49 protein-coding genes and 1 tRNA gene (1 of these 50 running past the window's edge) are annotated in these 57,671 nt (G+C 64.8%); 20 read left to right on the top strand and 30 right to left on the bottom strand.

The genetic code is table 11. The annotated features are described in order from the left end of the window. From leuB to FJ967_RS30135, 3 genes are all read right to left on the bottom strand, one after another. Nucleotides 1–23: the beginning of a 3-isopropylmalate dehydrogenase gene (gene leuB, locus FJ967_RS30145; RefSeq protein ID WP_140735953.1), read on the bottom strand. 1,081 nt of this gene lie to the left of the window's left edge; only the first 23 of its 1,104 coding nucleotides appear in the window; its start codon is at nt 21–23; its stop codon lies beyond the left edge, outside the window. 86 nt (nt 24–109) lie between these two features. Further along, the gene (locus FJ967_RS30140) at nt 110–460 is read right to left on the bottom strand and encodes a VOC family protein (RefSeq protein WP_140735987.1); all 351 of its coding nucleotides are present in this window, start codon (nt 458–460) and stop codon (nt 110–112) included. 52 nt (nt 461–512) lie between these two features. Next, on the bottom strand, nt 513–896 hold the full coding sequence (locus tag FJ967_RS30135; RefSeq protein ID WP_140735952.1) for a RidA family protein: 384 nt from the start codon (nt 894–896) through the stop codon (nt 513–515). Between the two features lie 188 nt (nt 897–1,084). Between FJ967_RS30135 and FJ967_RS30130 the strand changes: the two genes are divergently transcribed. Next, on the top strand, nt 1,085–3,763 hold the full coding sequence (locus FJ967_RS30130; protein ID WP_246675441.1) for a tetratricopeptide repeat protein: 2,679 nt from the start codon (nt 1,085–1,087) through the stop codon (nt 3,761–3,763). Nucleotides 3,764–3,945: 182 nt separating this feature from the next. Here the strand turns inward: FJ967_RS30130 and FJ967_RS30125 are convergent, their stop codons facing one another. Both FJ967_RS30125 and leuD read right to left on the bottom strand, forming a co-directional pair. Next, nucleotides 3,946–4,878 carry a hypothetical protein gene (locus FJ967_RS30125; protein ID WP_140735951.1) on the bottom strand — a complete coding sequence of 311 codons (933 nt, stop codon included), beginning with the start codon at nt 4,876–4,878 and terminating at the stop codon, nt 3,946–3,948. A 171-nt stretch (nt 4,879–5,049) separates the two neighbouring features. Then, complete coding sequence (gene leuD, locus FJ967_RS30120; protein ID WP_140735950.1) at nt 5,050–5,655, bottom strand: 3-isopropylmalate dehydratase small subunit; 606 nt, start codon at nt 5,653–5,655, stop codon at nt 5,050–5,052. Nucleotides 5,656–5,812: 157 nt separating this feature from the next. Between leuD and FJ967_RS30115 the strand changes: the two genes are divergently transcribed. From FJ967_RS30115 to FJ967_RS30095, 5 genes are all read left to right on the top strand, one after another. Further along, the gene (locus FJ967_RS30115; RefSeq protein ID WP_140735986.1) at nt 5,813–6,238 is read left to right on the top strand and encodes a GNAT family N-acetyltransferase; all 426 of its coding nucleotides are present in this window, start codon (nt 5,813–5,815) and stop codon (nt 6,236–6,238) included. Between the two features lie 81 nt (nt 6,239–6,319). Beyond that, nucleotides 6,320–6,640, top strand: a complete 321-nt coding sequence (locus tag FJ967_RS30110; protein WP_140735949.1) for a metalloregulator ArsR/SmtB family transcription factor — start codon at nt 6,320–6,322, stop codon at nt 6,638–6,640. After that, the gene (locus FJ967_RS30105; RefSeq protein ID WP_140735948.1) at nt 6,637–7,083 is read left to right on the top strand and encodes an SRPBCC family protein; all 447 of its coding nucleotides are present in this window, start codon (nt 6,637–6,639) and stop codon (nt 7,081–7,083) included. Before FJ967_RS30110 ends, FJ967_RS30105 begins: the two co-directional genes overlap by 4 nt. A 40-nt stretch (nt 7,084–7,123) precedes the next feature. Next, on the top strand, nt 7,124–7,615 hold the full coding sequence (locus FJ967_RS30100; protein ID WP_140735947.1) for an SRPBCC domain-containing protein: 492 nt from the start codon (nt 7,124–7,126) through the stop codon (nt 7,613–7,615). Nucleotides 7,616–7,682: 67 nt separating this feature from the next. Beyond that, a complete protein-coding gene (locus FJ967_RS30095) occupies nt 7,683–8,429 on the top strand; it encodes a DUF72 domain-containing protein (protein ID WP_140735946.1) in 747 nt (248 codons plus the stop codon). Between the two features lie 16 nt (nt 8,430–8,445). Here the strand turns inward: FJ967_RS30095 and FJ967_RS30090 are convergent, their stop codons facing one another. The 4 genes from FJ967_RS30090 to FJ967_RS30075 are packed head-to-tail and all read right to left on the bottom strand — an operon-like array spanning nt 8,446 to nt 13,559. After that, on the bottom strand, nt 8,446–9,612 hold the full coding sequence (locus FJ967_RS30090; RefSeq protein WP_140735945.1) for an FAD-binding oxidoreductase: 1,167 nt from the start codon (nt 9,610–9,612) through the stop codon (nt 8,446–8,448). Nucleotides 9,613–9,640: 28 nt separating this feature from the next. After that, on the bottom strand, nt 9,641–11,338 hold the full coding sequence (locus FJ967_RS30085) for an ATP-binding protein (protein WP_140735944.1): 1,698 nt from the start codon (nt 11,336–11,338) through the stop codon (nt 9,641–9,643). Continuing rightward, nucleotides 11,329–12,021, bottom strand: a complete 693-nt coding sequence (locus FJ967_RS30080) for a response regulator transcription factor (RefSeq protein ID WP_140735943.1) — start codon at nt 12,019–12,021, stop codon at nt 11,329–11,331. Before FJ967_RS30080 ends, FJ967_RS30085 begins: the two co-directional genes overlap by 10 nt. Before the next feature lie 2 nt (nt 12,022–12,023). Further along, the gene (locus FJ967_RS30075) at nt 12,024–13,559 is read right to left on the bottom strand and encodes a DUF4173 domain-containing protein (protein WP_140735942.1); all 1,536 of its coding nucleotides are present in this window, start codon (nt 13,557–13,559) and stop codon (nt 12,024–12,026) included. A 583-nt stretch (nt 13,560–14,142) separates the two neighbouring features. On the opposite strand from FJ967_RS30075, the gene FJ967_RS30070 reads away from it, so the two are divergent. Next, entirely contained in the window at nt 14,143–15,033 is an 891-nt protein-coding gene (locus FJ967_RS30070; RefSeq protein WP_140735941.1) for a CoA ester lyase, read from the top strand. A gap of 37 nt (nt 15,034–15,070) precedes the next feature. Continuing rightward, nucleotides 15,071–15,277, top strand: coding sequence for a DUF1737 domain-containing protein (locus FJ967_RS30065; RefSeq protein WP_140735940.1), 207 nt, complete (start codon nt 15,071–15,073; stop codon nt 15,275–15,277). Here FJ967_RS30065 and FJ967_RS30060 read toward each other — a convergent pair whose 3' ends face one another. The 3 genes from FJ967_RS30060 to FJ967_RS30050 form a co-directional block, all read right to left on the bottom strand. Beyond that, a complete protein-coding gene (locus FJ967_RS30060; protein WP_140735939.1) occupies nt 15,278–15,559 on the bottom strand; it encodes an XRE family transcriptional regulator in 282 nt (93 codons plus the stop codon). A gap of 10 nt (nt 15,560–15,569) precedes the next feature. Then, the gene (locus FJ967_RS30055; RefSeq protein ID WP_140735938.1) at nt 15,570–15,893 is read right to left on the bottom strand and encodes a type II toxin-antitoxin system RelE/ParE family toxin; all 324 of its coding nucleotides are present in this window, start codon (nt 15,891–15,893) and stop codon (nt 15,570–15,572) included. A gap of 68 nt (nt 15,894–15,961) precedes the next feature. Further along, on the bottom strand, nt 15,962–16,384 hold the full coding sequence (locus FJ967_RS30050) for a metallopeptidase family protein (RefSeq protein WP_140735937.1): 423 nt from the start codon (nt 16,382–16,384) through the stop codon (nt 15,962–15,964). 138 nt (nt 16,385–16,522) lie between these two features. Between FJ967_RS30050 and FJ967_RS30045 the strand changes: the two genes are divergently transcribed. The 4 genes from FJ967_RS30045 (at nt 16,523) to FJ967_RS30025 (ending at nt 23,200) form a co-directional block, all read left to right on the top strand. After that, entirely contained in the window at nt 16,523–17,155 is a 633-nt protein-coding gene (locus FJ967_RS30045; RefSeq protein WP_140735936.1) for a LysE family translocator, read from the top strand. Nucleotides 17,156–17,407: 252 nt separating this feature from the next. After that, nucleotides 17,408–18,460: a hypothetical protein gene (locus tag FJ967_RS33840; RefSeq protein ID WP_140735935.1), complete on the top strand. Its 1,053-nt coding sequence runs from the start codon at nt 17,408–17,410 to the stop codon at nt 18,458–18,460. After that, nucleotides 18,402–19,877 (top strand): DUF6504 family protein, encoded by a 1,476-nt coding sequence (locus tag FJ967_RS30030; protein WP_140735934.1) that lies wholly within the window; start codon nt 18,402–18,404, stop codon nt 19,875–19,877. The genes FJ967_RS33840 and FJ967_RS30030 overlap by 59 nt, the downstream gene beginning before the upstream one ends. Next, a complete protein-coding gene (locus FJ967_RS30025) occupies nt 19,874–23,200 on the top strand; it encodes an error-prone DNA polymerase (protein ID WP_140735933.1) in 3,327 nt (1,108 codons plus the stop codon). The genes FJ967_RS30030 and FJ967_RS30025 overlap by 4 nt, the downstream gene beginning before the upstream one ends. Nucleotides 23,201–23,273: 73 nt before the next feature. On the opposite strand, the gene FJ967_RS30020 is transcribed toward FJ967_RS30025, so the two are convergent. From FJ967_RS30020 to FJ967_RS30005, 4 genes are all read right to left on the bottom strand, one after another. Then, nucleotides 23,274–23,519: a Trm112 family protein gene (locus FJ967_RS30020; protein WP_140735985.1), complete on the bottom strand. Its 246-nt coding sequence runs from the start codon at nt 23,517–23,519 to the stop codon at nt 23,274–23,276. Nucleotides 23,520–23,561: 42 nt separating this feature from the next. Continuing rightward, nucleotides 23,562–24,233, bottom strand: a complete 672-nt coding sequence (locus FJ967_RS30015; protein WP_140735932.1) for an LON peptidase substrate-binding domain-containing protein — start codon at nt 24,231–24,233, stop codon at nt 23,562–23,564. Nucleotides 24,234–24,345: 112 nt separating this feature from the next. Next, the gene (gene trxA, locus FJ967_RS30010; protein WP_140735931.1) at nt 24,346–25,350 is read right to left on the bottom strand and encodes a thioredoxin; all 1,005 of its coding nucleotides are present in this window, start codon (nt 25,348–25,350) and stop codon (nt 24,346–24,348) included. An 83-nt stretch (nt 25,351–25,433) separates the two neighbouring features. Continuing rightward, nucleotides 25,434–25,931, bottom strand: coding sequence for a prolyl-tRNA synthetase associated domain-containing protein (locus FJ967_RS30005; RefSeq protein WP_140735930.1), 498 nt, complete (start codon nt 25,929–25,931; stop codon nt 25,434–25,436). Between the two features lie 309 nt (nt 25,932–26,240). On the opposite strand from FJ967_RS30005, the gene FJ967_RS30000 reads away from it, so the two are divergent. Continuing rightward, nucleotides 26,241–26,315, top strand: a tRNA-Gly gene (locus FJ967_RS30000). 190 nt (nt 26,316–26,505) lie between these two features. Further along, entirely contained in the window at nt 26,506–27,069 is a 564-nt protein-coding gene (locus FJ967_RS29995) for a type 1 glutamine amidotransferase domain-containing protein (protein ID WP_140735929.1), read from the top strand. Between the two features lie 37 nt (nt 27,070–27,106). Here the strand turns inward: FJ967_RS29995 and FJ967_RS29990 are convergent, their stop codons facing one another. Then, a complete protein-coding gene (locus FJ967_RS29990; RefSeq protein ID WP_140735928.1) occupies nt 27,107–27,901 on the bottom strand; it encodes a SapC family protein in 795 nt (264 codons plus the stop codon). A gap of 332 nt (nt 27,902–28,233) precedes the next feature. Between FJ967_RS29990 and FJ967_RS29985 the strand changes: the two genes are divergently transcribed. After that, nucleotides 28,234–28,506: a hypothetical protein gene (locus tag FJ967_RS29985; protein ID WP_246675440.1), complete on the top strand. Its 273-nt coding sequence runs from the start codon at nt 28,234–28,236 to the stop codon at nt 28,504–28,506. A 71-nt stretch (nt 28,507–28,577) separates the two neighbouring features. Here the strand turns inward: FJ967_RS29985 and FJ967_RS29980 are convergent, their stop codons facing one another. The 6 genes from FJ967_RS29980 to FJ967_RS29955 form a co-directional block, all read right to left on the bottom strand. Further along, nucleotides 28,578–29,126 (bottom strand): GNAT family N-acetyltransferase, encoded by a 549-nt coding sequence (locus tag FJ967_RS29980; RefSeq protein WP_246675439.1) that lies wholly within the window; start codon nt 29,124–29,126, stop codon nt 28,578–28,580. 33 nt (nt 29,127–29,159) lie between these two features. Continuing rightward, nucleotides 29,160–30,449: a hypothetical protein gene (locus FJ967_RS29975; RefSeq protein WP_140735927.1), complete on the bottom strand. Its 1,290-nt coding sequence runs from the start codon at nt 30,447–30,449 to the stop codon at nt 29,160–29,162. Between the two features lie 29 nt (nt 30,450–30,478). Next, the gene (locus FJ967_RS29970) at nt 30,479–31,006 is read right to left on the bottom strand and encodes a tail fiber protein (RefSeq protein WP_140735926.1); all 528 of its coding nucleotides are present in this window, start codon (nt 31,004–31,006) and stop codon (nt 30,479–30,481) included. Between the two features lie 12 nt (nt 31,007–31,018). Beyond that, a complete protein-coding gene (locus tag FJ967_RS29965) occupies nt 31,019–31,522 on the bottom strand; it encodes a tail fiber protein (protein WP_140735925.1) in 504 nt (167 codons plus the stop codon). A 12-nt stretch (nt 31,523–31,534) separates the two neighbouring features. Beyond that, a complete protein-coding gene (locus tag FJ967_RS29960; RefSeq protein WP_140735924.1) occupies nt 31,535–32,047 on the bottom strand; it encodes a tail fiber protein in 513 nt (170 codons plus the stop codon). A 208-nt stretch (nt 32,048–32,255) separates the two neighbouring features. Further along, on the bottom strand, nt 32,256–43,895 hold the full coding sequence (locus FJ967_RS29955; RefSeq protein WP_246675438.1) for a right-handed parallel beta-helix repeat-containing protein: 11,640 nt from the start codon (nt 43,893–43,895) through the stop codon (nt 32,256–32,258). Nucleotides 43,896–44,243: 348 nt separating this feature from the next. Here FJ967_RS29955 and FJ967_RS29950 point away from each other — a divergent pair, with 348 nt between their 5' ends. After that, nucleotides 44,244–44,750, top strand: a complete 507-nt coding sequence (locus FJ967_RS29950; protein WP_246675437.1) for an invasion associated locus B family protein — start codon at nt 44,244–44,246, stop codon at nt 44,748–44,750. 71 nt (nt 44,751–44,821) lie between these two features. Next, nucleotides 44,822–46,066, top strand: a complete 1,245-nt coding sequence (locus FJ967_RS29945; protein WP_140735921.1) for a Xaa-Pro peptidase family protein — start codon at nt 44,822–44,824, stop codon at nt 46,064–46,066. Nucleotides 46,067–46,274: 208 nt separating this feature from the next. Here FJ967_RS29945 and FJ967_RS29940 read toward each other — a convergent pair whose 3' ends face one another. The 5 genes from FJ967_RS29940 to FJ967_RS29920 all read right to left on the bottom strand — a co-directional run bounded on the left by FJ967_RS29940 (nt 46,275) and on the right by FJ967_RS29920 (nt 51,967). Further along, complete coding sequence (locus FJ967_RS29940; RefSeq protein WP_140735920.1) at nt 46,275–47,711, bottom strand: amidase; 1,437 nt, start codon at nt 47,709–47,711, stop codon at nt 46,275–46,277. Nucleotides 47,712–47,901: 190 nt separating this feature from the next. Continuing rightward, nucleotides 47,902–48,990, bottom strand: coding sequence for a Gfo/Idh/MocA family oxidoreductase (locus tag FJ967_RS29935; RefSeq protein ID WP_140735919.1), 1,089 nt, complete (start codon nt 48,988–48,990; stop codon nt 47,902–47,904). 75 nt (nt 48,991–49,065) lie between these two features. Continuing rightward, entirely contained in the window at nt 49,066–50,229 is a 1,164-nt protein-coding gene (locus FJ967_RS29930; RefSeq protein WP_140735918.1) for an ABC transporter substrate-binding protein, read from the bottom strand. Between the two features lie 68 nt (nt 50,230–50,297). Then, complete coding sequence (locus tag FJ967_RS29925) at nt 50,298–51,140, bottom strand: ABC transporter permease (protein ID WP_140735917.1); 843 nt, start codon at nt 51,138–51,140, stop codon at nt 50,298–50,300. Continuing rightward, complete coding sequence (locus tag FJ967_RS29920; RefSeq protein WP_140735916.1) at nt 51,137–51,967, bottom strand: ABC transporter ATP-binding protein; 831 nt, start codon at nt 51,965–51,967, stop codon at nt 51,137–51,139. The genes FJ967_RS29925 and FJ967_RS29920 overlap by 4 nt, the downstream gene beginning before the upstream one ends. A gap of 314 nt (nt 51,968–52,281) precedes the next feature. Here FJ967_RS29920 and FJ967_RS29915 point away from each other — a divergent pair, with 314 nt between their 5' ends. Together FJ967_RS29915 and FJ967_RS29910 are read left to right on the top strand one after the other, a co-directional pair. After that, nucleotides 52,282–53,226: a MurR/RpiR family transcriptional regulator gene (locus FJ967_RS29915; protein ID WP_140735915.1), complete on the top strand. Its 945-nt coding sequence runs from the start codon at nt 52,282–52,284 to the stop codon at nt 53,224–53,226. 123 nt (nt 53,227–53,349) lie between these two features. Next, nucleotides 53,350–55,137: an NAD(P)/FAD-dependent oxidoreductase gene (locus FJ967_RS29910; RefSeq protein ID WP_140735914.1), complete on the top strand. Its 1,788-nt coding sequence runs from the start codon at nt 53,350–53,352 to the stop codon at nt 55,135–55,137. Between the two features lie 126 nt (nt 55,138–55,263). Here FJ967_RS29910 and FJ967_RS29905 read toward each other — a convergent pair whose 3' ends face one another. After that, a complete protein-coding gene (locus tag FJ967_RS29905; protein ID WP_140735913.1) occupies nt 55,264–56,496 on the bottom strand; it encodes an amidohydrolase/deacetylase family metallohydrolase in 1,233 nt (410 codons plus the stop codon). A gap of 29 nt (nt 56,497–56,525) precedes the next feature. Next, entirely contained in the window at nt 56,526–56,891 is a 366-nt protein-coding gene (locus FJ967_RS29900; RefSeq protein ID WP_127873603.1) for a RidA family protein, read from the bottom strand. Between the two features lie 221 nt (nt 56,892–57,112). Between FJ967_RS29900 and FJ967_RS29895 the strand changes: the two genes are divergently transcribed. After that, nucleotides 57,113–57,598: a hypothetical protein gene (locus FJ967_RS29895; RefSeq protein ID WP_140735912.1), complete on the top strand. Its 486-nt coding sequence runs from the start codon at nt 57,113–57,115 to the stop codon at nt 57,596–57,598. Nucleotides 57,599–57,671 lie beyond the last annotated feature (73 nt).

Here is a 57,671-nt window from a genome sequence, read left to right as displayed (position 1 = left end):
AGGAAAAGATGCTTCGTTGCCATGGAGAAAACCGTCCTGGAAAGATTTGAACCGCGGCCTTGCTAAACGCCAAGCGCTTGCGGCGCAAGCCTGCAGGCTGCTTCCTTGGTCACCGATGCGAGAGAATGTTGACCAGCCGGCCGAGCGGGTCACGCACATAGAAGCGCCGCACGCCCCAGGGTTCGTCCGCCGGACCGTATTCGATGGCGAAGCCGGCTTGCGTCATGGCGGTCAGCGCCGCATCGACATCGTCGACCTCGATCGACAGGTCCGGCACCGGCGTGGCCGAGCCACCCTCGCTCATGAAGCTTAGCTGCACGGTCATCGTCTGGGCCGAGCCGCATGTGACGATCCAGCCTTGATCCATCAGCACGTCGAGCCCGAGTACGTCCTGATAGAAATGTTTCGCCGCGGCACTGTCTTGCGTAGCGATGTTGGCGACGATGCGCTTGACCTTCACCATGGGCTGATCCTCGCTTTGCGCACGCATTGCCGGCTTCTGGGCGGTTGCATCAGGCCGTGCGCCGCAGCGCCGTCACCTCGATCTCGATCTTCATTTCCGGCTTGTTGAGCTGGCAGACGATCATCGTCGCCGCCGGCCTGATGTCGCCGAACGTCTCGCCCAGGATCGGGAAGACGACGTCCACGAAGGCCTGGTCGGTGATGTAGTAATGCGCCCGCACCACATCCGCCATCTCGAAGCCGCCATCGGCGAGCGCCTTGCCGATCGTCGCCAGGCAGTTGCGCGTCTGCGCCTCGACGGTTTCGGGCATGGTCATGGTGGCATAGTCGTAGCCGGTCGTGCCGGAGACGAAGCACCAGTCGCCCTGCACCACGGCGCGCGAATAGCCGGCGGTCTTTTCGAACGGGGAGCCGGTGGAGATGAGATTGCGCATTGGGTGTCCCTTGCCATGGTTGCGACCCATTCTGTGGGAAAGCGCCGGCCCTGCCATGGGCCAATGCCGGTGGATCGGCGGTGCAGCACCTGTAAAGTCGGCGACCACTGCAATTTCTGCTTGCATTTTGGAACAAACACAGAACTATGCACAGCAGCGACGAGCCAACTCCGGGGGGAGATCAGACCATGTCACGCCGAATGAGCGCGCTTGCATGCGCGTTTATTGCAATGCCTGGCTGGCTGTCATTGTTATTGCTGGCGGGGCTGGTGGCCCTCGTCGGTCTCGGCACGCCGGCGTCCGCTGCCGGCGTTGACCACGCAACCTGTTTCAGCCGCGGCAAGGTCGATCCCGACCGGCGGATCGCCGCCTGCACCCGCGCGATCGCGCTCACGCCGGACGATGCCGGCCTCTATGTCAATCGCGCCAGGGCATTCAGCAAGAAAGGCGAGCACGACCGTGCCATCGTCGATTGCGACGTGGCGATCGATATCGACCCCACCAATGCGAGCGCCTACGGCGTGCGCGGCATCGCCTGGCAGGACAAGGGCGACCATGTCAGCGCAATTGTTGAATTCGACGAGGCGATCCGGCTGGATCCGGCAAATTCGCATTTCTATTTCAACCGCGCCAAAAGCCGGGGCTTGAAGAGAGACTATGCCGGCGCTCTTGCCGATCTGGATGAAGCGATCCGCCTCGACCCGGCCGACGACCAGGCGTACCGGGTACGCGGTATGACCATGGCCCGGATCGGCAATGCACGGGAAGCATTCGCCGATCTCGACAAGGCCATCTCCTTGAAGCCGAACGATGCAAGGTCTTACTTTATCCGCGCATTGGTCTGGAAGACGATCGATCCCGACAAGGCTATCGCCGATCTGGACAAGGCCATCGCGCTCGATCCGTCTGATCCTGAGTACGCCAAGGAAAGGCTGAGCCTCCAGGCCACGCGACGGGCGGCTGAACAGCCGGCCGCGCCGCCCCCGTACGAGCCGCTTCAACTCTACCCCAGGAAAGAGGATCACTCGGAGCGCGTTGCCTGGTATCTGAAGCGAGGCTTGGAGCAGCAGACGCAGGGCTATGTCGCCAGTGCAATCGACAGTTTCAGCGCTGCCATTCAGCTCGACCCCTACAATGCCGAAGCTTTTTACGACCGCTCGCTCGCCGAGGCTTCGCAAGGAAATTACGCCATTGCCGCCAATGACTGCCGGCGCGCCGTTGAACTTGAGCCGAAGCGCGCAGGCTCCTGCAACGAGCGTGCGCCCGGCGAACCCGACCAGTCGGCGGCCGGTAACACAAGGGACCCGGCCGCGGCAAATGTCCTGGTCGAACGCGCCAAGGCGCGGCTGGCGGATTATGGTGTCGGAGGCGCGCTTCTCGACCTTGCCAAGGCGATCAGCCTCGACCCGGACAATGCCGAGGCCTATCTTTTGCGGGGCCGCGCGAGGACGCTGAGCGGCGACAAGGTCGGCGCCGCCGCCGATTGCCGGCGCGCCGTCGAGCTCGATCCGCGGCGGGCTGGAACCTGCGACGAGCAGTTCGCGGACGGCAGCGTTGCGCTCGCCCCACCGCCAGACGCGATACAAGCGGAGCCCGAGACAGGCACTCCGAAGCCGCCATCGGCCATTCCGCAGATGACGGCCGCGGAAGGTAAGGCGCTGACAGAAAGGGTCCTTGCGGCAAAGGACCCGCGCGCCCTGGAGGCTGTCCTTGGTGGCGACGCCTTCCTCGGCATGGGCAAGTATGACAAGGCGATCGGCGCCTACGACCAGGCGATCGCGCTCGATCCCGAAAACCGCTTTGCCCATCTCGGCCGCGGTCGGGCCTGGGCCGCCAAGCGGGACTACGCCAAGGCGATCGCGGACTACGACAAGGCCATAGCCGTCAGTCCCAACTTTCCTGAGGCGCTTCTGCACCGGGGCCTCGCCAGGATAACCTCGGGCGATGCCGACGGCGCGCTAGCCGACTGCGGCCGCGCCGCCGAACTCGACCCGAAGGCGCACGACGCCTTCTACTGCGAGGGCCTGGCCTGGCACGCCAAGGGCGACGCCGGGCGTGCGATCGCCGCCTATTCCGTCGCGATCGGGATCGATGCGAAGGATGACGCCAGCTATTATGCGCGCGGCATGGCGCGGGCCGACCGGAAGGATTACGCGGGCGCCGTCATCGACTTCGACAAGGCGCTCGAACTCGACCCCGGCAATTCCGACTATGCCATCGCCCGCAAGGCAGCGATGGCGACGAAAGGGCAAAGCGGGAAGGCAGCCGTCTCCGCCGACACGCAACCTGCAACCGGCAAGAACACCCGCGCGGGCGCCTCGACGAGATCGAGCAAAGTCGACGGCCAGACTGGCGAAGAACCGACAAGGCCAGGCAGCACTTCGCCGGCGGCGCGGCTATTCGGCAAGGGCTGGGCGCTGCAGGAGAGAAAGAACTATGACGGTGCCATAGCCCTTTACGGCAAGGCGATTGCACTCTTCCCGGCATTCCACGACGCCTATCTGGCTCGGGCCTTGGCCTGGGAGGCAAAAGGCGAGTACGCCCGTGCCGTCGACGACTACAGCCGGGCGATCACGCTCAATCCGAATTCTGCCGATACCTATTATGACCGCGGCCAGAACCGCGGCTTCCAAGGCGATTACGAAGGGGCGCTTGCGGACTACGAGATGGCCATCAGCCTCAATCCCAAGGACGCGAGGGTCTATGCCGATCGAGGCCTCATATGGATGGGCAGTCATAATGACGACGCCGCGATGCGCGACTTCGAAATGGCGCTCAGCCTCGATCGCAAGAACCATTTTGCCTATATGGGCCGAGGCGTCATCCGAACCGGCAGGGCCGACTATGATGGCGCCATAGACGATTGAGCCGGGCGATAACCCTCGATCCGGATTTCGCCACGGCCTACAAGGCCCGAAGCCGGGCATGGGAAGCAAAGGGCAATCACAAGCGTGCCGAGGCCGACCGCAAGAAAGCGCTGAGCCTGGGAGCGAACTGAACCCCTGTCCTGCTGGAATTGCGAACCGGTCCCGGCCGGCCCAATGCCAGACTAGTTCGCCTCGCCCTGCGCCTTGTCCAGCGCTGCCTTGATATCGGCAGGCCATGTCTCCAGCGATGGCCAGCCCTTTGGCTGGCCATCGTCGCCGCGGCGGGCGAAGTAGAGCTTGTGCTGGGCCGGGTCGACCGCCATGAAGCCGTCATTGCCGCCGCAATCATGCGGCACGCAGCCCGTGGCATAGAAGGCGCCGGACGCTGTCTTTTCCGTACCGCCGCCGACCAGCAGGCTGGTCGCCATGTCGGGCATGTCGTTGCCGAGCAGCTTCTGCGCTTCCTTGTAGACGGCCTCATTGTGGAAGGCGTCGATGATGTTGTCGTATTTCGACGGGTCGATATCCTTCCAGTCGGTGCCGGGCTCCGGCGTGTAGCTCAGATTGCCGGAAATCGTCAGCCCTGACGCCGGCGACCATTGCAAGGCCGGCTTGTCGTCGCCCGGCAGAAGGTACGGCACGAAATAGATGGCATCGTCGGACACCGCCGCCGGCGGCGCGCCGCACTCGTCCTGTTCGACCGTAGTGCTCTGGATGGTGCCCCCCTCCGGCTTCCAGACGATCACCTTGGCCGGGCCGCATTGATTGCCGCCATCGCCGACATCGAAAAGCGCCACCTTGACGCCGCCGACCTCAACGATCTTGTCGAAGAACACGTCGTAATTGCTGGCCAGCTTCTGGCCGTCATAGGCCAGCACCTTCTCGCCATCCTGCTCCGGCTGCGTGATGGTGAGGTGGCCGCCCTCGAACGGCACGGGCGCCTGCTTGTCGTCGTCGGAAGCGTCGGCGGCGTTCGTCCCCGTGTCCTGGCCGGCGGCTGGTTGTTCGGCCGGCGCCGGCTGCGCGGCCGGCGTCTGCGTCTGCGCGAGCCCGCCCGCGGCGGGCACCAGCAACAGGGCCAACCCGCAGGCGCCGGCAAGAAGCTGATGTCTCATGACTATCCCTCCTTCAGTCGCACCAGAGCGGTTCAGCGTTTGGTGGAATCGCTGCCCCGCTCTAACTCTTTGTTTTCAAGCAATTCCAAAGGGGAAGCGCTAGGCACTTTTCCCGGAACTGCTCTAACCCGGCCTCAAAAGGCCGGGCTTATCCGTTCCGGACGGCGCCGCTCAGGCCCAGGGGCGCTGTTCGGCGTTGCGCTTCTCGAACGAGGCGATGGCGCCGGCCTTTTCCATGGTCAGGCCGATATCGTCGAGGCCGTTGAGCATGCAATGGCGCTTGAAGTCGTCGAGGTCGAAGCTGACCACGCCGCCATCGGGGCCGCGGATCTCCTTGGCTTCGAGGTCGATCGACAAAGTGGCGTTGGAGCCGCGCGAGGCGTCGTCCATCAGCTTCTCCAGATCTTCCGGGCTGACGGTGATCGGCAGCACGCCGTTCTTGAAGCAGTTGTTGTAGAAGATGTCGGCGAACGAGGTCGAGATGACGCAGCGAATGCCGAAATCGAGCAGCGCCCACGGCGCATGCTCGCGGCTCGAGCCGCAGCCGAAATTGTCGCCGGCGACCAGGATCTGCGCCTTGCGGTAGGCCGGCTTGTTGAGCACGAAATCCGGGTTTTCCGAACCGTCGTCCTTGTAGCGCATCTCGGCGAACAGGCCGATGCCAAGCCCGGTACGCTTGATCGTCTTGAGATAATCCTTCGGGATGATCATGTCGGTGTCGACATTGACGATCGGCATGGGGGCGGCGACGCCGGTGAGCTTGGTGAATTTTTCCATGGCTTTGGCCCGTGTTTTCGTTGCGGGGATTTTCTGGCCACGGTTTACACAAAGCCGGCGGCAAATAAAAGGCAACTGTTCGTGCGCGCCCTTGGTCCATCGAAGAAGGGCTAAAAAGCGGTTTGGTATTGTCCGGGAGTGGTGCAGTGTGGACGCCATGGCCGACCAGTCGCATGTCCTCTACGCCCGCGAAACATCGCTCGATACCGCGCAGTTCCGCCGCGTGCTGGTCGAATCCGGTCTCGGCGAGGTCCGGCCCGTCGACGACGAGGCAAGGCTGAAGGCGATGCTGGACGGCGCCAACCTGATCGTGACCGCCCGTCTCGACATGGAAGGCAAGCCGCTGATTGGCGTTGCGCGCTGCCTGACCGACTTTTCCTGGGTTTGCTACATCAGCGATCTTGCCGTCTCGGCCAGGGCGCAAGGGTTGGGCATCGGCAAGGGCCTGATGGACGAAGCCCGCCGCCAGCTTGGCCCCTCGGTCGCCATCAGCCTGGTTTCGATGCCCGACGCGATCGGCTTCTACGAGCGCATCGGCATGAAGCGCATGACCGACGCCTTCTGGTTCTCCCGAGCACGCTGATTGCCCCCGCGCGATTGCTGCCCGCCGATGGCGCGTGATCTTCCCGCTTGACATGCAACCAAATGGTTGCATATTAACGCCATGAGCATGGATGCAGTCTTTCGCGCGCTGGCCGACCCGACACGCCGGCAATTGCTGGACAGCCTCCATGCCAGGAACGGGCAGACGCTGAATGCGCTGTGCGCGGAGATGGCGATGACCCGCCAGGCCGTGACCAAGCACCTGGCGATCCTGGAAGAGGCAAATCTCGTCACCACCATCCGCCGCGGCCGAGAGAAGGAGCACTACCTCAACCCGGTTCCGATCAACGAGATCGCCGAACGCTGGATCGGCAAGTTCGAGCGGGGGCGGCTGACCGCCCTCAGCGACCTGAAGAAACGCCTTGAAAGGGAAGAGCCGTGAGCAACAGCTTCGTTTATGTGACCTATATCCGCACCACGCCCGAAAAGCTTTGGGAAGCATTGACCGATCCGGAATTCAACCGGCAGTTCTTCCTCTGCTCCTATCAGGAGAGCGAGTGGAAAGTGGGCGCGAGCTGGAAGCTGATTTTTCCGGACGGCCGTATCGCCGACAGCGGCGAGATCCTCGAGATCGACCCGCCGCGACGCCTGGTGATCAAATGGCGCAACGAATGGATGCCCGAGATCAGGGAGGACGGCTATACACGCTGCACCTTCACCATCGAGCCGGACGGCGACTTGATGAAGCTTGCCGTCACCCATGAGGCGGACGGGCCGCACCGGTTGATCGGCAACGTCGCCAAGGGCTGGCCGCTGGTGCTGGCCAGCCTGAAGAGCCTGCTCGAGACCGGCAAGGGTTTCGAGCGCCCGCCATCGAAGGGTTAAGCCTCATTTCGTTTCCGAAACGAACTTGAAGGAGGCGTCGATGATGCATTTTGCCAGGGTGCGGAGCATCACTAATGGCGAGACGGTCATGGCATCGGCCGAGATCGAAGCGCCTGCGGAACGCATCTTCGAGGCGCTGGTCGGCAAGGAAGTCGAGCACTGGTGGGGGTCCGCCGACACCGGCCGGATGGTGGACTGGTCGGCCGACCTTAGCGTCGGCGGCCGCTGGAGCGCCGTCTTCCGCGCGGCTGACGGCAAGGACCTGCCGGCCGGCGGCGAATTCCTCGAGCTCGAAACGGCGCGCCGGATCGTGCAGACGCGGGCCTATGGCTGGGACCATCCCACGCTTGGCCGGCGGCCAACCACGATTGCCTGGCTGCTGGAGCCGATCGCCGGGGGAACCCGTCTCACCATCTGCCATGGCGGCTTTGCCGGGCTGCAGGAGGCGGCGGCCGAGCATGCCGGGAGCTGGGCGCGGGTGCTGGCCTGGCTGCAGGCGCATGTCGAGGCTGGAAGGCCGGCCGCGATGTGAGCAACAAACGAAGCGTCGCCACCTCAGCGCTCCTTGACCCCCACCTCATCAGGTCCACATCCCATGCATGGAAAAGCAGGGATGGTTCATAGGTACGGCCGGTTGGGGCATTCCGACGCGGTACAGGGATGACTTTCCGCAACCCGGCTCGCATCTCGAACGCTACTCCAGGCACTTCCCCATCGTCGAGATCGACACCTCCTTCTACAAGCCGCATCGCCGCGAGACCTATGAGTGCTGGGCACGCTCCGTGCCGGAGCATTTCCGCTTCGCCGTCAAGATACCGAAGGCCGTCACCCATGAGCGTCGTCTCGCCGACTGCGATACCCCTGCGGAAAGTTTTCTTCAGGAGGTCGAAGGTCTCGGCGCAAAGCTGGGCGTGCTTCTGGTGCAGCTGCCGCCGAGCCTTTCCTTCGAGCCGGATGTCGCAGGCAGCTTCTTCGACATGATGGGCAAGCGAACCCAAACCAGGCTGGCCTGCGAACCGCGCCATCCCAGCTGGTTCGAAGCGGAAGCTGAGGCGCTTCTGGCCGACCGCCGGATCGCACGTGTCGCCGCCGACCCCGCTCCGGTGCCCGCCGCCGCGGCGCCGGGCGGCTGGCCCGGCCTCGCCTATTTCCGCTGGCATGGCGCGCCGCGCGTCTATTACTCGGATTACGATGCCGAGAGTCTCGCCCGGGTGGGCCGCCAAGTGGCGGCGGCGGCGGCTTCCGGCGCCGAGGTCTGGGGCATCTTCGACAACACGGCCAATGGCCATGCGCTCGGCAACGCTCTCGCGGTCGATGCGGCCATTAGCTCGACTTCGTCATCCTAGGCCTTGGTCCGTTCTTTCAAATCACGTTCAATTCCCGGAACGCGCGGCCTTCCGCGACACGTGCATAGCCAAACGCCGAGCAGTCGATCGTCCGGTAGCCGCCATGCACGATCAACTCCGCCAGCGCCTTGCCGACCGCTGGCGCCTGCTGCAGGCCGTGGCCGGAGAATCCGTTGGCGAACAGGAAGTTCGCCACCTCAGGGTGCGGGCCGATCACCGCGTTCTGGTCGAGCGTGTTGTAGTCGTAATGGCCGGCCCAGGCGCGCGTCGGCTTGATCGCCTCGAAGGCCGGGATGCGGGTCGCCAGCACCGGCCAGACGACCTCTTCGAACAGCGGCCAGTCTACGTCGAAATCCGCGGGATCGGCCGGGCCGTCGCCCTCTTCCGGCTCGGCGCCGCCGGTAAGATAGACCGAGCCTTCCGGCCGCACATAGATGCCGGAGGGATCGACCAGCAGCGGCATGTCGGCATATTTCTCGCGCGCCTCGAAGACGAAGACGTTGCGCTTGCGCGGCTCGACCGGCAGCACCAGCCCGGCAAGGGCGGCGACCTTGCCGGCGTTCGGCCCGGCCGCATTGACGACAGTGCCGGCCTCGAGCCGGTCGCCATTGTCCAGGCTGACGCCGGTGACGCGATCGCCCTGCCGCTCGATGCCGGTGACCGAAGCGTTGATGAAGTCGATCTTCTTCGCCCGCAGCGCCTTGCGGAACAGCGTCAGCATCGCATGCGCGTCGAACCAACCCTCGCCGCTTCTGCCATAGGCGCCGGCGGCGATGCCTTCGGCCGACAGCCAGGGGAAGCGGCGGGTCAGCTGGCCGGCGTCCTCGAGCAGGATGTCGGCGCCCTCGGCGACCTGCGCCTCATGATTGGCCTTCAGGATCGGCAATCCGGCCTCGCCGGCGAGGATGAGATAACCGCCCTCGCGAAAGCCGATATCGGCCTCGTCGCCGAATTCCTCCTTCAGCCGCCGGAACAGTTTCAGCGTGAACTGCGACAGGCGGATGTTTTCGGGGATGGAGAATTGCTGGCGGATCGAGGCCATGGAGAGCGTCGTTGCCGCATGGGCGAATTGCGGGTCGCGCTCGATCAGCGCGATCGAGCCGGAAAACCCCTCCTCGCGCAGATAATAGGCGATCGAGGAGCCGACGATGGCCCCGCCGATGATGACGATGTCGTAGCGCACTTTTTTCTCCGATCCGCTGCCGGCGTCCTTATGCGACCGGCAGGACAATCTCGAAGCGCGTGCCGCGCGCGCTGTCAACCAGCCGGATCATACCATCATGCGCTTTCAAGAGGGCCAGCACGATGCCGAGGCCCATGCCGGTGCCGCCGGTTTCGCGCCGCGTGGTGAAAAACGGCTCGAAGATGCGCGCCCGGTTGCTCGGCGAAATGCCGGCGCCGTCATCGCCGACCAGAACGCTCGCCATGCCGCCGGCGCTCGCGACCGTGATCGAAACCAGCGTCGCGCCGTGCCTGGCGGAATTGTCGATGAGATTGGCCAGCACGATGGCCGCGTTCTCGGCCGAGATGCGCAGCGCGAGATCGCCGCCGGCCTCGACTTCAACCGCCAGCCTGGTTTCGGCGGGCAGCAGTGCCAGCGCCGCGCCGACCGAGGTGCTTTCGCCTCTCGGTGCAAGGTTTTCCGCCCGCGCCAGGTCGAGCAGCCGCCGGACCAGAAGGTTGAGCCGGCCGGCATCGGTGACGATATTGTTGGAGAAGCGCCGCCGCTCGTCATCGTCCATCGCGCTGCCTGAATCGCGCAGCAGTTCGGCCGCCCCCTGGATCGCCGTCAGCGGCGATTTGAGCTCATGCGAGACATGGGTGGCGAAGGTCTGGATCGAATCCGAGCGCGCCTGCAGTTTTTCGGCCATGTCGAGAAAGGCGGCGGACAATTCGGCCATTTCGCGCGTGCCGTGGTGGTCGAGCGGCCGGATCGCGTCGCGCTCGCCGGCGGCGATACGCTGGGTGCGGTCGATCAGCGCATAGATCGGCCGGCTGACAGTGCGCAGGAAGACCAGGCCGATGAGCAGCGTGCCGCCGAGGATGGCGATCGCGGCGAGGGTCACCTTGCCGCGTTCGCCATAGAGGTGTTTGACGATGTTGTTGGGCGTCCGCGACACATAGACCACGCCGGCAACCTGGCCGCCGACCGCCACCGGCAAGGCGACGAAGACGCGTACCTTGGTGCCGCGGCTGACCGAATAGAGCGGCGGCGCCGGCTGGTTGGGGATGCGCAGCCTGAGCGCGCTGGCATAGCGCCCGGCAAGGGCTGTGCGCACCTCCTCGACCCCGGCAAGCGACTGCCCGATCTCGTCGCGCCCGGCGATGACGACGCCCCTGGGATCGAGCAACCGGAAGCCGGCGAGCGTGGTCTTCTGCGTCGCGTCGAGAATGCCGGAGAGACGCGCGCCGATCGCGGCGAAGGCCGGATCGGCCGTGGCGGGCGTCCCCGCCGGCCGGGTCGCAAGCACGTAATCCGAGGCAAGGTCGAGCTCCGGCTCGATCGGCCGATAGCCCGGGTCGATACCTCGATCCGGATCGATACTTCGATCCCGGTCCACACTTCGATCCCGGTCGATATTTCGGCCTTGGTCGCCGCTTCGGCTCGCGCCGCCATTGGCGCCGGGCATCGGCGCGCCGAGCTTTTCCCCGGCAATGCCGGCGTCGCGCACCTCCTGCGCATAGATGGCGGCGATCGCCGCGCCCTGCGCGATCAGTTCCGCCTCGGTCTGGCGGATCAACTGGTTCTCGTAGAGGCGGAAGAAGAACAGGCCGACCAGCGGCAGCGCCATCACCAGGATCAGGATGGCGACGACGACCGTCGCCAGGCGCGGCCGCCATTTGCGGCCGACCCATTTGCTGCCGCCCGGCTTGCTGCCAAATGACTTGCGCGACGCCGTCAGCCGCATCGGCCGAGCCGGAAACCGACGCCATGCACCGTCTCGATGGCATCCACGCAGCCCGCTGTCGCCAGCTTGGCCCTGATGTTGCGGATGTGGCTGTCGACGGTGCGGTCGGCGACATGGATCTTGCCGGCATAGGCATTGGCCATCACCGCATCGCGATCGAGCACATGGGTGGGCCGCGCCAGGAACCCTTTCAGGATGGCGAACTCGATCCCTGTCAGGGCAAGCGGCCTGCCGTCGAAGCTCGCCGTATGGCTGACCGGCGCCAGCATCAGCTTGCCATGCGCGAACTGCCGGTCGTCGGTCGGCTCGGGCGCCGCCGGGCGCGCACGCCGCAGGATGACGTTGACGCGGGCCACCAGTTCGCGCGGGGAAAACGGCTTTGTGACATAATCGTCGCCGCCCATTTCGAGCCCGAGGATGCGGTCGATCTCTTCATCGCGCGCCGACAGGAACAGCACCGGCACGTCGGATGTGTGGCGCAGACGCCGGCAGACCTCCAGCCCGTCCATCTCCGGCATGCCGATGTCGAGCACGACAAGGTCGGGCGCGCGCCGTTCGATCGCTTGCAGGGCGGCGGCGCCATCGGACACGGCGGATGTTTTCATGCCGGCCTTTTCCAGCGCGAAGCAGATCACCTCGCGAATATGCGGGTCATCGTCGGCGACGAGGATGTGATGCGGCATGATCAGCGGCCCGGCCCTGCGGCACCAGGCAGCACGAGAGGCGGCCTGCTGTCGAGATAGCGAAGCAGGCGCCAGTCGCGAAAGCTCCAGCTCCGCCAGTTTTTCTGGAGGTTGCGATACCAGCCTTCATCGGCGCCGCGCAACCGTGCGATTTCGACGACGGCGCCGGCATCGGCCGTCCTGCCCTGACGGTCGAGGAAACGGTCGAGCGCCGGAAAGGCATCCGGCCCGAGCGAGTGCAGATACCAGGCGTCGAGCGGGATGCCTTGTCCGGTCATTTCCAGGGAATGGTCGACATTGTAGCTGGCGATCATGGCTGCGAAATTGATGAAACAGCAGGCATAGAGCGTCAGGGATAACGTCAGAAGATTGGCGGACAGCAGCCATTCATTGGATTTTTTGAGCGCGATGCGGGCGATGATCAGGGCAAGGCCGGACGCCACCAGGCCCATCCAGACGAAGGCGGCGACGCGCCAGTAGGTCAGCGCATAGATGTCGACATAGAGATCGAGCCGCAGGATCGACGAAACCACCAGCATGATGTTCTGCGCTATCAGGGCATAGACCAGCCGGCGGATGAGCGGATCGGCCGACGTCTCGCTGCCGGGCCTCAGCGCCGCGAGCACGAAGCCGGCGGCGAGCAGCGCGGTGACGATCAGGGGGTAGGCGCCGCGATGCGCGTAGGCGGCGTAGCTCAAGCCGTCGGGAAGCGCGACCCCGCCCCAAAGATAGGTGGCGTCGAGCCCGCTCTGCAGCAGGAACAGGATGTTGAAGACAATCAGCGCGCGCAGGATGGCCGCCTTGCCGAAGACGATGTCCTCGACGACGTGCCTGTCGGCCTTGGGCGCCGGCTGGGCGGCCGCGGCGGGATGGTTTGGCCGGGAGCGGCGCTGAAAGCGCGGCAGGCGTGGCCGCAGGAAGGCCCAGACGCCGGCAAGCACGAACAGCCAGAAGATGATCCGCGCCAGCTGGATGAGGTCGAGCAGCTTGATGAGGTCGATCAGCGACAGCCAGTATTCGATGACCGGATTGGCGGCGCCGAACAGGGCGACGAAGACGGCGCCCAGCGTCAGCGGCATCACCCAGACCGCGATCGCGGCCAGCCTTATGCGGCGCCCGCCGAACCGTCGCGTCGCTTTGCGCCACTGCACGAAATCGCCGATGAACCGGAACGGCGCCACCAGCCAGAACAGCGCGATCTGGCCGGCAACCCGCGCCATGTTGTGCCGCAGCCTGCCGCTCAGCGAAAGCGCGAACACCACAAGGGCGACGAGCGCGATCGAGACGGACAAGGGGCTGACCGTCTCGGCCAACGGCAGCAGCGCCACAAGCAGGGCGAGGGGCTTGAGCCACAGTCGGCCATCGCTGAAGGCGGCGGGATGCACCGCGACCACCGCCGCGACAATCAGGATGGCGAACAGGAGAACGGTGATGCCGGCGGGCTGGCCGTAGAACAGGAAATCGGCGATCGCGACCAGCAGGACAGCGACCCCGAAACGACCGCAATAGCTCGGCGCGGCGTAGAAGAATGACGTCATGATCCAACCTTCGATCTGGTGTTCGATCGCCGTGGCGGCGGGCTCTTGCGGACAAAGGGAATGAGGATCGCCGCGGGATTTGCGCGCGGCGGGTCGACCAGCCACCAGCCTTCGCTGCGCAGCCGGCGGGGCAGACTGGATTTTGCTCGCTTGTGCATGGCGCCTGTCTCGCAGGCCGGCCGGGTGGCGATGCGGCGGATCGGAGGAGGTTTTCCGCAGGCGTGTGCAGTTTTCGTGCAGAGGCCGCGCTTCAAGGCTGGTGCGCAGCTCGCCATCCTTTTGGACGTTAGACTGGCCCTGCCGAGCTCCTTTCCTCTCCCTCCGGAGAGGTGGCTCGGCGAAGCCGAGATGGAGTGGGGGAACCACCTGGCAACCGTCGCCAACGGACATGGGAAGCGGCACCAGGCGCAAGCGCCGCGTCGCCTTGCGCGCAAGGTCGACCCCCACTCCGTCAAGCTTCGCCCGACACCTCTCCCCCGATCGACGGGGAGAGGAAAAGGTGGCGCCGACCTTGACGATTGGCTCGTACAAGGTATCGGGCCTTCCGCTTGCCTCCACCCACCACACGCGGCATAGATCGGATATGAAATCCTACCGCCCACGCCGCTCCGTGCTCTATGTCCCGGCCTCCAACGACAAGGCGCTGGCCAAGATCGGGCAGCTTGCCTGCGACGCCGTCATCATCGATCTGGAGGACGCCGTCGCCCCCGCCGACAAGATCACCGCGCGGGAAAAACTGGCCGGAATTTTCGCCGATCGCCCCGCCGCCAGCGCCGGTGGCCGGCGCTGCGAGATGGTGGTGCGCGTCAATGCGCTGTCCAGCGAATGGGGCGCCGACGACCTTGCCGCCGTGGCCAGGGCGGAGCCGGACGGCATCCTGCTGCCCAAGGTCGACACGCCGCGCGACGTGCTCGAGGTCGGCGACGTGCTGGACGACAATTTCGCTCCCGACAGCGTCAAACTTTGGGCGATGATCGAGACGCCCAAGGCCATGCTCAACATCGGCGCCATCGCCGAGCTCGGCCGCGACCCCGCCTCGCGGCTGGATTGTTTCATTGCCGGAACGAACGACCTGATCAAGGATACCGGCGTGCTGGCGACGCCGGACCGTTTCTATCTCGTGCCCTGGCTGATGCAGATGCTGCTGGCGGCGCGCGCCGGCGGCCTCGACATGCTCGACGGGGTGTTCAACGATTTTCGTGACGCGGACGCGTTCGCGCGCGAGTGCACGCAGGCCGCCGCCATGGGCTTTGACGGCAAGACGCTGATCCATCCCTCGCAGATCGAGGCCGCCAACCGTGCCTTCGCCCCTTCTGCGCAGGCGGTGGCCGAGGCGCGTGCGGTCAGGGACGCTTTCGCGCTGGCGCAAAACAGCGGCAAGGGCGTGATCGCGCTGGATGGCAGGATGGTCGAGCGGCTGCACCTGGCGCAGGCCGAAAAACTTCTGGCGAAAGCCGCCGCCGTCGGCGCATGATATTCGCCGACTATGGATAGACGACAGGATTTCGACGATGAAACTCTACCGCTTCCTCACCGCCCCGGACGACGCCTCCTTCTGCCACAAGGTGACCGCGGCCTTGAACAAGGGCTGGCACCTGTTCGGCTCGCCGACCTATGCCTATGACAAGAAAGCCAAGACCATGCGCTGCGGCCAGGCCGTGGTGAAGGATGTCGAGGGCCAGGAATACGGGCCGGATACCAAGCTGGGCGATTGGTGATTAGGCAGCCTCGGCGATTTCAAGACGCACGGTAAGGCCGGCCAGCGCTGCCAGGTTGATCAACGTGTCCAGGCTGAAATTCGTAATCCTCCCCCGCAGGAGGTCGTTAAGGCGCGGCTGGGTGATGGCGAGCCGGGCGGCGGCTTCGGCCTGGGTGATGTTCCATCTGCGCACGCGCTGTTCAATCGCGATCAACAGGTTGGAGCGCATGGTCATATTGGCGGACTCGGCCGGAGTATTTTCCAGCGCATCCCACACATTTCCAAAGCTCTGACGTTCCATCGTCGCACCTCTACTGGATTTGCTTGAACCGAGATGACGCAAGATCCAAATCTCGTTTCGCCGTCTGCTGTGTCTTCTTCTGAAAGGCGTGCAGCACAAAGACGGCGTCACCTATGCTCGCGACATAAAGTACCCGGAACGCGCCGGCATCGTCACGGACGCGGATTTCCCGCACGCCAGGGCCGACGGTTGCCATTGGCTTCCAGTCGCTCGGGTCGAGTCCAAGCTGGACCTTGTGCAACTGGACACCGGTTTCCTTACGCGCAGCTTCCGGAAAGTCTCGGAGTTGGGCGAGAGAATCCCCAAGAAACTCCAGGCGCTTTGTTACCGGCATGACCAGATTTATATCAAAACTTGTATAATTAAGCAAGGCGATACGAATGGCATGGCAAACGACTGCGATTACTCCGCCGCTTCCTCGATCCGCTCCATATCATCGTCCGACAGGCCGAAATGGTGGCCGATCTCGTGGATCAGCACGTGGGTGACGATGTCGCCCAACGTTTCCTCGTTCTCGGCCCAATAGTCGAGCATGGCGCGGCGATAGAGCGTGATGCGGTTCGGGCCCTCGCCGGTCTGCGGGTTCCAGCGCTCGGCGATGCCGCGCCCCTCGAACAGGCCGAGCAGGTCGAACGGCGTCTCCAGCGACAGATCGTCCATGATCTCGTCGGTCGGGAATTCGGCGATCTGGATGACGATCTCGCCGGTCAGCTTGCGGAAGTCTTCCGGCAGATGGGCGTAGGATTCCAGCGCTAGGAATTCCAATTCCTCCATCGAGGGCGAGAACTGGTCGTGCCAGGTGCGGGTCTTGTAGATGCGGGCCATGCTTTGTCCTTTGATCCCGGCATATAGGCTTTCCCCGCGCAATCGGCAAATGAAGCGGAATTTCTGACGGTCTGGTCCTTTGCCCTCCCGCCGGGAATCGCGTAGGGGTCAGTTCCGGCCATGTCTCAAGGAGCACCCATGCCGGACCTTTCCACCATCGGACTTTTCGCCATTGCCTGCCTGGCGCTGACCGCCACGCCGGGACCGGACATGCTGCTGATTGCCTCGCGCAGCGCCAGCCAGGGGCGCGCCTCGGGGCTGGCGACCTATGCCGGCATCGCCGCCGGTACCTATTGCCATGCGCTGGCCGCCGCCTTCGGCCTGTCGCAACTGTTCCTGGCGGCGCCCATCGCCTACGACTTCGTGCGCTACGCCGGCGCGGCCTATCTGGCTTGGCTCGCCTGGAAGGCGTTCCGCTCCGATGGAACGGCTTTCGCCCCGGTCGCCGGCCTGCCGCGCTATTCCCGGGCGCGCATCTTCCGGCAGGGATTGCTGACTAACCTGCTCAACCCGAAAATGGCGCTGTTCGTGCTGGCGCTGTTCCCGCAATTCGTGCACCCCGAGGCGGGCGCCGTGGCCGCGCAGATCCTTATCTTGGCGACCGTGCTCAACCTGATCGGGCTGGTGGTCAATGGCCTGGTCATCCTGACCGCCAGCCGGATCGGCGCCGCCCTGTCGCGGCGCGGGCGGTTCCAGCGCGCACCGCAGATCCTGCTCGGAACCGTCTTCGCCGGTCTGGCGGCACGGCTGGCCTTCGGCGGCCAGCGCTAGCCCATCGCTTCGTCATTCCGGGCGGGACAAGAAGCGTCGCGACGCGGCGAAGACCCGAATGCAACCCGTACATACATCTCAGATCTTCATCCTCCACGCATTCCAGATCGTCCTCCTCGGGATAAGCCCAAGGAGGACGGCGGCACGGGCAAGCCAAGGAATAAATTCCTTGTGACTCTGCTTGACTCTTCCGGACCGCTCTGGAATCTATAGGAACATAACAGGAACAATTGTGAGTGGAAGCTGACCGTCATGGCGATACCAGCCGTGGCGCGGGAGACTGTTTTTGCCCTGCGCCGCCAGATCGCGAAGATCGAGGGAACGCTGCCCGAGCGCCTGCAGGCGCCGGCAGGCGCGACCCCTGATGCGGGTGCCGGCACTGACTCCGGCAGCGACCTGACGATCGTCCGGCGCGGCCTTGCCGCCGCCTTGCCGGATGCCTTCCTGCCCGTCGGCATCGAGCGGTTCGATGCCGCGCTTGGCGGCGGCCTGCCGAAAGCCGCGCTCAGCGAGATCCATGGCCTGGAAACCCGCGATGCGGGCGCTGTCGCCGGCTTCGCCCTGTCGCTCGTCAGCCTGATCCTCGAGCAGGCGCAAGGGCTGCCCATCTTATGGATCGGCACATCGGAAATTTTCCACGAGGCCGGCTTTCCCTATGCCAGGGGGCTGCATGCCGCCTTCGGCATCGAGCCCGGTCGATTGCTGTTTTCCGAGGCCCCCAGGCTTGTCGATGCGCTGTGGATCGCCGAGGAGGCCGCCCGGATGACGGCACTTGCCGCCGTCATCCTGGAAGTCAGGGGCAATCCGCAGCGGCTGGACCTGACCGCGACACGCCGCCTGCATGCGCGCGCGCAAGCGGCCGGCCGGCCGGTATTCCTGTTGCGGCAGGCGGCCGAACCCGAACCGACGGCGGCGCCCGTCCGCCTCATCGCCGCGCCGGCGCCGGCGGTGTCGCGTGAAACGGTCGCCGGGCCGCTCGCCGGCTCGATCGGCCGCCCCGCCTTCACCGTCAGCATCGGCAAGAGCCGTACGGCCCTGCCTGGACAATTCACACTGGAGTGGAACCCCGATGAACGCAGATTCGACGAAAGAAGGGGCGAGGAAAGACAGACCCACGAACAGCGGGCAGAGGATTCTGTCGCTGTGGTTTCCCTATCTGGCGGCCGAAAGGATCCTGCGGCAGCGTCTGGGGCGGTCCTGGCGTTCCCGGCCGCCGGATCACCCGCGGCCATCTCACCCACCGCTCGTGATCAGCCATCGCCAGGGCAACGCGCAGCGCATCGCGGCCCTCGACGAGCGGGCTGAGGCGCTGCACCTGAAACGCGACATGGGGATCGCCGATGCGCGCGCCATGCATCCCTCGATCGACATCGTCGAAGCCGATCCGGAGGCCGACCGGCGCCTGCTCGAGGGCCTTGCCGACTGGTGCGACCGCTACACGCCGCTGGTGGCGCTGGACGGCATTGACGGCCTGTTTCTCGACGTTACCGGCTGCACCCATCTGTTCGGCGGCGAACGCGCCATGCTGGACGAAATCCTGTCGCGCTTCTTCCAGCAAGGTTTCGACGTCCGCGCCGGGCTTGCCGCGACGCCGGGAGCCGCCTGGGCGGCGGCCCGCTTTTGCGGCGACCGCATCGTCGTATCGGGCGATGAGGAAGCCTTGCTCGCCCCCTTGCCGCTGGCGGCCCTTCGCATAGCGCCGGAAATTCGGACCAGCCTGGAAAGCGTTGGGCTGCGCACGGCGGGCGCCGTCATGGCCGCGCCGCGCGCGCCGCTCGCCCGCCGTTTCGGCGCCACCTTGCTGTTGCGTCTCGACCAGGCGCTTGGCCGTCTCGACGAAGCGGTCTCGCCGCGCCTTCCGGTCGCGCCGCTTTCGGTCGAACGGCATCTGGCCGAGCCCGTCACGCTGACCGAGGAGATAGAACGGCTGGTCGGCCTGCTGGCGGCGACCCTGAAGACAGACCTCGAACGCCGCGGCGAAGGCGCAAGGAGCCTGGCGCTGCTGCTCTTTCGCGTCGACGGCGCCGTCAGCCGCATCGCGCTCGGCACCTCGCGGCCGATGCGCGAACCCATGCTGATCAAGAAACTGTTCCATGAGCGGCTGACCGCGCTCGAACAGCAGATCGATGCCGGCTATGGTTTCGATCTGGTGCGCCTCTCGGTGCTCGCCGTCGCCGCTTTCGACATGCAGCAGACCGATCTGACCGGCGACGCGGCCGATGACGGCGCCGACATCGCCTTGTTCGCCGACCGCATCCGAGCCCGCCTCGGCGAGGGCGCGGTTCTGCAGCCTGTCGCCGTGGCAAGCCATCTGCCCGAACGCGCCGTCGCCATCGTCCCCTTCACCGAGGCGCCGCGCCGCACCACGCCGCCGAAGAAACCGGACAGGATGCAGGCGCCGATGACCATTTTTCCGCCGGAACGGCCGATCCGGCTGTTCCGCGCGCCCGAGCCCATCGATGTGCCGGCCACCGAGATGCCCGAGGGGCCGCCATTGCATTTTCGCTGGCGCCGCGCGCTCTACAGGGTCACGCGTGCCGAAGGTCCCGAACGCATCGCCGCCGAATGGTGGCGCGAGGCGCCGGGCGACGCGGCGGCGTCGACACGCGATTATTTCCGCATCGAGGATGTCGATGGCCGCCGCTACTGGCTCTACCGGCAAGGCCTTTACGGCAACCCGCAAGTGCCGCCGCGCTGGTTCATGCACGGGGTGTTCGCATGAACGCGCTGACCGTCATTCCCTATGCCGAGTTCGGCATCCAGTCGAATTTCTCCTTCCTGCGCGGCGCCTCCAAGCCGGAGGAGCTGGTGGTTGCCGCCAAGCTCATGGGCTTCTCCGCGATCGGCCTCGCCGACCGCAACACGGTGGCCGGCGTGGTGCGCGCCTGGCAGCAGGCCAAGGTCGAAAAGCTCGCCTATCACCCCGGCTGCCGGCTGGTTTTTGGCGACGGCACGCCGGACATTCTCGCCTATCCCAGGGACCGCGCGGGCTGGGGGCATCTGTGCCGCATGCTCACCCAGGCCAATCTGCGCGACGAGACCGAAAAGGGCGCCACCTTGCTCCGGCGCGACGACCTGCTCGAATGGGGAGACCTGATGTCGCTGGCGGTCCTGCCCGACCTCGCCACCGGCGCGCGGATCAGCCTCGCCGTGCTGCGCCAGCTCGAGGACCGCTTCGGCAGCGCCCTGCGGCTTGCCGTCTCGCCCTGTTATGCCGGCAATGACCGTTTCCGGATCGAGCAGGCGGCGGCGCTGGCCGAGAGCACCGGCCTTGCGCTGATGGCGACCAACGACGTGCTCTACCACACGGCCGAGCGGCGCCCGCTGCAGGATGTGCTGACCGCGATCCGCCTCAACACGCCGGTCGCCGAGGTGGGACTGGAGTTGACCGCCAATGCCGAACGCCATCTGAAGCCGCCGCTGGAAATGGCGCGCCTGTTCCGCAGGCATCCGCAGGCCCTGGCCGAGACGCTGCGTTTCGGGGAAGAGCTTACCTTCTCGCTCGGCGACCTCCAGTACAACTACCCCGACGAGCCGACGGAGTCGGGCCTCGGGCCGCAGGCCGAGCTGGAACGGCTGGCCCGGGAGGGAGCGGACCGACGCTTTCCCGCCGGCGTCCCCGCCAGTGTCATGCAGCGCATTCGGGAAGAACTCGCCTTGATCGAGCGGCTGAATTACGCCCGCTATTTCCTGACAGTCCACGACATCATCAAATTCGCCCGCAGCGAGGGCATCCTCTGCCAGGGCCGTGGCTCCGCCGCCAATTCGATCATCTGCTTCTGCATCGGCATCACCGAAGTGGGACCGGACAAGATCGACACGCTCTTCGAACGTTTCATCTCCGAGGAACGCAACGAGCCGCCTGACATCGACGTCGACTTCGAGCATGAACGGCGCGAGGAGGTGATGCAGTACATCTATACGAAGTACAGTTCCAAGCGCACCGCCCTCGCCGCCGCCGTCATCAGCTATCGCGGCCGCTCGGCGCTGCGCGAGGTGTCGAAGGCGATGGGCCTGTCGGAGGATGTCCGGGCGTCGCTGTCGGGCTCGATCTGGGGCTGGTCGACCTCGGAACTCGGCGAGAAGGAAGCCAGGGCCGGCGGCCTCGATCGCAGCGATCCGGTGTCACAGCATGTGATGGAGCGCGCCAACGAGATCATGGGTTTCCCCCGCCATCTCTCCCAGCATGTCGGCGGCTTCGTCATCACCAGGGACCGGCTCGACGAGATCGTGCCCATCGTCAAGACGGCGATGGACGCGCGCAAGATGGTCGAATGGGACAAGGACGATCTCGACGCGGTGAAGATCCTCAAGGTGGATATTCTGGCGCTCGGCATGCTGACCTGCCTGCAGCGCGCCTTCACCTTGCTTACGCAGCACTATCCGAAGGCGCGGGATGAGTATGGCAGGCCCTTGACCCTGGACACGATCGCCAAGGAGGACGCCCGCGTCTACGCCATGATCTGCCGCGCCGATACGCTCGGCGTCTTCCAAATCGAATCGCGCGCCCAGATGTCGATGCTGCCGCGCCTTCAGCCGAAAAGCTTCTACGACCTCGTCATCGAGGTGGCGATCGTACGACCAGGTCCGATCCAGGGCGACATGGTGCATCCCTATCTGCGTCGCCGGCAGGGCAAGGAAAAAGCCGAATATCCCAAGCCGGAACTGGAGAAGATACTCGGCAAGACCCTTGGCGTGCCGCTGTTCCAGGAGCAGGCGATGAAGATCGCCATCGTCGCCGGCGGCTTCAGGCCGGGCGAGGCCGACGAACTGCGCCGCGCTATGGCCACCTTCAAGCGCACCGGCACGATCGGCAATTATCGCCAGCGCATGATCGACGGTATGACGGCCAGGGGCTACACGAAGGAATTCGCCGAGCGCTGCTTCAAGCAGATCGAGGGCTTCGGCGAATACGGTTTTCCCGAAAGCCACGCCGCCTCCTTCGCGCTGCTCGTCTATGCCTCCTGCTGGTTCAAGACCTTCTATCCCGACGTCTTCTGCGCCGCGATCCTGAACTCGCAGCCGATGGGCTTTTACCAGCCGGCACAATTGGTGCGCGACGCACGCGACCATGGTGTCGACATCCGCGCGGTCGACGTCAATTTCTCCGTCTGGGACTGCACCTTGGAAAAGGCCCCCTTCGATCCGGCCCGCATCCTGCCGCGCCATGCCGAAATGCGCGGCGTCATCGAGACCAGTCATGCGGTGCGGCTCGGCTTTCGGCAGATCAAGGGCCTGTCGCAGGAGCGTATGGCGGCTTTCGTCGCGCGGCGCGGTTCCGCTTATCAGACCGTCCGCGACGTCTGGCTGCGTTCCGGCCTCGACGTCGACGAAATCGAGAGGCTGGCGCAGGCCGACGCCTTCCGCTCCATCGGCCTCGACCGCCGCGCGGCACTTTGGGAGGTGCGCGCGCTTGACGCCAGGAGTGCTGCCGAGAAACTGCCCTTGTTCGACCAGCCGGCGCTGCGCCTGCGCGAGCTGGAGCCGGAAACGAAACTGCCGACCATGCCGCTCGGCGAACATGTCATCCACGACTACCGCTCGCTCGGCCTGTCGCTGAAGGCGCATCCGGTCGCCTTCCTGCGCGAGCGGCTCGACCGTGCCGGCGTCATCCCCAATGCCAGCCTGCCTTCCGTGCGCGACGGCAGGCGGGTTTCCGTTGCCGGTCTGGTGCTGGTGCGCCAGCGCCCCGGCAAGGGCAATGCGATCTTTCTTACGCTGGAGGACGACAAGGCCGTCGCCAATGTCATCTTCTGGGAGAGGACTTTCGCCCGCTTCCGACCCATCGTCATGGGCGCGCGCTTCGTCAAGGTCAGCGGCAAACTGCAGTCGGAATCCGGTGTCATCCACATCGTCGCCGAGAAGATCGAGGATTTGACGCCCTGGTTGACCGTGCTGCTGGAAAAGGTCAGCGCCGCCGCACCAGCAGTCATCGAACCCTCGGATCGCTCACGCCAACCCGCAATAGGCAAAGCCGGACAGGATCTCGCCCTGCTGTCGGAAGAAGCGGAAAGGGTCATGCCCAAGGGACGCAATTTTCAATAGGTGAGGGGCTGGCCCTTTCCATCAAACGCTGGCGGGACAGCGCATCAACGTTCGGCCGCCTCCATGGCGCAGCTCAGCCCGGCCCGCCTAACCTTGGCGGCGGCGACAGCACATCTTCGGCCGAGATGACCCGCGCCTCCGAGGGCAGCATGATCGGAATGCCGTCGCGCACGGGATAGGCGAGCTTGGCGACCCGCGAGACCAGCTCGCCGCGCTCCGGGTCCCAGGCCAGCGGCCCCTTGGTCAGCGGACAGGCCAACAGTTCGAGCAGCTTCGGGTCGACACTGGTCTTCTTGCCGTCACGCCCATCCGCCGCCATCACGTCCTCTTCCGGTTCCAAGCCGACGAACACCGGCGCATCCTACTGCAGGCTCGAGCCAAAATCCTCATTCTCCCGCGCCAGCGTCATCTCGGTGATGGCAATCAGCGTTTCGGCCCTGGTCTTCAGGTCCGCTGCCTCGAGCAGGGCCTGCTTCTCGGCAGGTCCGTACGGCGCCATCATCGACAGCGCGTTGACCAGCATGGCGTTCTCGGCCCGGCTGACGCTTTCCCAGTCGGCCTCGAGATCATTGGCCTGCAGATAGGCGCGAAAAGCCTTGAGCAGCGCCGGCCGGTCGATTTCATCAGCCGCCTGGTCCTCGCCGAGATCGGCGAGGAAGGGCGCCGGCTTTGCCTGGCGAAACGGCGTCTTGACGGTCAGCTCGTGGGCGACGCGGAACCGGCACACGCCTTGCAGCGAAATCAGGTAGCGGCCGTCGCCGGTTTCGGAAAAGGCGATGATGCGGCCGAGGCAGCCGACATTGCAAAGCGCGGGCTCGCCATCCTCGCGCAACGCGCCGTCGAGAGCGGGCTGGATGATGCCGATGAGGCGCGCGCCGGCGACCGCCTCGTCCACCATCTGCAGGTAGCGCGGCTCGAAGATGTTGAGCGGCATGCGGCCGCCCGGCAAGAGCAGCGCGCCCTCGAGCGGAAAGAGCGGGATCGTCGACGGCAGATCCTTGGCGAGCCGGTAATGCGCGTTTCCCGCTTGCACCTCATTCCTCCGATCGCTTCCACGGGAAGCGTCAAATCCCGCGTCGCCCTGTCCTATCTGGCGCACGGGCCTGACGACACAAGCCCGTGCGACAAAACTACCGGCAGCCGGCTCAGGAAAACAGCAGCGACGACAATTTCCGCCGCGCCGCCAGCGTCGCCTCGTCGGTCATGCCCCAGGCCTCGAAGAACTGCAGCAATTGCGTCTTGGCGCCATCCTCGTTCCAGGCGCGGTCGGCCTTGATGATGGACAAGAGATTGTCGGCCGCGGCCATGCGCTCGCCCCTGGCGTTCTGGATCATGGCGAGGTCGAAGCGCGCCTGGTGATCTCCCGGGTTTTCGGCCAGGCGCCGCTCGAATTCGGCCGGATTGCCGAGTTCGGCCGCCTGCGCGGCAAGCGCCATCTTGGCGCGCAGCGCCGCAAGCGCGGGCGCGTCCTTCTTGGCTTCGGGTGCGGTGGCGAGCAGCGCCTCGGCGCCTTGCGCGTCGCCGGCCTCGAACAGCAGTTCGCCGAGCCCGGCAATCGCCTCGACCGTTTCCGGCGCCTGCGCCAGGATCGCGTCATAGATGTCGGCCGCGGTCTGCATGTCGCCGGCGTCGCGCGCCTCGGCCGCCGCCGCCAGCGCCTCGGCCACGGCCTGAGCGCCATTGCCCTTGCCGCCGACCTTGGTGATGAATTCGTTGATCTGGCTCTCGGGAATGGCGCCCATGAAGCCGTCGACCGGCTGGCCGTCCTTGAAGGCGATGACGGCCGGTATCGACTGGATGCCGAGCTGGCCGGCGATCGAGGGATGGTCGTCGATGTTCATCTTGACCAGCTTGACCTTGCCGCCGGCGGCCCTGACCGCCTTTTCCAGCTGCGGGGTGAGCTGCTTGCAAGGCCCGCACCACGGCGCCCAGAAATCGACCAGAACCGGCTGGCGGCGCGATTCCTGGATGACGTCGGCGGCAAAGGCGGCGGTCGTGGTGTCCTTGATGACGTCGCCGGCGGGACCGGCGAGCGCTTCGCCAGGCGCGGCTTTCGCCTGGGCCGGCGCCGCTCCGCCATACTGCACCGTGGTGGCGTACTGGCCGCCATTGTTCCCGAATGATCCGCCAAACGGATTGTTGTCGCTCATCTCGTCACCCTTTCGGTCGTGCCCGCCGGCCCGCGGCCCGGCGCATGTCTTTTTGGAAATCGGTTTCGCCATCCATGTGGCGATCAGGCCGAGACTTTCAAGATAGCAGCATCATGGCCGGTTGCCTCGACGAATCTGATCAGGTCGGCCGCCGCGATCGACGTCGTCGCCTCATTGGTCAGCGGATGCGCGTTGATCACGGCATGCTCCATCAGATCCTTGTCGAGCACCAGCCTGACCCTGTTCGCCGTGTCGTTGATGACGCCGAAAACGGTGACCGCGCCCGGCGTGACGCCCAGAAGCTCCAGCAGCATCTCCGGCTTGCCGAAGGAAACCCGGCTGGCGGCGCCGATCAGCTGGTGGATTTGCTTGAGATCGACGACGGCGTCCTCGCCGACGGTGACCAGGAAGAAATTGTCCTTCTTGTCCTTCAGGAACAGGTTTTTCGTGTGGCCGCCGGTGATTTCGCCGCGCAGCGCCTGCGAATCGGCGACCGTGTAGAGCGGCGGGTGGCGTTTCGTCGAAACGGCGATGCCCAGTTCGGCGAGAAAGGCGAAAAGCTCGGCTTCGGTCTTGGGCATTGATTTTCTTCCCGGCTTGGTGTGCGGCCATGCCGTTTATCGCATCGGCAGCGGATTCGGAATCGTTTTTGCGCCAGGCATGATGCGCGAAGCCGCCAAAGCCGGCGATTCCCGCGCACAGCGCGCCGCCACACGAGCCGCAATGCGATAGCCCTCCGCGCCGTCGCCGGGTGGAATGCGCGAATCCGGCCGTCCGCGCGGGCTTGCCGGCTACATTGCGCCGGGTTGCAAAAAGCCTGTTATTTCCCTGTTGCAATCGCCGCGCTCTTCAGCCATATAGGCCCGGCTTGCGGCCAAGACGCCGTGTGAGCGGGTGTAGCTCAGGGGTAGAGCACAACCTTGCCAAGGTTGGGGTCGAGCGTTCGAATCGCTTCACCCGCTCCAGTTTCCTCCAGGGAAATCAAGCATCGAAAAGCCGCGGCCCGCCGCGGCTTTTTCGCATTTTTGGGGCGGACGCTGGCGCCGTCGCCACAGTCGGGGCCAGGCCAGGATTTCCCGGAAGTCATATAATTACAGCAGGAACGCTTCCCGCCCGGCCTCGTTAGCCTCCATCAACCCAAAGATGGAGAAAATGATGCAGAACATTTCTGGCAAGCGCGTCGCCGTTCTGGCCACCAACGGTTTTGAACAGTCCGAATTGGAAGTTCCATTGAAAAAATTGCGCGAGGCGGGTGCGCAAGTGGACGTCGTGTCACTCGCAAGCGGTGAGATCAGAGGCTGGGATCACAAGGATTGGGGACGGGGCGTTCCGGTCGACAAGACCCTGGATGAAGCGCGGGCAGACGACTACGATGCCATCGTTCTGCCTGGGGGCGTTATCAACCCCGACCTGCTCCGGGTCGAGCAGAAGGCGTTGGACTTCGTCAAATCATTCTGGTCCGCCAACAAGGTTGTCGGTGCGATCTGCCACGCGCCCTGGCTTCTCGTGGAGACCGGGATCGTCAAGGGGCGCCGCGTCACGTCTTACAAGTCAGTCAAGACCGACGTGATCAATGCCGGTGGTCTTTGGGAAGACAGTGCTGTCGTCACCGATCAGGGGCTCGTCACCAGTCGCAACCCGGGCGATCTCGACGCGTTCTGCGGCAAGCTCGCCGAGGAGATAAGGGAGGGCGCCCACGACCGGCGGGCAGCGGCATAGCCCGCCTTTCGATGAGGGGCCGCCTTCACCCAGCCCCTCACCCGCCCGCCTTCCTTACCGATGCCTGGTGCACCAGCGAGGTCCAGCTGTTGGTCGAGGCGAGATGGCAGTAGAGCAGGCTGAGCGCACCTGATTTTCTGAGGTCGAGGAAGGCCGCGTCGCTCAATTTGTTGAAGGCGGCTTCGTCGATCACCTGGAAATCGGTGAGGTTGAGCACTTCGCCGCCTTCCAGCGTCACCTTGCTCTGGCGTGGGGCGAACAGGCCATGCGCGTCGATCTTGTCGACCATCTCGCGGGTCGCCCGGAAATCGATCTGGAACTGGTTGCAGAAGGCGAGCGCCTGCTTGGTAGCCTCGGTCGGCTCGTTGCCGCTGAAGAACGGCAGCACCTTGTCGTCGCGCGACGACGCCGCGATCTGGTCGACGACGCGCTCGCTCGCCCTGTCGACGCACAGCGTCAGCCGGCCGGCCGAGGACGGATCCTCGGCCAGGATGAAGGGATAGCGGCGGACATAGGCCGGTATGTAGTGCGGGGCGCTCCACTTGCCGTCGGCGTCGACGAACAGGTTCTCGTCTTGGCGCACGCCGGTGATGATCACGGGCGCCTTGGCCGCGCCGATGAAGACGATCGGATAGGAGCGCATCGCCGCCGGCATTTCCGAGGCCACCACCGGAATGGCATGCGCCTGGCGCGCGAAGGAAAAGTCGCTGCGCGCGGTCAGCCCGATCGAACCGTGCCGGGCCGGGTTGAGCGCCTCGGGCCGCGCATAAAACAGCGGCATCGCGTCCCCTGTCGCCGGCGCCGTCCCTGCTTTCACACCAGTCTCAGCCATCGTCCGTCCTTTTCTGCCGCGAGCCGATCAGGCCGGCCAGTCCTCGTCCGGCATTCTTGCCGAAGCTTGTGTTTGTTGCGCCGGGCCTGTGTCCGAAAAGAATCCCGCGCCGAGACAAAGTACTACAGTGTCGCAGCCGCCCGTAAAAGGACATGAGCTGCTGTATTTGCGGATTTGCGGTGGGCAATTGTCTTGCGGGCACTTCGCGCCGACGGGCACTTCGCGGCAAGGTGTTTCGACTTTTTCGCCTCGCGCCCGCGAAACAAACAGCGCTGGACAGCCCACCGCGAAATGGCGACAGTGCCGGTCAAACGGCTCCGGGGCGAAATGGAATGATGGCGGCGGATTTCGAACAGGCGATCGGACAGGCATTCGTCATCGACACCGGCGGCGGCCGCATCACCCTCGAATTGAGCGCTGTCAACCGCATCGACGCCAGCCCGCGCCCGGGCGGCGGGTTTTCCCTGCTGTTTCGGGGACCGCGTGAGATCGCGCTGCCGCAGGCGATCTACAGCCTCGCCGGCGCCGGCGGTGTCCACGATATCTTCATCGTGCCGGTTGCCGCCGACGCCAACGGCCGGACCTACGAGGCGGTGTTTAACTAGGGCCGCTTGGGTGGCCGCAATCCCGGCCTTCGTCATCGACTCTGAGGAATGGAGAAAGGCTTCAGCCGACCTCAGGGGTTCGCGGCTGCCGCCCAGCCCCCGTCCGGGGCGCAGGCCATCAGGTCGTAGACGCCCTTGTCCTCGACGACCGCGAAGCCGAGTTCGAGATAGAGTCCCCGCGCCGGATTGTTCTTCTCGACATGGATCGAGACATATTTGCCAGCTAACCATGCCTCGTCGATGAGATCCCGCAGCAGGGCGGTGCCGTGGCCCTTGCGGCGATGCGCCGGCAGCAAGGCGATGTCGATGATGCGGTGCTGGCTCGGCCAGCGCTCGATATAGAGCCGGCCGATATCCTGTCCGGCATGGCTCACCACCAGCCAGTCGGCTTGCGGGTAATGCTTGTGGTAGTGCGCGTGCTGGGCCTGGAACTGCATGCCGAGAAAGGCGGCCTTCTGCGCCTCGCTCCAGTCCGTCACCGCGAGCTCTTCGAGGCGGGTCGAGGCGTAGAGCCGCGACAGGAAGGCGATGTCGGCGTCACCGGCGGCGCGAAACACCAGCCCGGCCGCGCCGGCGCGCCGCCAGCCCACGGTGGAACGCACCGCCGAGACGTCTGTCAATTCAGCTGTCTGCACAATGCTCCGGGCCCGCCGTCATGCCGGCGGCGTCAGGTCGCGCACCACGGCGATCTGCTTGAGGTTGTTGTCGGTCAGCGACGTCCATTGATATTCCCATTCGGTGCTGTCGATGGCCATCTGGTTGATCGTCCACAGCCCGTTGGTGCCGTCCGGCATGATCATCATGCTGAACAGGGCGAGCCGCCCGTCGGCATTGTAGTTGAGCGTCAGGCGCGTTGAATAGGAAGACGCGCTGAGGTCGCGCCACCCGGTCCAGATCTGCGCGGCGGCATCCAGCTGGGCGTTGAACTCATGGACGCGCTGCTGGTCGGAGGTGACCAGCACGATGTCGCCATCGCCCTGGATGCCGGCGGCGAGCGTATATTTGGGCACCCTGGAATAGCCCGGCGACGCCCATGGCGTCCAATTGTCGGAGCTGGCGGGCCGCTGCAGCGTGTGCACGACCTGGCCGTTCTGGGTCAGGGCGAACAGGTTGGTGCCGCCGAGCGGGCCGACCACCGGCGCCATCTCGATGAAGCCGCCCGTCGCGCCATTGTCGATCTGCACCCATCCCGTCCAGTCGGTGACCTTCAGCGCTTGCGCCGTGTTCTGCTGGCAGCGGTAGAGGTGCAGCCCGGAATTGATGCCGAACAGGGCGATACGGCCATCGGCCTGGCGCAGCGCCGTGACCGTGACAAGCCCGCCGGGGATCTGCTGCCAGGCGCTCCACGGCTGGGCGGGCGGCCTGAGCTCGTCGACGGTCACGACGATCGGCGTGGTGGTGCCGGGCGGGGTGATGGTTTTCTGCACCTGCACGATCTGGTCGGGATTCTGGTAGATCCACCAGATGCGGCCCTGATTATCGGTGAGGAACACCTCGATGCGGCCATCCGCATCGTTGGCCATCGACAGTTTCTGGTAGCTGGCGGCGCCGGGCGGCGCGCCGATGTTCACCGGCGGATTCCATTTGTCGACCGGGCCGACCTGGTTGGCATCCTCGGTGATGAAGGACAGATTGACGGTACCCGACGGCTGCGCGACGACCGCGACGCGGCCGTCCTTGGTCAGGCCGGCGGTCATGATCACCCAGGCGCCGGCGGCGATTGGCGACCATGCGGAAGGCCACGCCCCGTTGGGCGCGACTTGAGCCTTCTGGATCAGCCGCCCGGCCGCCGAATCGATGCCGACGATCATCAGCCGCGACAGTTCGAAGAACGGCGTGCCGGCCGGCATGCTCTGGTAGGCGGGCGCGGCGCCTGGGGCTGCCGCGGCTTCGGCCTTCTTGCCGGCGGCCGCTTTCTTTTTTGGTGCTGTTGTCTTGGCCATTTGGTTCGATCCTACCCTGTTGCTCGGTGTCAGCCTCTCGGCGGGAAGACGCCTTGCAGCGCGATGCAGAAATAGCAGGTGAGATAGGGCTGCATATTGTTGTGCGGCTGATCGCCGCCGGCGGGCGCGAGAGCGCTAGGGCTCATCGCCGCCAGATTGGTATTGGTGGTCTTTTGAAACACGGCGCCACCGATAGAGGTTGCCAGGGTGATGCCGGGGGTAAGCGTGCCTTGCGTCCCGTCTTCAACAGTCCCTCGCATAGCGTGGTTGTGCATCGGAATTTCGGACTCCAGCAGCGACACAGTTTCCGTACCACCGGTCTCGCCGAGATCGTGTAGGGAAAGTCCCGGCCCTTGGCCCGGATGCATCGGCGAACGCCCTTGCAGATCAGGCAGGGCGAAGTTGGACTTGCCGTTGCCGCCATAGGTGGTGCCGAGGAGCGAGAACAGCGCCGTGTTCTGCGACAGCGGCAGAAGCTGGCCGTCGCACCACGCCCAGCCCCTGGGGGCGAAATTGAACGGGAAGATTCGGATTTCGGCGACGAACGGATCGGCCATGACAGTCCCTCTTCAAGTCGGCGACGGGAAGATGCCGAACAGCGAGATGATGAAATTGATGCAGAGATAGGGCTGAAAGTTCGTATGCGGCTGGCTGCCGCCCACCGAGGATATCGCGGACGTCGCCATCGCGGCATCAGCTGTTTCAACAGCGTAAAGTCTTATCAGGGTCGAACTTGCGAGAACGTTGTTCTGCCCCGTGGGTTGGGATCCATTGCCTTTGTTTCCCAACAGTGGATGGGAATGCGCCGGAATCTGGTTGATTGTCAGCGTGACCTCTTCGACGCCGCCTGTCTCGGCAAGTATGAAGCCGTTGCCCTGGTGGAGAGGAATCCGGCCGCGCAGGTCAGGCAGCGCGAAAGTGCTTTCGCCGTCGCCGCCATAGGTGGTGCCGATCAGTTGGAACAGCGTCTCGTTCTCCGAGATCGGCAAAAGCTGCCCCTCGCAAAACATCCAGCCGGCCGGCGCGAAATTGCCCGCAAACATACGGACTTCGCCAACATAGGGTTGTGCCATGGTCGCTAATCCTCAAGTCGGCGAGGGGAAGATGCCCTGCAGGGCGATGCAGAAATTGAGCGTCAGGAAGGGCTGCATGTTGAGATGCGCCTGGCTGCCGCCGATGTTGGACACGCTCCCGGCGTTCAATGCCGCCAGATTGGTGGCAGGGCCATAGATATTTCCAGGATCCCTCGCCAGGATGTTGCCGACATTGCCAAAGTTTGGATTAGTGGAATCGCCCTGCGTCATGGATGCGTTCGCGATATGCGTATGCTGCGGCAGTTCGCTTATGGATAGCGTATGCGCCTGCTCGCCACCGCGCTCGCCCAGCGTGTGGCCGCCACCGACATGATTCGGAATGCGCCCGCGATAGTCGGGCAACGCGAAGTTGACGCGGCCATCACCGCCGAACGTGGTGCCCAGCAGCGAGAACAGTGGTTGGTTCTGGTTGATGGGAAGCAGTTGGCCATTGCACAGCGCCCAGCCCTTGGGTGCAAAGACGAACGACATGATCCTGATTTCAGAAAGAAATGGTTCCGCCATCGCCGCCCCCTCCCGATCGCCATCTCAGGCACAATAGATTCACCGTCGCAAGAAAGATTTGCGACTCACATCAACCGGTACTTAAGATTTTCTGTTAATCAGAACCGCTTTTTCCGATCCTTATTGAACAGCTGATTTCATTACTTTGCAAGCCAGTTTTTTAGCTTGCTCTGTTGTGATCGAACGTCGCCGAGCCAATTCAGCCCGATCAAGGCAGAGGGTTGGTAGTCGGCAAGGGTGCGGCGCCCTGACTATAAGACACGGTGCCGCTGATGTTGAATTTAGTCGGGTCGTTAATGCCGTTCGCGTCATCGAGTTCGCCGGCGATTGCCCCGGCAGTTGCGGCTGACTGCGTCACCTTGAAGATGCCGAAGGACTGTTTGAAGCGCACATACTGGCCATTGCCGGCCGCGCCGGCAATGCTTGCGAACGAATTGCCCTGAACATTGGCCCAGATAGTCGGGAACGGCCCAGCGCCCGGCGGGTTGGCGATATCGGTGACTTGGTTGTCCTGGATGATGATCCCGCGATTGCCATTGATATGCTGGATCACATTGTTGGTGACCGTGACATCGGTCTCGCCGCCGCCCGTAGCCGAGCCACCAAGGCCGACATTGACGCTGATGCCAGCAGCCGTGGCGATCTGGGAGATCGTATTGCCGGTGATCAAATACTTGCCGTTGACGGCACCCTCGTTCTGGATGCTGATGCCATTGCCTATAGCCGAGCCGGAATTGGCGACTGCGTCGTTGCCGATGATGTTGTTCTTGATAGTGCCGTTGACCGTTCTGGTGAAGGGTGCGTTCCCATTGTCGAAATGGTTGATGGCGGTCGAACGCTGGCCGATGAACGTGTTGCCCTCGATGTCGAAGGTAAGAGAAGTCGCAGCCGGGTCAGTGGACACGTCGACGCCGGCATTGTTGTTGGTGAAGGTTGCTCCCGAAACGTTCACCGTCATGCTGGTGCCGCCGGAATTGCCAAAGACGCCGGTTCCCGTAATTACATGGGTCGGGTCTGAAACGGTATTCCCGGTGAATGAACCTCCAGTCACCGTGAGGCCCATCGTGGACGACCCCGTGCCAAGGAAGTTGACGAGGTTGCCGTGTGGCGAGGAGGCATTGCCGTTGATCGCCAGCCCGTTGGCCGAAATCGTGTTGTTGACAAGTTGCAGGTTGGTCAGCGTGCCGGTGGAGTTCGAGATCTGGATCTCGAATTCGTTGTTGTTGCTGATCACCGAATTGCTGATCGACGTTGCATGCGCGCCGTTCGAGGCCGTTCCGGTCAGTTCCGTTATGTTGATGCCGGATTCGTCGGTCGCGGCATCGTTGCCGTTGCCAGAGATGTTTAGCCGGTTCAGCACGAAGCCATTGATGCTCGAGCCGCCGATGCCATCGCCCAGATTGTTAGTGATGTTCATATAGGCGAGATGGACGTCCTGCGTGTTGGTGAGGCTGATTGCATCGCCGGTCGAAGCCTGGATTGTGCCGCCCGACCCGTTGTTCGTTCCGCCGCCATCGCCGGTCACAGACAGGCCGCCGCTGGTGCCCGTGTTGTTGAGGACGATGCCGTTGGCAGCGCCGCTGGACGAAATGCTCCTGAAGGTCAGGCCCGACGCGCCAATCGTGGTGTTGACGACGTTGAGCGCCGTGCCGGTTGTCGAATTGATCGTGTTGAGGGTATCCTGCACAGTCACCGTACCGCCGCCGGTGGCGCTGAATCCGATGCCGCTGCTGGTGTCGATATCCAGCCCGCCGCCGGTGAAGTTGATGGTCGCGTTGGTGTTACCGACCAGGCTGACGGCGGTATGGGTTCCGGTGTTCAGGACCTTGCTGGTATTGCTGAAATTGATAACCGCGGTGCCGGAATTGCCGTTGACGTCGATGCCGTTGTCAAAGCCGCCGGTGGCGCTGAGGCTGCCGCTGAGCGTGACGGTTCCGGCGGTGCGGCCACTGACTTCGACGATGTTGCCATCCGTGGTCTTCTTGACCGATGCCGCGATGGTGACGTTGCCGGTGCCGCCATTGATGTCGACGCCTATGCCGGTCGGGTCGTTGGTGGCGCCGATCGAGCCGCCGTTCACGGCGACCGCGTTGGTGTTGCTGTCGATCCTGATGCCGGCCAGCGCCGTGTTGTCGATCGTCACCGTCGTGAAGGTCACCGCGCCGTTGGCGCCGCTGAGCAGGATGCCGTTTCCAGCCGTCGCCGCGATCGTGGCGGACGCGAAGTTGAATGTCGCGCTGGAGCCGTTGATCTCGATGCCGTCGCCGCTGGTGGTGGTACCGGCAACGCTCACCGCGCCGCCGTTGAAGGTGCCGCCGCTGACATTGGTCAGGTTGATCGCGTCGAGGTTGGTGACCGCAGCGGTCGACTGCAGCGAGGTGAAGGTGGCGCCACTGGCGCCGACGGCCACGCCGTTCCAGTTCAGGATCTGGCCGCCCGCCGTCTGGATGCTGTTGCCGCTGCCGGTGACGTCGATGGTGCCGCCGCCGGTGGCGCTGAAGCCGATGCCGGAGGAGGTGTTGATCGCCAGCCCGCCATTGCTGAAGTCGATCGTAGTATTGGTGTTGTTGCTCAAGGTGACGGCGGTGTTGGTGCCGGTGGTCAGCGTCTTCGTCGTACCGCCGAAGGTGATGGTGCCGCCGGCATTGCTGGTGACGAGGAGGCCCAGGCCGCTGTCGTTGCGCGTGATCGTGCTGGCCGCGTCGAAGGTGACCGAGCCGCCGCCCATGCCTTGGATGTTGGCGACGTTGCCGCCCGGATTGGTGATGTCGACATTGTTCAGGTTGATGGTGGCGGAGACGAAATTGTTGCCGGGCGTGCCCTGGTCGCCGTCGACCACGAAGGCATGGTTGGTCGCGCCGATGCCGGTGTCGATGGCGACATTGTTGAAAGTGTAAGTGCCGGTGGCGTGGTTGGCTGTATCGCCCAGGATGGTGATGCCGCGCGCGCCGGTCAGGCTGGCATTGGCGATGGTGACGTTGCCGGCGGCGCCGTCGATCAGGATGCCGGTGCCGTCCGCTGCCGAATTGTTGAGCCCGTTGGCCACGGCGGTGGTTAGACTGACCGAGCCGCCGGTCGTGTTGGAGATCGAGATCATGCGCTGGGCGGCCGTGGCTTGCGTGATCGTACCGGCATAGCTGACGACCGCGTTGCCGCCGCTGACGAGGAACGACGTGCCCAAAGCACCGCTCAGCGCGCCGGTGCCGAGATTGACGGTGCCGGTGACATCGCTCATGGCGACGTTGAAGACGCCGCCGCCCGACGTCGTCGAGTTCAGCGCGATGTTGGCGTTGACGCTGGTCATGTTGATGGCGATGCCGCCGGTCGAATTCACCTCGCTGCCGCCGGTGGCGCTGATGCTTAACGAGCCGCTCCCCGCGGCGATGCCGGTGCCTGTCGTGGTGTCGATCGTCGCGCCGCCGTTGAAGTTGAGCGCGCCTCCGCCCAGAACGCCAACGCCGCTCGTCGTGTCGATGTTGACGAGACCGGCGGCATTGAACGTGCCGCTGGCCACGCTGACGCCGCCGCCCGTCACTCCGACGCCGCTGTTGTCCACCGTCACCGTGTTGAAGTTGAAGGTGCCGGTATTGGCGATGCCTGTCGCGTTGATGCCATAACCGGATGTGCCGGAGATGTTCGTGGCGCCGTTAACCGTGAAGGTGCCGGCGACACCGTCGAAGATGATGCCGCTGGCGCCGCCGGTGGCGGTGACGCTGCCGATCGTCATGTTGACGGTCAGGGGGTCGAGATCGAAAGCGGCGCCGTTCGTCGTGTCGACCGAGCCGCCGCTGCTGTTCAGCGTGAAATTGGTGCTCACTAGCTTGGTGTTGACGAGGACGCCGGTCTGGCCGTCGTTGGCAACGTTGAAGGTGCCAAGATCAAGCGTGCCGCTGGTGGCGGTGAAGTTGATGCCAAAGCCCTGGACGCGCGCGCCTGGCGTGCCGACCGTAAGCGTGCCGGCATTGACGGTGCCACCGGCGCCGTCCGCGTCGAAACGCACGCCATTGAAGACGATACCACCGCTGTTGGCGCCACCGATCACTGTATTGTTAGCAAAAGACCTGATAGCCGATGTATTGTGGTCCGCATCGACGGTCGTACCGAAGAAGGCCGCCCCGAATCCCGATCCGGTCGACTGGAAGGTGTTGCCGTCGATCGAGGCGAGAAGCGTATCGGCGGTTACACCGCTTGAAGAGAAGTTAAGCGCATTGCCGCCGGCGGTGATGTTGTTGTTCCGGATCACGAAGTTGGATGCGGACCCGGCATTCGCAAGGATGCCGGCGCCGCTGCCGTTGTTTATCACCGTCACATTCTGAACACCGGCGGTGATCGTGCCGACGCCGGTTGTCGGCAGGTTGATCGTCGCGGCGGCGCCGCTGCTGGCCAGGATCGGGCTCGAGGTATCGAGGCCGCCGGGGTTCGAAACAACCGTCGAAGCCTGGATGGTGGTGAAATGGAACGCCGCCGAAGCGCCGCTGCCGGTGTCGACGCCGAGCTGCGAGACATCGATCGCCGCATCGCCGTTCTTGAAAGAAATCAGCGCCTGCCCGTCCTTGAGGTCGAACGAGCCGCTGCCGAGGTCGATGGTCTCGGTGCCGCCGCTGTTCTTGTCGACCAGCACGAAGACATTGGCACTCGACAATTCCGCCTGGGCGACGCTGCCCGGATTGAGGAAACTGCCATCGCCGAGGCCCGACGTGTTGCCGGCGGCGTCGATATAAAAAAGCTTGACCGGCGACAGGTTCGACGTGTCGCCCGAGAAGTTGACGTCGTTGAAGTTGTAATCGCCATTGGCCGGCAGGCTGTCGGTGGCGTCGATGACCCGGCCATTGCCGAAGGTGGAGATCAAGGATGCCGCCGGACCCGCGCCATCGCCGAACACCAGCCTGGCGTCGGTGGCGCTGGAGAACTGGACGCCCCGTGCGACATTCTTGATCGTCGAGAACGGGTCACCGGGATTGTCGGCCGTATTGGTATCGCCGAGCTGGATCGTGCCCGTGCCGGTAGTGCCGGCCATGTCGATGCCGAGCGAGCCGGTGGAGTTGCCGCCGTCGACGTCGAAATCGCCGGCGGTGATGGCGCTCGCGCCGAGCGCCGCGCCATTGAGGTCGAGGCCGATGGCGTTGGTGGCGGTGGCCGCCATGACGATGTTCAGGCTGTCGAAACTCAACGTCGCGCCGAATGTTCCGGAGATGTCAACACCGCGCGCGTTGGCGCCAGTGATGCCCAGCAAGTTGACCACACCAAGATCGAGGGTCCCGCCGGCGACATCGTTGAGCGAGATGCCGATCGCCGCGCCATTGGCCGAAATCGTATCGAACTTGATGCCATCCACGCCGACCGTCGCGCCTGTCGCCCCGGGCAAGACCGCCGTCGCGTCGCCAAGCTTCAGAGCCGTGCCGCCGTTGGTGGTGGTGATGGTGTTGCCGTCGCCGGTGACGCTGACCGTTCCCGGACCGAAGGTGCTGGCGGTGAAGCCGGTGCCGCCGGTGGTGGTGATGACAAGGCCGCCATTGGTGAAGTTGAGCGTGCCCTTGGTCTGCGGGTCCGGCACATATGCGGGGGCCTTGACGACGGCATCGTTGGCGCCGGTGTTGAATTTCTTCGACGTGCCGGAGAAGGTGACCGTGCCGTTGGCCGAGCCGCCGATCGAGACGCCTGTGCCGCCGCTGTGATCGATGCTGCTCGAAATATTGTATATGCCATCGGCATGGCCGACGAAGTTGAAGGCCGTCGATGCCGTGGTGGAATTGATTGAACCGCTCATGTTGAGACGGGTGCCGTCGCCGCTGGCGCTCAACACCGCGCCTGCCGCGATCGTGACCGAACCATTGTAGTTCAGCGTGGTAAAGGCCAGGTCATTGCCGCCGCCGAGGCTGAGGGCGGCAACGGTGGTGTTCGTGATGCTGGCGCTGCCGGCGACGCCGACGTTGACTGTCCCGCCCTGGGAGGTCTGGATGATGCCGTACTGGCCGCCATCGATGGTCAGGGTCGATCCCGCGACATTGGCGATGTTTACGGTGCCGACCTCGGGGCCGCCGATGTCGAACCCGGCATAGCTGACGTCGAGATCGATCGTCCCCGTGAAATTGACCTTCCCTGCGCCGCTCAGGGCCGACAGCGAGGCGCCGAGGTATCCGGTGTCCCTCAGGCCGCCGATGTTGATATCGCCGACAAGATTGGCGCCCGACAGCGTCACGCCGGCACCGCCGGGATCGCCGACAAAAGCCGGGGTCCTGGACACAGCCGAGATGCTGTCGAAGGTAACGCCGGCGCTGCCGACATTGGCACCAAGCACCACAAGCCCGTCACTGCCCGAATTGATCGTGTTGCCGGCGCCGGTGACGGTAATGACGGTGGAGGTTGCGTCAGCCGGGCCTAAATCGCCAATTGCGACGAAGCTCGTCCCGGTCGTCGTCGATACATCAAGGCCGCCATTGGTGAAGTCGACCGTGCTGTTTGTATTGAGTGCCGGGACGCCCGTGGGGTAATTGCCGACGATACCCAGGCTCACGCCGTCCGTCGCGCCCGAACTGATGACCTTGCTCGAGCCCGAGAACGCGATGGCGGCCGAATCATTGCCAGCGACGACGATGTTGCCGCCCTCGGCCGCGTTGTTGTCGGTAAGGTCGCCCGACAGCGTCACCGAGCCACCGGTCATGCCCTGGATCGAGACCGCGGCGCCCGACCCGTTGGTGGCGATGGTGCCGCCATAGGAAATATCGGCATTGCCGCCGCTGGCGGCGCTCGCCGAGCCGACATTGAAGGACGTGCCGGACCCGGTGTTGGTCAGCGTGCCGGTGCCGAAATCCGCCGTGCCTTTCAGGTTCTGCAGGTCGATGCCGGTGCCGGAGATGAAGGTCGCGCTGGTCGAGGCGAAATGGATGCCATCGGCGGCCGTCGTGCCGGCCACGATGCCGTCGAGTGCCACCGCCTGTGCCGAGGTGGCATTGATCGTGCCTGTCGCGACATTGACCGTGCCGCCGCCGGTGGCGGTGAACGCAGTCGACCCTTTGGTGGTGATATCCAGATCGGCAAAGGTGATCGTGGCGCCGGTGTTGTTGGTGAGCGTCACACCGTTGCCGCCGATCGTCACGTCGTCGGTGAACTTGACCGTGCCGCCGGTATGGTTGGCGATCGAGATGCCGCCGCCGGTCAGCGTGCCGGCCGGCCCGCTGTTGGGCAGGTTGCCGCGCGTGACCGTGATATCGCCGGCGCCGCCATTGGAGTCGAGCAGCGTGCCGGCGACGTTGATGTTGTTGTTGGTGATCGACACATTGCCGATCGTGCCTGTGGTGCCGTCGAGCTTGAACGCTGTCTGGCCGACGGCGACGTTGCTGACCGTGACGCCGTTGATGACGGTGCCGCCGCTGTTGTCGAAGCTCGCCGCGCTCGAATCGACGGTGAAGACCGAGCCGCTGCCGCCGGTGAAATCAAAAGCAGTGTCCTTCACCTGGTTGCTGCCGAGCATGTGCAGCGTATCGCCGCCGGTGCTCTTCACCACGCCTTCGTCGCCCGAGACGGTGGCGCCCGTCGCGCCGAGATTGCCCTGGACGTTGACCGGCTGGATGGTGCCCGCCGTGGTCAGCGAGGCGCCATTGCCGAAACCGACGATCGACTGTCCCGCATCGAGCGTGAACGGCGTGCTGCTGAGGTCGACGGTGCCGACGAAGGCAAAGGTCAGGCCGCTGGTCGTCATGGCATCGGCATCGGCCGCCGTGATCGTGACGACATCGGCGGTGAGCCCGTTCGTGCCGGCGGCGATGACGCCGCCATTTTGCGAGATCATGATCGTCCCGACGGCCGCCATCGCCAGATTGGCGTTGCCGGTGAAGAAGACGTCGGTGAAATCGTAATTGCCCTTCGTCGGGTCGAGCCCGACCGTGTTGACGGTGTAGACAATGCCGCTGATGGAGGATTGCAGCCCGTCGGCGGCGTTGCCGTCGCCGAAGGTGAAGTTGGCGTTGGCCGTGGTCGCCGTGCTGAGACCGGACGATAGGTCGACGCCGATGCCGACATTGCTGATGCTGGAGCCGCGCAGGAAGGTGATGGTCTTGTTGCCCTGCGTCGACGACAGGTCGATGCCACGCGACGTGATGTCGCCGGAGCCGATGATCGTCGTGACGCCGAAATCGGCCGTCGTGGTGGAGCCGCTGAAGTCGATACCGGTCTGGTTGGCGCCGGCGCCCAGCGTCACGTTGGTCGTGCCGAACGACACGTCCGCATTGACGCCGCTGAAGTTGATGCCGGCCTTGCCGTCCGCATCGCCCATGATGACGTTGGTGGTGCCTGAGACCGTAACCGAACCCGCATTGCCCGCGACATCGAAACCGTCCTCGGCCGAGCCCACGATCGTGACGCTGCCGAAACTGACCGGGCCGGTGTTGTTGGTGACGAAGATGCTGCTGAGGCCCGACTGGTCGACCTCGGCGTAGCCGAAGCTGACGGCGCCGGAATTGCCGTTGAGCGCGATGCCGTGGCCGAGCGGTTGGGTGAGGAACACGTCGCCGCTGAACCCGACCGTCGCCGCGCTGCCGCTGATCGAAATTCCGTCGCCCGTGGTGCTGACGATCGTCGTCGCGCCGGTGACGCTGAAGGCGCCCGTGACGCCCGAAAGGCTGATGCCGGTCGTACCGCCCGTCTGGCCGATACTGTTCAACGTGACGCCGAGCCCGATATTCGTCGCCGAGAAAGTGGATGTGGCGTTGTTGAACAAGGCCCCGCCCGTTGTCGACAACATGCCGGCACCCGTCGAGGTGGCGTTGACGCCGCTGCCGCCATTTTCGTCGGCATTGAGCGTGCCGAAGCCGTAGGTCCCGTTGCCGTTGATCCGCAGGCCGTCGCCGGTGTTGCTCGACAGCGTCGTCGTGCCGCCGAAGGCATAGGTGCCGGCGCCCTGGATGGACAGGCCGGCGCCGCCGTTTCCGGTCGAACTGAGATTGCTGCCGGACACCGTGTTGGTGCCATCGAAGAGCACACCGTTGAGACCGGCTCCCGAGACACTCACCCCGGAGATCGTTACATTGCTGACGCCGCTGCCATGGATGCCGTTGCCGGTGCCGCCCGAAATGTTGAAGTCGTAGAGGCTGGTGTCGTTCGCCAGGGTCAAGACGTCGCCGCCGCCGGAACTGGTAAGCGTGGCGGCGCCTTGGGAATCCGAGATCGACTCGTCGTGATGGACATTGGTGCCGGTGACATTCATCGGCACGCCGCCGAGCGAGAACGTGCGTCCGTTGCCGAAAGAGGCCAGTTCCTGTCCGGCGCTCAGCGAGAAGCCGGTGGTGTCGTCGATTATGCCGCGGTTGACCAGCACGATGATGGCGTCGCTGTCGGTAATGCCATCGGCATAGTCGATCGAGGCGAGATCGGTGATCGATGTGCCGCCGCCTGAGGCCCCGGCCGCGACGAAGATGTAATTGCGTTGATCGTAGAGCTGTGGCCCGAAAAACTCCGTCTCGCCAAAAGCGTAGTGGCCACTGAGCTCGCTGAGCCCGCGCGCGTCGAGCGAAGCGGTAACACCGGTGATGGAACTGTTGGTGCCGCCAAAGGTGAATTCGGCATTGGCCGAATGGGCGAGCGAGCCCGCAATGCCCAGCCGCACGCCGGTATCGACACCCGAAATCGTTCCGCCATTGGTGATGATGATCGTGGCCGGCGCGCCTATGGTCGGCGAGGAAAGATCGATGCCGATCGAGCCGGCAGCACCCGTGCCGGTGATGTTGAGCGACTGCGCGGTGAAATTCGTACGGCTGTCAGAGAAGTCGAGGCCGGTACCGACACCCAGGCCGGAAATAACGATGTTACCTGCGATCACGGCTGCATTGACGCCATTGAACGCTATGGCGTCATTGCCGGGATTGGTGATGGCGATATCGCCGAAGCGGACCGTCGCCGGCGAATCCGAAACGCTGATGGACGGCCCGCTCGTGTTCGAAATCGTGGTCGCACCATTGACGGTGAAACTGCCGGAAACCTGATCGAGATGGACACCCTGCGTGCCGCCGGTCTGGCTGATCGAATCCAGCACCACATGGGCAGTGATCGGGTCGATGAAGACGGCCATGCCGCCATTGCCCGACACCGTACCGCCGGTGGTGGTGAAGCTGCCGCCGACCGCCGTGCCCTGCACGGTGATGCCGCGGTCGGTATTGTTCTGGGCATTGACGATGGCGAAGGTGTAGGTGCCCTTGCCCGTGATATCCAGGCCGTCGTCGAGATTGCCCTGCAGCAATGTCGTGCCGGTGAAATTGTAGGTGCCGTCGTCTTCGATGTGCAGGCCGTCGAGGCCGTTGCCGGTCGCGGTGAAATTGGACGCGCTGACATTGCTCGAATTGCCGGTGAACGCGGCGCCGTTGCCACCAGCGTCCGTTACCGTGACATTGGTCAGCGTCGTGTTGGTGAGATTGTTGCCGGAGATACCGTCGCCGCCGACATGCGTTACGGTGACGTTGGTCAGCTTCGTGCCGGCGACACCGTCGCCGAAAATGCCGTCGCCGCCGCCGGTGATGGTGATGCCGTTGAGCGTGTTGCCGGTGCCTAGCTTTATTACGTTGTTGGCGACGTTGGTGCCGTGGATCGTGCCGTCGCTGCCGCCGAGGTTGAAGGTGGCGGTGCCGCCGCCGAACAGTTTCGCGGTGACGCTCTGGCCGCCGCCGATGACGGTCTGGCCCGTGGCCAGCGTCACGCCGTCCGTTGTGATGTCGCCCTTGCCACCCAGGGCGACGATGAAGCCGCCATTGCCGGCCTGGCCGACGGCATTGTCGAGCGTTGTCGGATCGACCAGCGTGCCGGTGCCGGTCGCGTTGTTCGTGCCGTCGGCATAGTAGAACTTGCCGAACGCGGCATTGGTGGCCGCGTTGATGGCGACGCGGGTGGTCGAGCCGCCGGTCAGCTCCTGGCTCTGGATGCGCACGCCGATATCGCCGCGCACGCGCTCGTTGACACGCTTGCGCAGGCCTTCGCTGACCGGATAGACCGGATCCGCCCCGATGGCCGCGGTGGTGTCCGAGCCGCCGCCGGGATTGAACGGGATGTTCAGCCGCACGCTGCCGGCGAACTGGGTGTCGTCGCGGTTGTCGTTGCGCACTTCGCCGGTGAAGGTCAGCGACGTTCCCGTGCCGAAGACGTCGCCGATCTCATATTCGATGCCGGCCTTGGCGCCGGTGACGCTGCCGTCATCGCCGTGCGGATCCTCGAAATGATAGCCGCCAATGTCCAGCCGCAGCGAATGCTTGTCGGGCAGGGGGAGCGGCACCTTGGCGCCGACCTCTCCCTCGATGCCCCAGGCCGCGTAATCGCGATGGTCGAGCACCGAGATCTGCTCGATCAGCTGGTTCGAGACCATCGACAGGGTCGAAGAGGCGGAATGATCTGTCGAATCGCCCTTGATCGGCACGAAGACGTTCACATGCGCGTCGAAATTCGGCGTGATCGCCTCGACGCCCAGCGTGGCGGCGCTGAACTGGGTGCTGTTGTAGTTCTCGGCGTTGAAATAGGCGTAGCCGCCCAGCATCAGGTCCGGATTGACGATGCGGCGGATGCCGAGGCCGATATCCTGGCCGAAGGCGTCCTTGAAATCGTGCTTGGCACGCACATCCAGGAACAGCACCGATTCGGCGGTCTGCTTGATCGGGATGAAGCCTTCGAGCGCGGCGTTGCCGCCATTGTTGTCGGCGCCGATGATGGCCCGCACCTGCGGCTGCCAGAGCCCGGCGTCGTCGCCATAGGCGGCAGCGCCCGAAAGGGCCAGCGCCAGCGACGTCAGCGCCGTCGTCTTCCACAAATGCCTTGCAATGCTCGAACGGCGATAGCCGGCGCGCACGTGGAAACCCTCCCCACGCGCTGCCATCTCACCAACTTGCCGAGACTTCTCGGTAGTTCCCATCCCTGGCGAGTCCTTCTGGGACTTGCACGTCCCGCGTGTACGAATTTTTACGCGAATTCTATTGTATAGCGAGCCCTTATTGCTTCGAACTCAGTTGTTGCCTGCTAAAGTTCTTATGTGTGGCAGGATGGACACAGTAACTTTGCCGACTGCCTTGCGCAAGCCCGACTTTCGCAACAGTTCCCGGTGTAGTATCAAGAGCTTGTCGGCGAGAATACATGTACGGGGCAGGAAAGCCGAGGGGCACGGAAAGACATGACATCCATTTTAGTAAAAGCTAATAGAAAATACCTGGCCGCCGGATTCGGCGCCTTGTGGCTGATCTTGTCCGTCGCCGGAGCCGCCTTTGCCGAGGACTCCAAGGCCGCCCAGGCCAAGGAATCCAAGCCCAGTCCCGCCGACTCCAATCCCTGGGCGGTGAATTGCTCGAGCGGCTCGGCGGGCACCGAGCTTCAGTGCCAGCTATCGCAGAACCTGACGGAGGCCAAGACGGGACAGCGCGTGCTGACCGTGACGGTGCGCCGCGACAACGCCGATGGCAGTCTCGCCATGCTGCTCGCCTTGCCGCATGGCCTGTTCCTGCCGTCCGGCGCCAGCTATCAGATCGACCAGGGTCAGAAGACGGTCATCGCCATCCAGACCAGCGACCAGAACGGCGCCTATGCCGCCACGCCGCTGTCGCCGGAACTGGTCAAGGCGATGAAGTCGGGCACCAATCTCAACATCGGCATGGAATCGGTCACCCGCAAGCCGGTCACCATCCCGGTGTCGCTGGCCGGCTTCACCGCCGCGCTCGCCAAGCTGGAATCGATCAAGTAGCCCTTGCCGGCCGCTTGATTGTCGGCGCCCGCAATGCTCCGTTGCCAGCCCCACGCATACGGAGACATCTCATGACCGGCTTTGTCGACCGCCAGCGCGCCGCCGGGCTGATGCAACGCGCCGGCCTCGCGGCGCTCGTGCTCTGCGCGCCCGAAGCCTTCCACTATGCGACAGGCGCGTCGATCGGCCCGGCCGGCCTGTTCCGGCGCGCCGGCGCCGGCTTCGTCGTCATCCCCGCCAGGCAGGATTTGCCGATCGGCATCGTCGTCGCCGACTTCAACGCCGCCCAACTGCGCATCGCCGCTCCCGAAGCGGTTGTGCTGACGCACCCGGTCTGGATCGAATCGGCGCCGGTCGGGACCGGACCCGCCGGGTCTCCCCTGGCGCAACGTATCGAGGCTGGCCTGGCTTCGCTCGCCCGCGTGCCGGATTTCTCACGTCCCGCCACCTTCGACCTCGCCGGCTCGGCGCGCCAGTTGCGGGCGATGCTCGCCGATTTCGGGCTGGAGCGCGCGCCCCTCGGCGTCGACCTCGATTTTATTCCCGCCGCCGACTTTGCGGCGCTCCAGGCACTGCTGCCGGATTGCCCGATGGTGGACGGCTCACCGGTGCTCGACCGGCTTCGCGCCGTCAAGTCGCCGCGCGAGATCGACCTGCTGCGGCAAGGCATCCTCCTGTCGGAAGCCGGCCTGGAACGGCTGCAGGTCGATGCCATGGCCGGCATGCGCCAGGCCGATCTCGTCGCGCTCTACCGGCAGGGCGTCGCGGCGGCGGCGGCCGGGCTGTCGCATTCGGTGGCCACGGCCGAATATGTGACGCTCGGCGCCCGGGCCAAAGGCGCCGATGCCAGGGCCATGTCGGGCGATCCGCTGAAATGCGACATGGTCTGCACGGTCGGCTTCTACGCCTCCGACATGTCGCGCAATTTTACCTTCGGGCCGCCCTCGGCCGACCAGGCGGAGCTGCACGCCATCGCAGAGCGTGCTTTCGAGGCTGGCCTGGCCGAGCTTGTCGCGGGCAACACGCTTGGCCATGTCCATCGCATCGCCACCGACAGCCTGGCGCGGCAAGGGCTGCGCTCCTACCGTCGCGGTCATTTCGGCCATGGCGTCGGCCAGTCGGTTTTTTCCGAGCAATGGCCGTTCATCTGCCAGGACAGCGACGTCGTGATCGAGGCCGGCATGGTGCTGGCCTTCGAGATCCCGCTCTATATCGACGGCCTCGCCAGCTTCAATCTCGAGGACCAGTTCCTGATCACGCCGGATGGACCGGTTGCGATGAACCGGCTGCCGAGGCGGCTGGAGAGGATCGGGTAAATGGAGCAATCTGTGCTCGCGTATGTCGGCACCGAAGCTGCGGCGCGTTCTTGGACGACGCGCCACAGGATGTGTTGAGATTCAGGTCAGGCCGCGCCGAAAGCGGTGGTTCCCGAGAACCGGAGCGGAGCGTACTTAAAGTACGTGAGCACCGGAAGCGCAGGGAACCGCCGCTTGCAGGCCGGCATCATCTGAATATCAGCGCATCCTACCCACGCACCGGCGGCCGCCGGTCCTTCCAGGGCATTGCCTGCTCCAGCTGCGCCGACGCCGCCAGCACCGTCGCCTCGTCGCCGTAGCGGCCGACCAGCTGTACGCCGATCGGCACGCCGCCTTTCGACCATCCCAGCGGCAGCGAGATCGCCGGCTGGCCTGAAATGTTGAAGGGGAAGGCAAAGACGGCATCCGTCCATTTGGCGTTGTAGCGGTCGATATCGGTCTCCGACATGTCGTAATAGCCGAACGGGCGCGGCAGTTGCGTCAGGGTCGGCGTGACGAAGAGATCATAGGCATTGAGGTCGCCGACGATGTCGCGGCCGACCTGCCGGAGCTGTTCGACATCGGAAATGTGCCTGGTGCCGCTGGTGGCGCGGCCGCGCTCGATGATCGCCCAGGTCACCGCCTCGACGTCCCCGGGCGTTACGGGACGGCCCATCACCGTTTCCAGATAGTCGAATGTCGCCGCCGTCTGCACGCAGGTCATGTTGGTGTAGGTTGTCCACACCCCGTTGGCGTCGAGCGGCATGTCGTGCTCCTCGACATGGTGGCCGAGCCGCTCGAGCGCCGCCACCGTTGCCAGCACCGCCGCCTTCACCTCCGGATCGATCGCCGTGCCGTTGGGCGGCGTGACGGTGAAGCCGACGCGCAACCGTTTCGGCGCTCGCGCCGACAGGCTGAGCCAGGAGCCGTCCGGCACCGGCGGCGTATAGGGATCGCCAGGCAGCGCGCCGGCGACCGCGTCGAGATAGGCGGCCGTGTCGCGCACCGTGCGCGAGCAGCACAGGAAGTAGGCGCCGCCATACCAATAGTCGCCGAACGGCGCCAGGCTGACACGGCCACGCGACGGCTTCAGCCCGACAATGCCGCAGCAGGAAGCGGGAATGCGGATCGACCCGGCGCCGTCGCTGGCCTCCGCGATCGGCACCATGCGCGAGGCGATGGCCGCCGCCGCGCCGCCGCTCGACCCGCCGGGCGTGACGCCGTCCTTCCAGGGATTCCTGGTCGTGCCGTAAAGCTTCGGTTCCGTCGTGATCGACCAGCCGTTTTCGGGCGCGTTCGACTTGCCGACCAGCACCAGCCCCGCCGCCTTCATGCGGCGGACCACCTCCATGTCGAAATCGGCGACGACGTCTTTCAGGTAGAAGGAGGAATTGGTGTTGGGCGCCCCGGTCCAGGACGAGGCCAGCTCCTTGAGCAGGAATGGTACGCCGGCAAAGGGTGCCGATCTGTCGACGGTCGCGGCCTGCGCGCGCGCCATGTCGTAGAGCCGGTGGATGACGGCGTTGAGCGCCGGATTCACGCTTTCGATGACGGTGACCGCCGCCTCGACCAGCTCGGCCGGCGAAACCTCGCCGCGATGCACGAGGTCGGCGAGAGCCAGCGCGTCGGACTCCGTATAGGTTTTCAGCAGACTGTCGGTGACCATGTCTCTCTCCCAAATTTCCATGCTCTCGCCGCCGCGCCTAGGAATGCGCGAGCCATCGCCACCGGCCGATTGCAAAGGTAAGCGCTGCGCCTCATCCGCCTGCCGGCACCTTCTCCCCGTATAGGGACGGGGAGAAGGGAGAAACTCCTGCGCTGCCGGCGCCGTCTCCAGCGCCAGCGGCCGGATTGCGTCAGGCCAGCTCCACCGTCCGCCCCAACTCGATGCTCTGTTCGGCGGCCAGCACGATGCGCAGGCTGTTGACCGCGGCATCCATCTGTTCGGTCAAATCGAGGTCCTCGCGGATGGCGCGCAGGAAGAAGGCCTGCTCGCGGTCGCACAGTTCCTGATGGCCGGGCTCGTCTTCCATGCTGACGATCTCGTCCGGCTTCTTGAAATTCTTGTCGCCGTCGACGGCGGCATAATGGATCTTCAGCGCATCGGTCTTGGTGTGCCGGTCGATATCGGCCGAATTCGAGACCTCGGCTTCCGATGCCGTGCTGGCGGCCTGGCCGGCGACGATCGACACCGCGCCCTTCGGCCCGACCACGTCCTTCACGAAGTAGGCCGTCTCGCTCATCATCGGCCCCCAGCCGGCCTCGTACCAGCCGACCGAGCCGTCATCGAAGGTGACGTGCAGATGGCCGTAATTCTGCTTGTCGGCCTCGGCCCACAATTTCGCGCCGATGCCGTGCACGCGCACCGGCTTGGCGCCGGTCAGCTGACACATGACGTCGACATAGTGGACGCCGCAATCGACGATCGGGATCAGCGAGTCGATCAGGTTCTTGTGCCAGTGCCAGGCGCTGCCGCTACTCTGCTGGTTGAGGTTGAGGCGCATCACCAGCGGCTTGCCCAGCGTCTTGCCGACCTCGATGAACTTCACCCAGGACGGATGGACGCGCAGGATGTAGCCGAGCACCAGCTTGCGGTTCTTCGCCCGCGCCGCCGCCACGACCTTCTCGGCATCCTCGATGTTGGTGGCGAGCGGCTTTTCCATGAACACATGGCAATTGGCGGCGATAGCCTTCAGCGCGTATTCGGCATGCGTGTTCGGCCAGCTGTTGATCGAGACGGCGTCCGGTTTCGTCTCCCGCAGCGCCAGGTCGAAATCCTCATAGAGCGGATAGCCGGAAAGCTCGGCCGGGATCTTCTTGCTGCTCTTGATCGAGCGGCTCATGATGCCGACGATCTCGAACCCTTCCGAGCGATGATAGGCGCTGGCATGCGACGCGCCCATATTGCCAAGACCCACCACCAGCACTCTTACCTTGTCGGCCACATCAGCCTCCCATGCTTTTTCCAATGAAGTGCGGGCGGCAACCCTGTCGCCGCCCGATTTTTCTGCCGGCGGTTCTTACTTCACCGCCGAATCGAACAGATGCGCCTTGATCTTCTCGACATCGAGCGCGGCAAAGCCTTCCGAGAGTTTGGCGCTGTCGGCATCTGCCTTCACCCTGGCCTTGTCGAAGTCGTTGGCCGCCGGGATCAGGTCGTTGGTGCAGACATCCTCGGCCTTCACCGGACTGGTGATCTGGCCGATCTTGTGGATCTCGTCGAAGAAGCCCTGCCAGCTCGTCATGTCATGCGAGCCCCAGCCGCCGCGCTTGTCCATGTCGCCACGGAAAACGTTGATCTGCTGCAGGATCGAGGTGGTGCCAAGCTCGGGTCCGAGATTCTTGGCCAGCGTCGGGAATTGCTCGAACACCGCCTCTACGGCCGCGCGCGGGTTCTGGTAGCCGAATTCCAGCCCCATCGCCCAGCCGCGCAGATATTTTTCCAGGAATGCCTTCTTGTCGGGATCGGCGAGATCGGCGGCGCGCACGACGAAAGTATTGGCCGGCAGCTTCGAATTCTTCACGCCGAGCCAGTATTCGAAGTCGAGCCCCTTGGCGATCCATTCGGCGCGCAGGCCTTCCCATGACAGAGCCGCGTCGCCCTGGCCGCCGGCGAGCGCCGTGCCCCAGGTCGGCCATCCGGCTTCGACATACTTGACCTTCTTGATGTCGACGCCTTGCGCGGCCAGCAGCGGATCGGTGATCGACTGCCAGGCGGCGGAGCCGAGCAGGATGGTCTTGCCTTCGAGTTTCTTCAGGTCGTTCGAGCCCTCGCCCTTGCGGAAGGCGATGGAGAACGTGTCGCGGGCGCCCATGTGGAACACCGACTTCAGCTTCATGCCGTTCTGGATGGCGAAGGAGAACACGCCGGGCGAGGGAAAGCCCATATCGGCCTGCCCGACATCGACGAACTTCACCGTCGCCGTGCCGTCGGACGGTCCCGGCTGCATGTCGGTGTCGAGCCCGTCGAAATAGCCGGCCTTCTTGGCCGCCCAGTAGGGATAGTCGTCGAGCACTTCGAGCGTGCCGCGTGGCGAGATCCAGGTGAATTTTCCATAGGCCTCGGCCCGCGCTTTCAGGCCGCTGGCGCCAAGTGCGGTCGCCGTCACCAGGCCGGCGCCGGTCACCTGCAGGAAATAGCGGCGGCTCATCCCCGCCTGGCGAACGAAATTGTCTTTGGTCATCGTTTTCCCCTTTTTTGTTTGACGTCGGTCTGTTGCCGCCCCCTTCCCGGGCGTCGGCATTGCTTTGCTTATGCCTCCCAGCTCGCCCATTTCTTGCCGATCAGGAAGAACAGCACGTAGATCAGGATGCCGAGCATCGACAGGATCAGCACCACGGCGAAGAATTGCGGCATCTGGATCATGGACGAATAGGTCGTCAGCCGGTTGCCGAGGCCGAAACCGCCGCCGACCATTTCGGCGCCCACGGCAGTGAGCAGGCCGAAGATCGCGCCGATCATCAGCCCGACCAGGATCATCGGCAGCGCCATCGGCGCACGGATCTTCCAGAAGATCTGCAGCGTGCTGGCGCCGTAGGAGCGCGCCAGCGCGATCTTGGCGCTGTCGACGCGGCGAAAGCCGGTGGCGGCGTTGATCATCACCATCGGCCCGGCGGCCAGCGCCACCGCGATGATGCGCGGCGTATAGCCGAAGCCGAAGCGCAGGATGAGCAGCGGCACCAGCGCCAGCATCGGCGTGGTGACCAGCAGCAATATGTAGGGCGCGACAATCTTTTCCGCGAACGGGAACTGGGTGATGACGGCGGCCAGCACCAGGCCGACGGCGGCGCCGATGGCAAAGCCGGACAAGAGCTCGACCAGCGTGTAGCCGAGATGCGGCGCGATCAGCGGGAACTCGTCGAACAGCGCATAGGCGATCGAGCTCGGCGGCGGCATGATGTAGAGCGGCACGTGGAACAGCCGCAGCGCCAGCTCAATGCCGCCGATGACGATCACCGCCACCGCGACGATGGCGGCGACCTCCTTGCCCGACTGGATGCCGGGCCCGCTGGCGAAGGCGGAAAGGTTGGTCAGGCTGACGTCCTGCCCGTCTCCCGACTTGGCCTTCGAGAATTCCGGAATGGCGTCGCTCATGGCCTGATCCTCACGATCTCGGCGCTGGTGCGCTGCTGTTCAGCCTTCGGCGTGGCGCGCTCGCCAACGATATCCATCTTGATCCGGTTGGTGAGGTCGAACACCTCGCGTGTCGCCATGATCTCCAGCGAGCGCGGGCGAGGGAACGGCACGCGGTACTCCTTCGCGACGCGACCCGGCCGCGCGCTCAGAACCACCACCCGGTCCGAGAGAAAAATAGCTTCCTCGATCGAGTGGGTGATGAAGACGATGGTGGTCTTGGTGTCGAGCCAGATCTCCTCGACCAGCCGGTTCATCTCTTCCCGGGTAAAGCTGTCCAGCGCGCCGAACGGTTCGTCCATCAAGAGCACGGAGGGCTTCAGCGCCAGGGCGCGCACGATCGCCGCGCGCTGCTGCATGCCGCCCGAAAGCTCGCGCGGGAACTTGCCGCCGAAGCCGTCGAGCCCGACGCGGTTCAGGAGATGCGCGATCCAGGCGCGATCGGGCTTCTCGCCCTTGATCTCGAAGGGGAAGCGGATGTTGGCGTCGAGATTGCGCCACGGCAGGAGATTGGCTTCCTGGAAGACGATGCCGATATCGGGATGCGGCCCGGTAATTGCCTTGCCATCGAGCCGGATCTCACCGCTGGTCAGGCCGTGCAGCCCCGACATCGACCACAACAGCGTGGTCTTGCCGCAGCCGGACGGGCCGACGATGGAGACGATTTCGTTGGTTTTGACGTCGAGGCTGCAGCGGTCCAGCGCCAAGAGGTCGCCGGATGCCGTGTGATAGATCTTGGTCGCCGCCTGCACGCCAAGCTTCGGCGTTGTGATATCGCCCGCGTTCATCCGCCCCTCGGAGATTGCGTGATGATCCAATAGGTCATCAGACTGCCGGAAATCAGTGTGTAACTATCCTACTTTGCTGTCAAGCGCCGGCATTGGTAAGCGTACCACGAAAACCGCGGTTTTGATTTAATGTGTTGTTTTTATGGCGCTTTCTTTACCTTGAAATCCGTGTTGCTTTCCTACATAGTTGGACAGGCGCACACGCCGCTGCCCTTGCGGCACGCAGCGGTTGCAGCAGCGCCGGACGCATGGAACGACAGCGTGCAAACATGGTAAGAGGTCAGGTCGAAAACGGGCTAGGAAAGACCGACTTCATGACCGAAGCTGCCAGCCGGGGACATCCGATCGCCGACGAGGAAGGAGCCGGCGGCGAGCCTGTCCGGCGCATTCCCGACATCATTTCGCTGGTGAAGGATTCCTACGGCGAATTGCGTCCGGCCGAGCGCCGTGTCGCCGATGTCGTGCTCGACGATGTCAAATACGCCGTCGATGCCTCCAACGCGGCACTGGCCCAGCGCGCCGGCGTCAGCGAGCCGACGGTCACCCGTTTCTGCCGCGCCATCGGCTGCGAGGGCGTGCGCGACTTCAAGCTGAAGCTGGCGCAGAGCCTCGTCGTCGGCGCGCTCTATCTGGACACGTCGCCGGGCAGGCAGGGCGATGCCGGCATGCCGTACTGGAACGCGGTGTTCGGCGAGGCGCGCCGGGCGCTGCAGGAGGCCGAGCGGCAGCTCGATCCGGGCGAGCTGGAGAAAGCGGCCGAGCTCATCGCCCGGGCGCGTCAGGTCACGGTGTTCGGACTCGGCGGCAGCTCCTCGGCGCTGGCGCAGGAAACCCAGTACCGGCTGTTTCGCTACGGCATCTCGATCAGCGCCCAATGCGACCCCTATCTGATGCGCATGACCGCCTCGACGCTGAAGCCCGGCGATCTCGTCATCGCCATCTCGGCGACCGGCCGCACGCGCGAGGTGATCGAAGCCGTCGAACTCGCCAAGCACTACCACGCCAACGCGATCGCCGTGACGGCCCCCGACACCGAGCTCGCCCGCGCCTGCGACGTCAGGCTGACGGTTGCGGTATCAGAATATCCCGACACGCTGAAGCCGACCGCCTCTCGCTATGCCTTCCTGGCGATGATCGACCTGCTTGCGGTGGCCTCGGCCTACAAGCTCGACGGCCCGGCGCGCGAGACGGTGCGCCGCATCAAGTACAACGCCCAGATCCACCGCACGGGCAAGGAGATGGAGCCGCTGGGGGATTAGCTCCCCTCTCCCCGTTCACGGGGAGGTGAGAGGTGGTCCGCGTAGCGGATGAAGGGCGGCGCCGGGCTCGATGGTTTTACTGTCCCGATGCAAATCGGGGCGCATGCAGCAAGAGGGGAAGAAATGCTCGACATGGCACCAACGAAGCAGGCAACCGCATGGCTCGCGTCCTTTGCGCATGCGCTCGAAACCGGCGATGGGACCGGTGCGGCCAACCTGTTCGCCGACGACTGCTACTGGCGCGATCTTCTGACCTTCACCTGGAACGTCACCACCATGGAAGGCCGCGAAGCCATCGCCGCCATGCTCAAGTCAACGCTGGCGACCACCAAGCCAACCGCATGGCAGCTCACCGGCGAGGCGACCTCGGACGACGGCACGATCGAAGCCTGGTTCGCCTTCGAGACCGCGGTGGCGTCGGGCCAAGGCATCATGCGGCTGCGCGATGGCCGCTGCCGCACCTTGTTCACGGCGATGACCGACCTCAAGGGGTTCGAGGAGCGCAAGGGTGCGAAAAGACCGCTCGGCGTGCGCCACAAGGCCGACCCGGAGCGCGAGACCTGGTCTGAGGCGCGGGCGCGCGAGACGCGTGATCTCGGCGCTACGGAGCAGCCCTATTGCCTGGTCATCGGCGGCGGCCAGGGCGGCATCATGCTGGGCGCACGCCTGCGGCAGCTCGGCGTGCCGACCATCGTCATCGAGAAGAATGCGCGGCCGGGCGATTCCTGGCGCAACCGCTACCGCACCCTCGTGCTGCACGACCCGGTCTGGTACGACCATCTGCCCTACATCCCGTTCCCGGACAACTGGCCTGTTTTCACGCCCAAGGACAAGATGGGCGACTGGCTGGAAATGTACACGCGCGTCATGGAGCTGAATTACTGGGTCGCCACCAAATGCCTCAGCGCCAGCTATGACGAGGCGGAGAAAGTCTGGACCGTGGTGGTCGACCGCGTCGGCCAGCGCATCACGCTGAAGCCGAAGCACGTCGTCTTCGCCACCGGCGCCTACGGCCCGCCGCGCAGGATCGAGCTGCCCGGCGCCGGCGATTTCAAGGGCGAGCTGCTGCATTCCAGCCAGTATGCGAGCGGCGAGAAGTACCGCGGCAAAAAGGTCGCCGTTGTCGGCGCGGCAAGCTCGGGCCATGATGTCTGCGTCGATCTCTGGGAAAGCGGCGCCGACGTCACCATGGTCCAGCGCTCACCGACCACCGTGGTCAAATCCGACACGCTGATGCAGGTCGGCTTCGAGATTTTCTCGGAAGACGCGCTGGCGCGCGGCATCACCACCGAGAAGGCCGACATGATCGTCGCCTCGACGCCGTTCGCGCTGGTGCCCAAGGGCCAGCGCGCGCTCTACGACGTCATCCGCGCCCGCGACGCCGATTTCTACGAGCGGCTCGCCGCGTCGGGCTTCGCGCTCGATTTCGGCGACGACGAGACCGGCCTGCTGATGAAGGCCTACCGCACCGGCTCGGGCTATTACATCGATGTCGGCGCCTCCGACCTGATCATCGACGGCAAGATCGGAATCCGCAGCGGCGTGCCGATCAAGGCGCTGACGGCCAAAGGCATCCTGTTCGAGGACGGCAGCGAGCTGGAGGCCGACGCCATCGTCGCCTGCACCGGCTACCAGTCGATGAACGAGAATGTCGCCGCGCTCGTCTCGCGCGAGGTCGCCGACAAGGTCGGCCCGTGCTGGGGCCTCGGCTCCGGCGTCAAGGGCGACCCCGGCCCGTGGCAGGGTGAATTGCGCAACATGTGGAAGCCGACGGCGCAGGAGGCGCTCTGGTTCCATGGCGGCAATCTGGCCCTGTCGCGCTTCTATTCGAAGTATGTGGCGCTGCAGATCAAGGCACGGATGGAACGGATTGCGACGCCGGTTTATGGGAAGCCGAGCAATTCGGGGTAAGGTCGACCTCCACTCCGTCTCGGCTTCGCAGCGACGGAGTGGGGGAAGGCGGTTACAAAATGTGCCGCCGCAGACAGCTACAACCCTGCCTACCGCGGATCTCCGTATCACCCGATAGATGACTAATCACTCATGCCGGTGCCCGAAATGCCGGGCAGCCACCTCGACATGCGTATGGTCGGCATGCGCTTCGAAACGCTCGGTCTCGTCGTGGTCGGCCGCCTCGTTCGGCCACCAGGTGCCGCCGATGACGATGCCTTCCGACACCAGCCGCTGGTCGGCGGTGAGCGAGGCGCCGACCGCGTCGATAAAGGTGAAGCGGCCCGACCGCTGGCGCAGCACGGCGACGTCGCCCACCGTGCCGACCGCCAGCGTGCCGAGATCGGGCCGCGCGATCGCTTGCGCCGGCGCTTGCGTCGCGGCGCGCAGCACCTCGACCAGCGGCATGCCGAGCGCCATCAGCTTCGACATGCAGACCAGTATGTCGAAGGCCGGCCCGTCGACGCAGTAGAGATGCACGTCGCTCGAAATGACGTCCGGCGCCAGGCCTTCGGCCAGCATGGCGCGTGCGACGTCGAAATCGAACGAGCCCATGCCGTGGCCGAGGTCGAAGATGACGCCGCGCTCGCGCGCCAGCCGCATGTCGGGCCGCACCATGCCGGAGGCGAAGACCGGCGCGTTGGGGAACGGCCGGAAGCAATGGGTGAGGATGTCGCCACGGCGCAGGCGCGGCAGCACTTCCGAGCGCCCGGGCGGCGGCTCGTCGATATGCGCCATCAGCGGCAGGCCGGCTCTGTCGGCGGCCTCCAGCGCCAGATCGACCGGCGCGATGCCGCTGGTGCCGCCGGCATGCTTGCCCGAGCGCACCTTGACGCCGACGACAACATCGGCGTGCTCGCGCGCCGCCGCCACCACCTCGCGCGGCTCGCACAGCCTGAGATCGCCGCATTCGCCGACCGAGACCGTCTGCGAGAAGCCGAAAATGCCGGCGAAGGAAATGTTGACATAGGCCAGGATGCGCACCTTCGAGCGCTCCATGACATGGCGGCGGAAACCGAGGAAATTGCCGGCGCCCGCGCTGCCGGCGTCGATGAAGGTGGTGGTGCCGCTCTTGGCCGCCAGCCGGTCGGCATCGACGCCGAGCGACGTGCCGCCCCAATAGACGTGGCTGTGCAGGTCGACCAGTCCAGGCGCGACGATGCAGCCTGTCGCATGGACCGTTTGCGCGGCGCTGGCCGCGGGGATATCGGCGTCGATTGCCGCGACGCGGCCGTTGGCGATGGCGACATCGCGCAGCGCGTCGACGCCGGACACCGGATCGATCAGCCGTCCGCCCTTCACGAGGAGGTCGAATTGCATGGCAGCCTCCGCCTTTGTGATCTGGCCTGTCAGGCCGGCCGGTACGCCACGGCCTCGACCTCGATCTTGATGTCGATCATCAGCCGCGATTCGACGGTCGTGCGGGCCGGCGGGTTCTTCGGGAAATGCCTGGCATAGACCGCGTTGAAAGCGCCGAAGTCGCGCGCGTCCTCGAGCCAGACGGTGGTCTTGACCACATCGTCCATCGTGCAGCCGGCGAGCGCCAGCGCGGCCTTCACATTGGCGAGCACCTGCTCGGTCTGTTCCGTGATGCCGCCCTTGACCACGATGCCGTCGCCGCCGACCGGGACCTGGCCCGAGATGAAGACGAAATCGCCGGCCCGCACGGCGGGCGACAGCGGCACATGGGACGTTCCAAAAGTCTGCTTGGGCAAGGGAGGACCTCCTCTGGCGGCGTGGCGGGACACCAGGGCGGCACCCGTTTGCGAGGAGGTTTACCGCGATCGGGCCGATCCCGATAGAGGCCCTTGTTGGAAAGCAACATTCTTCGGAATCCGTGTTGCTTTATTACAAAAGCGCTTGCATCGTGCGCGCTTGCCGGACGGGCTCGACGCCACGACGGACAGATGCCCTTGCGACACCGGAGACCCCGACAATGACCTTCGACAAGAACCCGTTTCCGACAGGCGACGCCGACCGCCACGAGCTGTGGGAGATGCTGGTGCGCCGCGACATCGACGCCTTCATCGGCCAGGACTGGTCGATGGTCGAGAACGACTTCGTCGCCGACTCTTTCTTCGGCATGCACGCGCATTTCCTTGCCAATGCCGATGCCTGGCGGTTGCAGTTCCCGAGGCTTGAGATCTATCGCGACGAATGGCTGCGCCAGGCCAGGGAGACGGCGGCGACCAAATTCGCCGAGCCGCTGCGCGAGGCGCTGTTTCGCGTCACCAACCTGCGCGACATCGATGTCGACGGCGACCGCGCCGTGCTGCACAAGAAGTTCGACGGTTCGGTCGCCAAGGCCGATGGCAGCGTCGACCGGCTGAAATGGCAGACGCTGTATTTCTGCCGCAAGGTCGGGGCGAACTGGAAGATCGCGGGCTTTGTCGGCTACATGCCTTATCCGCTGGGGGCCTAGAGCGTTTCATGTTTTGACGGAAACGTAACCAGCGTTTTCGAAATAGTTCCTGCATTCGGCTGCCTCGATGGTT

Origin of the sequence: Mesorhizobium sp. B2-3-4 (assembly GCF_006442315.1) — a bacterium.
Lineage (GTDB): Bacteria > Pseudomonadota > Alphaproteobacteria > Rhizobiales > Rhizobiaceae > Mesorhizobium.
This window is presented reverse-complemented; position numbering and strand designations above follow the sequence as displayed.

Coding starts and splice junctions, on each gene's coding strand:
- FJ967_RS30135 (WP_140735952.1), bottom strand. CDS start 896: ATGCGCAATCTCATCTCCACCGGCTCCCCGTTCGAAAAGACCGCCGGC.
- FJ967_RS30130 (WP_246675441.1), top strand. CDS start 1,085: ATGTCACGCCGAATGAGCGCGCTTGCATGCGCGTTTATTGCAATGCCT.
- FJ967_RS30125 (WP_140735951.1), bottom strand. CDS start 4,878: ATGAGACATCAGCTTCTTGCCGGCGCCTGCGGGTTGGCCCTGTTGCTG.
- leuD (WP_140735950.1), bottom strand. CDS start 5,655: ATGGAAAAATTCACCAAGCTCACCGGCGTCGCCGCCCCCATGCCGATC.
- FJ967_RS30115 (WP_140735986.1), top strand. CDS start 5,813: ATGGCCGACCAGTCGCATGTCCTCTACGCCCGCGAAACATCGCTCGAT.
- FJ967_RS30110 (WP_140735949.1), top strand. CDS start 6,320: ATGAGCATGGATGCAGTCTTTCGCGCGCTGGCCGACCCGACACGCCGG.
- FJ967_RS30100 (WP_140735947.1), top strand. CDS start 7,124: ATGATGCATTTTGCCAGGGTGCGGAGCATCACTAATGGCGAGACGGTC.
- FJ967_RS30095 (WP_140735946.1), top strand. CDS start 7,683: ATGGAAAAGCAGGGATGGTTCATAGGTACGGCCGGTTGGGGCATTCCG.
- FJ967_RS30085 (WP_140735944.1), bottom strand. CDS start 11,338: ATGCGGCTGACGGCGTCGCGCAAGTCATTTGGCAGCAAGCCGGGCGGC.
- FJ967_RS30080 (WP_140735943.1), bottom strand. CDS start 12,021: ATGCCGCATCACATCCTCGTCGCCGACGATGACCCGCATATTCGCGAG.
- FJ967_RS30075 (WP_140735942.1), bottom strand. CDS start 13,559: ATGACGTCATTCTTCTACGCCGCGCCGAGCTATTGCGGTCGTTTCGGG.
- FJ967_RS30070 (WP_140735941.1), top strand. CDS start 14,143: ATGAAATCCTACCGCCCACGCCGCTCCGTGCTCTATGTCCCGGCCTCC.
- FJ967_RS30065 (WP_140735940.1), top strand. CDS start 15,071: ATGAAACTCTACCGCTTCCTCACCGCCCCGGACGACGCCTCCTTCTGC.
- FJ967_RS30060 (WP_140735939.1), bottom strand. CDS start 15,559: ATGGAACGTCAGAGCTTTGGAAATGTGTGGGATGCGCTGGAAAATACT.
- FJ967_RS30055 (WP_140735938.1), bottom strand. CDS start 15,893: ATGCCGGTAACAAAGCGCCTGGAGTTTCTTGGGGATTCTCTCGCCCAA.
- FJ967_RS30050 (WP_140735937.1), bottom strand. CDS start 16,384: ATGGCCCGCATCTACAAGACCCGCACCTGGCACGACCAGTTCTCGCCC.
- FJ967_RS30045 (WP_140735936.1), top strand. CDS start 16,523: ATGCCGGACCTTTCCACCATCGGACTTTTCGCCATTGCCTGCCTGGCG.
- FJ967_RS33840 (WP_140735935.1), top strand. CDS start 17,408: ATGGCGATACCAGCCGTGGCGCGGGAGACTGTTTTTGCCCTGCGCCGC.
- FJ967_RS30025 (WP_140735933.1), top strand. CDS start 19,874: ATGAACGCGCTGACCGTCATTCCCTATGCCGAGTTCGGCATCCAGTCG.
- FJ967_RS30020 (WP_140735985.1), bottom strand. CDS start 23,519: ATGGCGGCGGATGGGCGTGACGGCAAGAAGACCAGTGTCGACCCGAAG.
- trxA (WP_140735931.1), bottom strand. CDS start 25,350: ATGAGCGACAACAATCCGTTTGGCGGATCATTCGGGAACAATGGCGGC.
- FJ967_RS30005 (WP_140735930.1), bottom strand. CDS start 25,931: ATGCCCAAGACCGAAGCCGAGCTTTTCGCCTTTCTCGCCGAACTGGGC.
- FJ967_RS29995 (WP_140735929.1), top strand. CDS start 26,506: ATGCAGAACATTTCTGGCAAGCGCGTCGCCGTTCTGGCCACCAACGGT.
- FJ967_RS29990 (WP_140735928.1), bottom strand. CDS start 27,901: ATGGCTGAGACTGGTGTGAAAGCAGGGACGGCGCCGGCGACAGGGGAC.
- FJ967_RS29985 (WP_246675440.1), top strand. CDS start 28,234: ATGATGGCGGCGGATTTCGAACAGGCGATCGGACAGGCATTCGTCATC.
- FJ967_RS29975 (WP_140735927.1), bottom strand. CDS start 30,449: ATGGCCAAGACAACAGCACCAAAAAAGAAAGCGGCCGCCGGCAAGAAG.
- FJ967_RS29970 (WP_140735926.1), bottom strand. CDS start 31,006: ATGGCCGATCCGTTCGTCGCCGAAATCCGAATCTTCCCGTTCAATTTC.
- FJ967_RS29965 (WP_140735925.1), bottom strand. CDS start 31,522: ATGGCACAACCCTATGTTGGCGAAGTCCGTATGTTTGCGGGCAATTTC.
- FJ967_RS29960 (WP_140735924.1), bottom strand. CDS start 32,047: ATGGCGGAACCATTTCTTTCTGAAATCAGGATCATGTCGTTCGTCTTT.
- FJ967_RS29955 (WP_246675438.1), bottom strand. CDS start 43,895: ATGGCAGCGCGTGGGGAGGGTTTCCACGTGCGCGCCGGCTATCGCCGT.
- FJ967_RS29945 (WP_140735921.1), top strand. CDS start 44,822: ATGACCGGCTTTGTCGACCGCCAGCGCGCCGCCGGGCTGATGCAACGC.
- FJ967_RS29940 (WP_140735920.1), bottom strand. CDS start 47,711: ATGGTCACCGACAGTCTGCTGAAAACCTATACGGAGTCCGACGCGCTG.
- FJ967_RS29930 (WP_140735918.1), bottom strand. CDS start 50,229: ATGACCAAAGACAATTTCGTTCGCCAGGCGGGGATGAGCCGCCGCTAT.
- FJ967_RS29925 (WP_140735917.1), bottom strand. CDS start 51,140: ATGAGCGACGCCATTCCGGAATTCTCGAAGGCCAAGTCGGGAGACGGG.
- FJ967_RS29920 (WP_140735916.1), bottom strand. CDS start 51,967: ATGAACGCGGGCGATATCACAACGCCGAAGCTTGGCGTGCAGGCGGCG.
- FJ967_RS29915 (WP_140735915.1), top strand. CDS start 52,282: ATGACCGAAGCTGCCAGCCGGGGACATCCGATCGCCGACGAGGAAGGA.
- FJ967_RS29910 (WP_140735914.1), top strand. CDS start 53,350: ATGCTCGACATGGCACCAACGAAGCAGGCAACCGCATGGCTCGCGTCC.
- FJ967_RS29905 (WP_140735913.1), bottom strand. CDS start 56,496: ATGCAATTCGACCTCCTCGTGAAGGGCGGACGGCTGATCGATCCGGTG.
- FJ967_RS29895 (WP_140735912.1), top strand. CDS start 57,113: ATGACCTTCGACAAGAACCCGTTTCCGACAGGCGACGCCGACCGCCAC.